51 protein-coding genes and 3 pseudogenes (1 of these 54 running past the window's edge) are annotated in these 56,477 nt (G+C 69.5%); 30 read left to right on the top strand and 24 right to left on the bottom strand.

Annotated elements, in window-relative coordinates:
* The 5 genes from AC4IJH_RS24915 to AC4IJH_RS24895 form a co-directional block, all read left to right on the top strand.
* On the top strand, positions 1-636 hold the final stretch of the coding sequence (locus tag AC4IJH_RS24915; RefSeq protein WP_490854067.1) for an MFS transporter. Its footprint begins 894 nt before the window's first position; the window shows 636 of its 1,530 coding nt (coding positions 895-1,530); the start codon falls outside the window, past its left edge; its stop codon occupies positions 634-636.
* Between the two features lie 215 nt (positions 637-851).
* Positions 852-1,331, top strand: a complete 480-nt coding sequence (locus tag AC4IJH_RS24910) for a hypothetical protein (protein ID WP_490854066.1) — start codon at positions 852-854, stop codon at positions 1,329-1,331.
* Positions 1,332-1,512: 181 nt separating this feature from the next.
* The gene (locus AC4IJH_RS24905) at positions 1,513-1,893 is read left to right on the top strand and encodes a DUF1801 domain-containing protein (protein ID WP_490854065.1); all 381 of its coding nucleotides are present in this window, start codon (positions 1,513-1,515) and stop codon (positions 1,891-1,893) included.
* Between the two features lie 458 nt (positions 1,894-2,351).
* Positions 2,352-3,449: a glutamate--cysteine ligase 2 gene (locus AC4IJH_RS24900; RefSeq protein WP_490854064.1), complete on the top strand. Its 1,098-nt coding sequence runs from the start codon at positions 2,352-2,354 to the stop codon at positions 3,447-3,449.
* 49 nt (positions 3,450-3,498) lie between these two features.
* Entirely contained in the window at positions 3,499-3,675 is a 177-nt protein-coding gene (locus AC4IJH_RS24895) for a hypothetical protein (RefSeq protein WP_490854063.1), read from the top strand.
* Between the two features lie 61 nt (positions 3,676-3,736).
* On the opposite strand, the gene AC4IJH_RS24890 is transcribed toward AC4IJH_RS24895, so the two are convergent.
* Positions 3,737-3,940 (bottom strand): hypothetical protein, encoded by a 204-nt coding sequence (locus tag AC4IJH_RS24890; protein ID WP_490854062.1) that lies wholly within the window; start codon positions 3,938-3,940, stop codon positions 3,737-3,739.
* A 224-nt stretch (positions 3,941-4,164) separates the two neighbouring features.
* On the opposite strand from AC4IJH_RS24890, the gene AC4IJH_RS24885 reads away from it, so the two are divergent.
* Positions 4,165-4,470, top strand: a complete 306-nt coding sequence (locus tag AC4IJH_RS24885; protein ID WP_490854061.1) for a hypothetical protein — start codon at positions 4,165-4,167, stop codon at positions 4,468-4,470.
* A 336-nt stretch (positions 4,471-4,806) separates the two neighbouring features.
* On the opposite strand, the gene def is transcribed toward AC4IJH_RS24885, so the two are convergent.
* Positions 4,807-5,421 carry a peptide deformylase gene (def, locus tag AC4IJH_RS24880; protein WP_490854060.1) on the bottom strand — a complete coding sequence of 205 codons (615 nt, stop codon included), beginning with the start codon at positions 5,419-5,421 and terminating at the stop codon, positions 4,807-4,809.
* 148 nt (positions 5,422-5,569) lie between these two features.
* Between def and AC4IJH_RS24875 the strand changes: the two genes are divergently transcribed.
* From AC4IJH_RS24875 to AC4IJH_RS24865, 3 genes are all read left to right on the top strand, one after another.
* A complete protein-coding gene (locus AC4IJH_RS24875) occupies positions 5,570-6,199 on the top strand; it encodes a helix-turn-helix domain-containing protein (protein WP_490854059.1) in 630 nt (209 codons plus the stop codon).
* A gap of 231 nt (positions 6,200-6,430) precedes the next feature.
* Positions 6,431-6,724, top strand: a complete 294-nt coding sequence (locus AC4IJH_RS24870) for a nuclear transport factor 2 family protein (RefSeq protein ID WP_490854058.1) — start codon at positions 6,431-6,433, stop codon at positions 6,722-6,724.
* 412 nt (positions 6,725-7,136) lie between these two features.
* The gene (locus AC4IJH_RS24865) at positions 7,137-7,673 is read left to right on the top strand and encodes a hypothetical protein (RefSeq protein ID WP_490854057.1); all 537 of its coding nucleotides are present in this window, start codon (positions 7,137-7,139) and stop codon (positions 7,671-7,673) included.
* Positions 7,674-7,819: 146 nt separating this feature from the next.
* On the opposite strand, the gene AC4IJH_RS24860 is transcribed toward AC4IJH_RS24865, so the two are convergent.
* The 3 genes from AC4IJH_RS24860 to AC4IJH_RS24850 are packed head-to-tail and all read right to left on the bottom strand — an operon-like array spanning position 7,820 to position 9,223.
* Positions 7,820-8,677, bottom strand: coding sequence for a class I SAM-dependent methyltransferase (locus tag AC4IJH_RS24860; protein WP_490854056.1), 858 nt, complete (start codon positions 8,675-8,677; stop codon positions 7,820-7,822).
* Positions 8,678-8,697: 20 nt separating this feature from the next.
* Positions 8,698-9,042, bottom strand: a complete 345-nt coding sequence (locus AC4IJH_RS24855) for a VOC family protein (RefSeq protein ID WP_490854055.1) — start codon at positions 9,040-9,042, stop codon at positions 8,698-8,700.
* A gap of 1 nt (position 9,043) precedes the next feature.
* The gene (locus AC4IJH_RS24850) at positions 9,044-9,223 is read right to left on the bottom strand and encodes a ribbon-helix-helix domain-containing protein (protein WP_490854054.1); all 180 of its coding nucleotides are present in this window, start codon (positions 9,221-9,223) and stop codon (positions 9,044-9,046) included.
* Positions 9,224-9,777: 554 nt separating this feature from the next.
* Here AC4IJH_RS24850 and AC4IJH_RS24845 point away from each other — a divergent pair.
* The 4 genes from AC4IJH_RS24845 (at position 9,778) to AC4IJH_RS24830 (ending at position 13,194) form a co-directional block, all read left to right on the top strand.
* Positions 9,778-11,109, top strand: coding sequence for a phosphatase PAP2 family protein (locus AC4IJH_RS24845; protein ID WP_490854053.1), 1,332 nt, complete (start codon positions 9,778-9,780; stop codon positions 11,107-11,109).
* An 83-nt stretch (positions 11,110-11,192) separates the two neighbouring features.
* Entirely contained in the window at positions 11,193-11,858 is a 666-nt protein-coding gene (locus AC4IJH_RS24840) for a class I SAM-dependent methyltransferase (protein ID WP_490854052.1), read from the top strand.
* Between the two features lie 189 nt (positions 11,859-12,047).
* Complete coding sequence (locus AC4IJH_RS24835; protein WP_490854051.1) at positions 12,048-12,569, top strand: DUF6624 domain-containing protein; 522 nt, start codon at positions 12,048-12,050, stop codon at positions 12,567-12,569.
* Positions 12,570-12,693: 124 nt separating this feature from the next.
* Positions 12,694-13,194 (top strand): TetR/AcrR family transcriptional regulator, encoded by a 501-nt coding sequence (locus AC4IJH_RS24830; protein WP_490854050.1) that lies wholly within the window; start codon positions 12,694-12,696, stop codon positions 13,192-13,194.
* A 106-nt stretch (positions 13,195-13,300) separates the two neighbouring features.
* On the opposite strand, the gene htpG is transcribed toward AC4IJH_RS24830, so the two are convergent.
* Positions 13,301-15,220, bottom strand: a complete 1,920-nt coding sequence (htpG, locus tag AC4IJH_RS24825; protein WP_490854049.1) for a molecular chaperone HtpG — start codon at positions 15,218-15,220, stop codon at positions 13,301-13,303.
* A gap of 224 nt (positions 15,221-15,444) precedes the next feature.
* Here htpG and AC4IJH_RS24820 point away from each other — a divergent pair, with 224 nt between their 5' ends.
* Together AC4IJH_RS24820 and AC4IJH_RS24815 are read left to right on the top strand one after the other, a co-directional pair.
* Positions 15,445-16,236 carry an SDR family NAD(P)-dependent oxidoreductase gene (locus AC4IJH_RS24820; protein WP_490854048.1) on the top strand — a complete coding sequence of 264 codons (792 nt, stop codon included), beginning with the start codon at positions 15,445-15,447 and terminating at the stop codon, positions 16,234-16,236.
* 511 nt (positions 16,237-16,747) lie between these two features.
* On the top strand, positions 16,748-19,618 hold the full coding sequence (locus tag AC4IJH_RS24815) for an ATP-binding protein (RefSeq protein WP_490854047.1): 2,871 nt from the start codon (positions 16,748-16,750) through the stop codon (positions 19,616-19,618).
* A gap of 100 nt (positions 19,619-19,718) precedes the next feature.
* Here AC4IJH_RS24815 and AC4IJH_RS24810 read toward each other — a convergent pair whose 3' ends face one another.
* The gene (locus AC4IJH_RS24810) at positions 19,719-20,441 is read right to left on the bottom strand and encodes a GbsR/MarR family transcriptional regulator (protein WP_490854046.1); all 723 of its coding nucleotides are present in this window, start codon (positions 20,439-20,441) and stop codon (positions 19,719-19,721) included.
* A 196-nt stretch (positions 20,442-20,637) separates the two neighbouring features.
* Between AC4IJH_RS24810 and AC4IJH_RS24805 the strand changes: the two genes are divergently transcribed.
* Complete coding sequence (locus tag AC4IJH_RS24805; protein WP_490854045.1) at positions 20,638-21,774, top strand: serine hydrolase domain-containing protein; 1,137 nt, start codon at positions 20,638-20,640, stop codon at positions 21,772-21,774.
* Between the two features lie 105 nt (positions 21,775-21,879).
* Here the strand turns inward: AC4IJH_RS24805 and AC4IJH_RS24800 are convergent.
* Positions 21,880-22,743, bottom strand: a pseudogene (locus tag AC4IJH_RS24800) (chitinase); the annotation flags it as partial.
* Between the two features lie 385 nt (positions 22,744-23,128).
* Positions 23,129-23,458 (bottom strand): immunity protein CdiI family protein, encoded by a 330-nt coding sequence (locus AC4IJH_RS24795; RefSeq protein ID WP_490854044.1) that lies wholly within the window; start codon positions 23,456-23,458, stop codon positions 23,129-23,131.
* 370 nt (positions 23,459-23,828) lie between these two features.
* Here AC4IJH_RS24795 and AC4IJH_RS24790 point away from each other — a divergent pair, with 370 nt between their 5' ends.
* Entirely contained in the window at positions 23,829-24,377 is a 549-nt protein-coding gene (locus AC4IJH_RS24790) for a hypothetical protein (RefSeq protein WP_490854043.1), read from the top strand.
* 270 nt (positions 24,378-24,647) lie between these two features.
* Here AC4IJH_RS24790 and AC4IJH_RS24785 read toward each other — a convergent pair whose 3' ends face one another.
* Complete coding sequence (locus tag AC4IJH_RS24785; RefSeq protein WP_490854081.1) at positions 24,648-26,033, bottom strand: globin domain-containing protein; 1,386 nt, start codon at positions 26,031-26,033, stop codon at positions 24,648-24,650.
* Positions 26,034-26,723: 690 nt separating this feature from the next.
* Between AC4IJH_RS24785 and AC4IJH_RS24780 the strand changes: the two genes are divergently transcribed.
* Complete coding sequence (locus tag AC4IJH_RS24780; RefSeq protein WP_490854042.1) at positions 26,724-27,440, top strand: response regulator; 717 nt, start codon at positions 26,724-26,726, stop codon at positions 27,438-27,440.
* On the opposite strand, the gene AC4IJH_RS24775 is transcribed toward AC4IJH_RS24780, so the two are convergent.
* The gene (locus AC4IJH_RS24775) at positions 27,437-27,907 is read right to left on the bottom strand and encodes a pyridoxamine 5'-phosphate oxidase family protein (RefSeq protein ID WP_490854041.1); all 471 of its coding nucleotides are present in this window, start codon (positions 27,905-27,907) and stop codon (positions 27,437-27,439) included. The genes AC4IJH_RS24780 and AC4IJH_RS24775 overlap by 4 nt on opposite strands.
* A 217-nt stretch (positions 27,908-28,124) precedes the next feature.
* Positions 28,125-29,768 (bottom strand): sensor histidine kinase, encoded by a 1,644-nt coding sequence (locus tag AC4IJH_RS24770; RefSeq protein ID WP_490854080.1) that lies wholly within the window; start codon positions 29,766-29,768, stop codon positions 28,125-28,127.
* Between the two features lie 317 nt (positions 29,769-30,085).
* Between AC4IJH_RS24770 and ctaD the strand changes: the two genes are divergently transcribed.
* Complete coding sequence (ctaD, locus tag AC4IJH_RS24765; protein ID WP_490854040.1) at positions 30,086-31,822, top strand: aa3-type cytochrome oxidase subunit I; 1,737 nt, start codon at positions 30,086-30,088, stop codon at positions 31,820-31,822.
* Positions 31,823-31,914: 92 nt separating this feature from the next.
* Positions 31,915-32,367: a hypothetical protein gene (locus tag AC4IJH_RS24760; RefSeq protein WP_490854039.1), complete on the top strand. Its 453-nt coding sequence runs from the start codon at positions 31,915-31,917 to the stop codon at positions 32,365-32,367.
* 1,058 nt (positions 32,368-33,425) lie between these two features.
* On the opposite strand, the gene AC4IJH_RS24755 is transcribed toward AC4IJH_RS24760, so the two are convergent.
* On the bottom strand, positions 33,426-35,042 hold the full coding sequence (locus tag AC4IJH_RS24755) for an amidohydrolase (RefSeq protein ID WP_490854038.1): 1,617 nt from the start codon (positions 35,040-35,042) through the stop codon (positions 33,426-33,428).
* A 62-nt stretch (positions 35,043-35,104) separates the two neighbouring features.
* Positions 35,105-36,703, bottom strand: coding sequence for an APC family permease (locus tag AC4IJH_RS24750; RefSeq protein WP_490854037.1), 1,599 nt, complete (start codon positions 36,701-36,703; stop codon positions 35,105-35,107).
* A 363-nt stretch (positions 36,704-37,066) separates the two neighbouring features.
* Here AC4IJH_RS24750 and AC4IJH_RS24745 point away from each other — a divergent pair, with 363 nt between their 5' ends.
* A complete protein-coding gene (locus AC4IJH_RS24745) occupies positions 37,067-37,660 on the top strand; it encodes a TetR/AcrR family transcriptional regulator (protein WP_490854036.1) in 594 nt (197 codons plus the stop codon).
* Between the two features lie 128 nt (positions 37,661-37,788).
* On the opposite strand, the gene AC4IJH_RS24740 is transcribed toward AC4IJH_RS24745, so the two are convergent.
* The gene (locus AC4IJH_RS24740; RefSeq protein WP_490854035.1) at positions 37,789-38,160 is read right to left on the bottom strand and encodes a nuclear transport factor 2 family protein; all 372 of its coding nucleotides are present in this window, start codon (positions 38,158-38,160) and stop codon (positions 37,789-37,791) included.
* Positions 38,161-38,307: 147 nt separating this feature from the next.
* On the bottom strand, positions 38,308-39,069 hold the full coding sequence (locus tag AC4IJH_RS24735) for a maleylpyruvate isomerase family mycothiol-dependent enzyme (protein ID WP_490854034.1): 762 nt from the start codon (positions 39,067-39,069) through the stop codon (positions 38,308-38,310).
* A 64-nt stretch (positions 39,070-39,133) separates the two neighbouring features.
* Here AC4IJH_RS24735 and AC4IJH_RS24730 point away from each other — a divergent pair, with 64 nt between their 5' ends.
* The 4 genes from AC4IJH_RS24730 to AC4IJH_RS24715 all read left to right on the top strand — a co-directional run bounded on the left by AC4IJH_RS24730 (position 39,134) and on the right by AC4IJH_RS24715 (position 44,063).
* The gene (locus AC4IJH_RS24730) at positions 39,134-40,078 is read left to right on the top strand and encodes a helix-turn-helix domain-containing protein (protein ID WP_490854033.1); all 945 of its coding nucleotides are present in this window, start codon (positions 39,134-39,136) and stop codon (positions 40,076-40,078) included.
* Positions 40,079-40,142: 64 nt separating this feature from the next.
* Positions 40,143-41,003, top strand: coding sequence for an ABC transporter ATP-binding protein (locus AC4IJH_RS24725; RefSeq protein ID WP_490854032.1), 861 nt, complete (start codon positions 40,143-40,145; stop codon positions 41,001-41,003).
* Positions 41,000-41,980 (top strand): iron-siderophore ABC transporter substrate-binding protein, encoded by a 981-nt coding sequence (locus AC4IJH_RS24720; RefSeq protein ID WP_490854031.1) that lies wholly within the window; start codon positions 41,000-41,002, stop codon positions 41,978-41,980. The genes AC4IJH_RS24725 and AC4IJH_RS24720 overlap by 4 nt, the downstream gene beginning before the upstream one ends.
* Before the next feature lie 4 nt (positions 41,981-41,984).
* Entirely contained in the window at positions 41,985-44,063 is a 2,079-nt protein-coding gene (locus tag AC4IJH_RS24715) for an iron ABC transporter permease (protein WP_490854030.1), read from the top strand.
* Between the two features lie 196 nt (positions 44,064-44,259).
* Here AC4IJH_RS24715 and AC4IJH_RS24710 read toward each other — a convergent pair whose 3' ends face one another.
* From AC4IJH_RS24710 to AC4IJH_RS24700, 3 genes are all read right to left on the bottom strand, one after another.
* The gene (locus AC4IJH_RS24710) at positions 44,260-44,658 is read right to left on the bottom strand and encodes a hypothetical protein (protein WP_490854029.1); all 399 of its coding nucleotides are present in this window, start codon (positions 44,656-44,658) and stop codon (positions 44,260-44,262) included.
* A 400-nt stretch (positions 44,659-45,058) separates the two neighbouring features.
* The gene (locus AC4IJH_RS24705; protein WP_490854028.1) at positions 45,059-45,910 is read right to left on the bottom strand and encodes an alpha/beta fold hydrolase; all 852 of its coding nucleotides are present in this window, start codon (positions 45,908-45,910) and stop codon (positions 45,059-45,061) included.
* 196 nt (positions 45,911-46,106) lie between these two features.
* Entirely contained in the window at positions 46,107-46,442 is a 336-nt protein-coding gene (locus AC4IJH_RS24700; RefSeq protein ID WP_490854027.1) for a DUF6585 family protein, read from the bottom strand.
* Between the two features lie 811 nt (positions 46,443-47,253).
* Between AC4IJH_RS24700 and AC4IJH_RS24695 the strand changes: the two genes are divergently transcribed.
* The 4 genes from AC4IJH_RS24695 (at position 47,254) to AC4IJH_RS24680 (ending at position 53,007) form a co-directional block, all read left to right on the top strand.
* Positions 47,254-48,510, top strand: coding sequence for an FAD-binding oxidoreductase (locus AC4IJH_RS24695; RefSeq protein WP_490854026.1), 1,257 nt, complete (start codon positions 47,254-47,256; stop codon positions 48,508-48,510).
* Between the two features lie 100 nt (positions 48,511-48,610).
* Positions 48,611-49,867 (top strand): FAD-binding oxidoreductase, encoded by a 1,257-nt coding sequence (locus AC4IJH_RS24690; RefSeq protein ID WP_490854025.1) that lies wholly within the window; start codon positions 48,611-48,613, stop codon positions 49,865-49,867.
* 538 nt (positions 49,868-50,405) lie between these two features.
* Positions 50,406-51,479, top strand: a complete 1,074-nt coding sequence (locus tag AC4IJH_RS24685; RefSeq protein ID WP_490854024.1) for a phage tail sheath family protein — start codon at positions 50,406-50,408, stop codon at positions 51,477-51,479.
* Between the two features lie 1,138 nt (positions 51,480-52,617).
* Entirely contained in the window at positions 52,618-53,007 is a 390-nt protein-coding gene (locus tag AC4IJH_RS24680) for a C40 family peptidase (protein ID WP_490854023.1), read from the top strand.
* A 40-nt stretch (positions 53,008-53,047) separates the two neighbouring features.
* On the opposite strand, the gene AC4IJH_RS24675 is transcribed toward AC4IJH_RS24680, so the two are convergent.
* The 3 genes and pseudogenes from AC4IJH_RS24675 to AC4IJH_RS24665 form a co-directional block, all read right to left on the bottom strand.
* On the bottom strand, positions 53,048-53,359 hold the full coding sequence (locus tag AC4IJH_RS24675) for a cupin domain-containing protein (protein WP_490854022.1): 312 nt from the start codon (positions 53,357-53,359) through the stop codon (positions 53,048-53,050).
* Between the two features lie 328 nt (positions 53,360-53,687).
* A complete protein-coding gene (locus AC4IJH_RS24670; RefSeq protein ID WP_490854021.1) occupies positions 53,688-54,119 on the bottom strand; it encodes a DUF6221 family protein in 432 nt (143 codons plus the stop codon).
* A 49-nt stretch (positions 54,120-54,168) separates the two neighbouring features.
* Positions 54,169-54,753 (bottom strand): annotated as a pseudogene (locus AC4IJH_RS24665) (protein kinase family protein); the annotation flags it as partial.
* 263 nt (positions 54,754-55,016) lie between these two features.
* On the opposite strand from AC4IJH_RS24665, the gene kilB reads away from it, so the two are divergent.
* Positions 55,017-55,496: a plasmid transfer protein KilB gene (gene kilB, locus AC4IJH_RS24660; RefSeq protein WP_490854079.1), complete on the top strand. Its 480-nt coding sequence runs from the start codon at positions 55,017-55,019 to the stop codon at positions 55,494-55,496.
* Here the strand turns inward: kilB and AC4IJH_RS24655 are convergent.
* Both AC4IJH_RS24655 and AC4IJH_RS24650 read right to left on the bottom strand, forming a co-directional pair.
* Positions 55,426-55,899 (bottom strand): hypothetical protein, encoded by a 474-nt coding sequence (locus AC4IJH_RS24655; RefSeq protein ID WP_490854020.1) that lies wholly within the window; start codon positions 55,897-55,899, stop codon positions 55,426-55,428. The genes kilB and AC4IJH_RS24655 overlap by 71 nt on opposite strands.
* A 195-nt stretch (positions 55,900-56,094) precedes the next feature.
* Positions 56,095-56,477, bottom strand: a pseudogene (locus AC4IJH_RS24650) (hypothetical protein); the annotation flags it as partial.

Below are 56,477 nucleotides of genomic sequence, written 5' to 3'. Positions count from 1 at the left end.
ATCTTCACCTACCGGTCCGTCAGCAGCGCCAACGTCGTGGTCTTCTGCCTGGGCGTCGCCTATCTCGCCAGCCCCGTACTGCTCGCGCTCTATCTCCAGCAGGTGCTGCACTACAGCGCGAGCCGCGCCGGATTCGGCTTCCTGCCCTGCGCGGTCACCGTCATGGTCGGCGCACAGCTGGCCGGCCGCCTGACCTCGCGCTGGGGCGCACGCCGCACCGCCGCCCTCGGCCTGTCCGTCACCGCAGCCGGCTTCCTGCTGTTGTCCGGCATCGGGACACACAGCTCCTTCTGGCCGGACATCGTCGTACCCTCGCTGCTCATCGGCCTCGGAGCCGGTCTCGCCTTCACCCCGATCACGGTCTGCGCCACCAGCGGCATCGCCCCCTCCCTCACCGGTCTGGCAGCAGGCCTGCTCAACACCACCCGCCAAGTGGCCACCGCACTGGGCGTGGCAGTCCTCTCCACGCTGGCCGAGGCACACGGAGCCCAGGGCTACGCCCTCGCCTTCGCCGTCAGCGGCGCGCTGGTCCTGATCGGCACAGTGCTCGCAGCCGTATGGATGCCCCGCTCGCCCACTACGCGGACGCCGCGACCGCCCGCCGGCCGGCCAGGACAGGGCCGAGAACCTCGCTGAGCCCGTCGCCGTGGATCTCGGCGGCGGGTTCCGCACCGGCCGATAGGCAGATCGCCGCCCCACGAACCGCCCCTCGGCCTGCCGAGCAACACACCTGCGTCGCGCCGTGACCGCCGCCCTGCGCCCTCGCAGGCTGCTCGTTGGCACCGCTGCTTGATGATCGGTAAGTTCGTACCGTTGAAGCTCAGGCGGCCTGCTCGGAGGAATGAAGAGGAATGAAGGTGAACGGTTCGGACGTCACCTTCCGCTTGGCAAGCGGCATGACGGGATTCCGTGACCGGAATGACCCGCCGCTGCCGTGTACCGACCCCAAGGCATGCCGCAGTGCCTGGTACGCCACGGCCAGGACCGCGGGCGGAAAGGTCGAGGACTTCACGGAACAGCAGTACCCGGAGAACTTCCACAGCGCCACGATCAACCATCGGGGCAGCACGCACATCGCGCTGTTCCACGCCCACTACCCGCTGATCGCCTTCGTCGCCGACCGCTGCTACATGTACACCGACGAATTCCTCGACCCCCCGGCCTGGGCCGCGCCTCTCGCCGATTTCGGCTTTTCCGTCTTGAGCGCAGCACAGCTCCTGTCACCGCTACCGGAGTCGGACACCTCCGCCCTGTCCGCAGCGGACCGGGGCCAGATCAAGCACTGGCACCCGACAACTCTCGGCGCAACGCTCTTCAATTCCTGGGATTGACCAGCACCACGCCCCGGGCACTGCCGGATCCACTCGCTGCAGCAGGCGCCCTTCGTCCCTGGCCTCAGCCCGGCAAGGTGCTGAGGCTGCTGTCGCGGGCGCGACCCATATCGGCGTGTCACGATGTTGATGCGTGGGGGGCATTCCGTTGCCGACCATGAAGAAGAGGTACGGGCACACTATGTCGAGCCAGAGCGACAAGGTCGACCGGCTGATGGAGACGGTCGACCATCCGCAGAAGGACGCAGTCGAGTATCTGCGCGCCGCGATCCTGCGGGCAGATCCGCAGATCACCGAGCAGGTGAAATGGAACGCACCGAGCTTTTGCTATGACGGCGTCGACCGGGTGACTTTTCAGCTGAAGTCCAAGGACATCCAGCTCATCCTCCACCGGGGCGCCAAGGTGAAGGACGATGCCACGACCTTCGCCTTTGAAGACGACACGGGCCTGATGAAGTGGCGTTCCAACGACCGGGCAGTGGTCACGTTCAAAGACCTCGCCGACATCCAGGCACACGAGGCGGCCTTCATCGCGCTGGTCAAGCGATGGATCACAGCGTGACACCTTGATCGCGATGACGGCTCCTCTACGGATCGCGGCTGTGGCCCACTGAGAGGTCGCGACCGCCCCTCCGCGACGGGGATGCCAGGAGGCCGTCCAGCGCGCCCCGGCCGCTGACGGAGGATGCGCGGCGGCCCGGTCGCGCCTCTCCGAATCGCGTATCGGGTGAGGCTGAGCGGCTCAGTGGCACCTTCCGCTATCCCAAGCAGCCCAGCGGACCTCGCTGGTCGGTGGGCGTGGGTGCCCCGGGCATGATGCGTTGTGTCCCGTGGGTAATCACAGGGACCTTCGTGGGGGAGGGGCGTAAGCGCACGGCTGCCCGACCGCCCCCGAAACTCTCCATCCCACCGATCACCTTCGGCCGGGTTCTCCCCGACTGCCCGCTTGCCTGCTAGAACGGATCCACACGTCGGCACGCGGGCCAGCATGTGCGCCCGATACCTCGTTGGGCGGTCCGGATGCGCAGTGTAGGGGTGGAAGAGGAACTGCTGCTCGTCGACAGTGCGAGCGGTGAGCCGCGGGCGCTGTCGAGCGCGGTGTTGGCGAGAGCCTCGCGTGACGGGGACGGCGATGACGGCGCTTTCGAGGCGGAACTCCACCGCCAGCAGGTGGAGTTCGCCACCAGTCCGCACAAGGCGATGTCGGCCCTCGCCCAGGAGATCGTCCAATGGCGCGCGGCCGCCGCCCGGCACGCGGAATCGCTCGGCGGCGCGGTCGCCGCGCTCGCCACGTCGCCGCTTCCGGTGAGCCCCACCGTCGGCAGCGGTACCCGTCACCAGTGGCTTGAGAAGCAGTTCGGCCTGACCACGCAGGAACAGCTCACCTGCGGATGCCACGTACATGTCTTCGTGGAGTCCGACGAGGAGGGCGTGGCGGTGCTCAACCGGATCCGCCCCTGGCTGTCGGTACTGCTCGCCCTGAGCGCCAACTCCCCTTTCTGGCAGGGCAAGGACTCCGGCTACAGCAGTTACCGGAGCCGGGTGTGGGGGCGTTGGCCCTCGGCGGGGCCCGTGGAACTCTTCGATGATGCCTCCGCGTACCACGAGCAGGCCCGCGCCATGGTGGCGACGGGCGTACTGCGGGACGAGGGCATGATCTACTTCGACGCCCGGCTCTCGGCCGCCCATCCGACCGTCGAGGTGCGGGTCGCCGACGTCTGCCTGGAGCCGTCCATGACGGTGCTCCTGGCCATGCTGGTGCGCGGGCTGGTCGAGACGGCGGCCCGGCAGTGGCGGGCGGGCGAGCCGCCTGATGGGCACCCGGTGGCCCTGCTCCGCCTCGCCTCCTGGCGCGCGGGCCACTCAGGTCTGGATGATCAGTTGGTGAGTCCCCGGCTGATGCGACCGGTCCCGGCCGTGTCCGCTGTGGAGTCCCTCTTCGAGCATGTACGGCCCGCCCTGGAGGACACCGGGGATTTCGACGAGGCCCGGTCCCGCCTGACCCGGCTGCTGCGAGACGGCAATGGCGCGCGCATCCAGCGTGAAGTCCTCAGACGTACGGGCAGCCTGCGGGAAGTGGTGAACGAGTGTGTACGGCGCAGCAGTCGCGCTGTGTGAACTACTGCGGGTGTGAGCTGTCGGGCGGCGTGCTGTTTGTTGTGCTGACGTGCAGGTCACCAGCGTGAACGCCCTGGAGATCGCGAAGGCGGCTCCAGTCGAGCCGCTCTCGATCCGAGAGGTCACCCCGTCCCGCAGCTCCCGAAGACGCTGCTCGCGCATCGGGGAGCGCATCAAGCTCTCGTCGACCTGGAGGCTGTTCACGGTCGCGCTCAACCACCGGTGAGTCGGGGTCGGCGAGAGCTGGTGCGGGACGTGGGTGACCGGATTACCGTCCGACTGCGCAGCTATTCGTCGTCGGGCTCGGGGTGACGCACATGCCGCTTCAGCGCGGTCTCCACCTCGTACCGCGGCTGCTCCGTTGCCGTTGCGTGTGCGTTGATTCCGGCCTGCACGGCCATGGCGGTCTCGACGGTCAGCGTGCCAGTCTGGATCTCTGCCCAGGCCGCCTGCTCCAGCTTGATCAATTCGTCAGTGAGTTCGATGGCCACTGGCTGATATTACGCCAACCTGGCCCGATTTCGATGCATCGCCGCCGACGGTATCCCGGGCTGAGTCCCGTGTGGGTGCGGCGAGATGGCTGCGAGCGCGACAAGGTGGCGCAGTCCCCATCATGCGGGGGACGGCCCTCGCTCCCACGTCGACCGACCGGAGGGCCCGAGGTTCAACCAGTCGTGGGTGTCGGCGGTGCACCCCGCTGACCAGCATGAACGCCATGAACGATCTTCCCGTACGCATGGCTCGCCTGAGCGCCCGGCACCTCGGGCGCGCGATCGCAGGCTGGCTCCACTTCGTTGCGCTCTGTCTGGGCGCCGGCTCTGTGGTCGGCGGCAACCCGGCCACCGGTGAAGACTTCCGCATCGGTGAGGCGGGCCGGTCGGAGGCGATGGCCGCCGAAGGAGGGCTGGAGCGGAAGTCACTGGAGCACGTGCTCATTACTGCGCCGCCCGGTAAGGGGCGCCTGGACGCGACGGCCGCCGGAGACGCCGCCCGCGACGTATCCGGGCGGATGCGCGCGTAGCCCCAAGTCCGCCGGCACGTTCCGCCGACGACACCGCGCTCAGGGTGGACGTCACGGTGAAGGGCCCCGAGCTCGACGGGAAGAAGCGCGTCGCCTCACTGCGTGCCGTCACCGCTGAGGTTCAGGCCAGGCATTCCGGCCTGCGCATCGAGGAGACGGGCAGCCCCTCCATCGGCGAGGGTGTCGAGAAGCGGCGCGGTGACGGCCTCGCGCGCACCGAGATGGTCGCGCCGTCCGTCACGCCGCTCACCCGGTCGTTTTCAGCGACCGGCCGGAGTGGACGGCGCCGCCAGAGGTCGCTCCGGCAGGGCCGTCCGCGCGTTCAGGCGAACGCGGTCACTTGCCGAGCTTCTTCGCCGCGGCGGCGCGCCGGGCGAACACCTCGTCCTGGGAGTCCTTCATCTCTCGGAGGGCCGCTTTCCGCTCCCGCTGTGCGAGCCGGTCCAGATACAGGTGGCCGTGAAGGTGGTCGGTCTCGTGCTGCAGGCACCGGGCGAAGTAGCCCCTGCCCTCGATCACCAAGGGGTTGCCGTCCTTGTCGCGGCCCCGGACGACGGCACGGTCGAGGCGGGGCACCATACGGTAGGGGCCGGGAACGGACAGGCAGCCTTCGGACTCCTCCACAAGGCTGCGGTGCTCGGCGGGCACCTCGTCCAGGACCGGGTTGGCGATGTGCCCGACATGACGCACACCCCACTCGTCCGTGATGTCCCACACGAACAACTGCAGGTCCACATCGACCTGGTTGGCGGCGAGCCCGGCGCCATTGGCCACCTGGTTGGTGGCGAACATGTCGTCGATCAGCTTCGCCAGCTCCGGCGTACCGAACTCGGTCACCTCCCGGCACCGGCGGTGGAGTATCTCCTCCCCGACCACGGTGATCCGGCGCACCGCACCACGTTCCACCTCCGGCGCAAGCTGCGGATAGGACTCGACGGGCTCACCCTGCACACGTACCCGGCGATCCTGTGCCGTGTCACCGAACCCAACTGCCATGAACGATCAATGCCTTTCGTGAGCGCTTCAGTCGCAGGGCCGCCGAGTTGCCAGCTTTCCTGACGGCTTGCCAAGTCCTTTGCAAAGTACCATCCTTTGCAAAGTGAGCGATGAAAACCGTCAAACCCCAGCCACGCACCCCCTGCCGGAACGTGCCCGTCAGCAACTGCCCGACCATCCCGTGCGCATCGCCCTGCTGGACCTGCTCGCCGAAGTCGGCACCGTCACCTCCACCCAGGCCGCCACCCGCCTCGGTCACAGCTCCGGACTCTGCTCCTTCCACCTGCGCCAGCTCGCCCGGCACGGCCTCATCGAAGAAGTGCCGCACCAAGGCGGCCGAGCCCGGCCATGGCGGCTGCGGTGGGACTCCGCCCCGGAGCCCGACCGCCAAGAAGAGCCGGCAGGGTTCGCAGCCCTCGCCCGCGGGCTGGAGGACGAGAGCTACCAGCACTGGCTGGCCCACCGGGACCAGGCGCCGGCCGAGTGGCAACAGGACGAATCCTTCAGCGCCGTGCTCCACCTCACCCCAGGCGAGATGGCCGAACTCGCCGAATCCATCCGCCGCCTGTTCGCCGGATACCGCGACCGGGACCACCGCCCGGCCGCACGCCCCCGGGACGCTGTAGCCGTCGCCGCGGTAACCAGGCTGTTCCCGCTGCTCGGCGAACATTCCGTGGCGCCGCCACCTGCACCGCGTCACAGCGATAGCGATGACGAATCGACCGATCGATGAGAAGGACCGGCTGGCGCGGACGGGCTGCGGAGGGGGCAGGGGCTCATGCCGCACTGACCTGTCCCATATCGGCAAGACGCGGTGCGCAAAGAGGGCGAAACTGGCAACCGCGGCGGTCGCGATGATGTGGAAGACGCGCCCGTTCCCACACCCGGGGATCTCCGGGTCCCGAACGATCCGGGAGATGCCATGGACGCACACGGCGCAGAAACCACAGCAGGCCGAGCCCGGATGAGGGCTGTGATCGAGGAGTTCTACGCCTGCGCCTCCGCGAAAGACGCCGAGGGCCTGCTGGCCCTGTGCACCGAGGACGTACAGTACGAGCCGTTGCTGGATCCCAACGGCTGGCTGGTCGAGGTCAAGGGCGACATGGTCGTCCGCGCGACGGGGCTGCCGTACCGCAACGACTGCCTCAGCGTGTTCCGGTTCCGCGATGGCAAGATCGCCCAGTGGGTCACGTACCACGACTCGGTCCGTCATCTCATTGCGTTCGGCATCACCGAAGTGCCCAAGCCAAGTGCCTGAGGCGGTCTGGTTCCGAGCGGCTATCCGACTGGCCGAGCGGCAGGCGTACGGCCGTCGGCCCGTCCAACTGCCCCGCGACCGCCCCCTGTTGCGATCGCGCCCACCTCTCACGCCGAGCCGATGCCCCTACTGATCCCGAGGCCCCGCAAGCCGGCCCGTACGCCCTGCCCGAGTTCACACAGAAGCGCCTTCGGCCCTGGCCCGACCGCGAGCCATCACCCGGGCGTTGCGGTGGCTCGCCGAAGTGAGGCGCCGCGAGCAGACCTGGGGAGTGTCGCGATGCTGACCGCAGCCCTGTGAACGATCTTGGTGGTGTGGCGGGGCCGCGATCCTGCGTGGGCCGGTAGTGCCGTCAGGGGCGAGGCGCACCCTGTTTTCGCAGCTCAGCGCGCCTACTGGCATGATCCTCACCATGACTGCGATCCAGATGCTGGCAGAGTTCGGCCGGACGGCCAGGATCGGGCCGGTCGGGTGCAACGCCGCCCTGCCCGCACTGGTGGAGGCGTTGGGGCAGCCCTTCATCGGCGACCCCGTGTGTAAGAAGAGCCGCTGGCCGCGCTGGTTCGGCTACGGCGATCTGCAGCTGGTCGTCTGTCGCTGTCGGCTGGTGGTCCAGGTCATCGTCCCGGTGTGGCACGGGGAGATCGAAGTTCCCGATGCACGGGCGAACGCGATGGTCAACTTGCCGTCGGCAGTGACCTACTCCCAATTCATCGCCGCACTGGACGCCGCGGGCTGCGACTGGAGCCAGGGGCGGGACATCCCTGGGCAGTGCACCGTGGAGACTGAAGTGGACGGAATCCGGACGGGGTTCGTGTTCGTCACCGTCGAGGGCTATGACGGGCCTCCGCTCGCGGACCCGGAACTGAACAAGGCCGTCTCCTCCGCATTCCACGACTGCCCACCCATGACTCCGGGCCAGGAGGGCGACGGCTTCGGCGCGCACTGACGTGCCCGTACTGCCCGGCCGCCTGCGCCGGGCCGGGCAGTACGGGGCACAGCCGCCACGAGCAGCGGCTGATCGTCCCTCGCCCTGTGCCGACAGCCTCATCTCCCACCTTGGTTTTCGGAAGCAGGTGGTGTGGCCCAACGGCGTCAGGTGGCGGCCACCAGCAGGTCCTCTCCGCTTGACGGGCGGAGGCCGTCGGGACGACCGGCGAAGTAGCGTTCGCCGAGCACGGTTCCCGCTACGTGTCGGGCGTCTTTGAAGCCGGTATCGCGGGCCAGCGTCAGCATTTCCTGCGGGGTGTAGAAGCTGATGAACGGCGTTCCGGCTGCTTGGGCCTGTGGCTTGGTCGCCTCGAGTGCGGGGCGATCGGCGGCATCGATGAGTTCGGTGGGCAGCATGAACGTCATGGCGAGCGTCGAGCCGGGGGCGAGTCCGGCGAGCCGGTGCAGGGTCGCCGCGGTGGCGTCCTTGGTGAGGTACATGGTGACGCCGGTGCAGACGACGACCGCCGGCCGGCCGGGATCGAAGCCGGCGGCGGACAACTGCTCCCACCAGTGCCCGCCCGTCTCGAAGTCGACCGGCACCAGTCGCAGCCAGTCGGGGATTCCGTAGCCGAGCTCGACCAGGCGTTGGCGCTTCCAGGCCTGGGTGGCCGGCTGGTCGATCTCGAAGACCCGCAGGCGGGAGGCGATCTCCGGCCTGCGCTGGGCAAAGGTGTCCAGACCGGCTCCCAGGACGACGTACTGGGTGATGCCGTGGCCGACCTGCTCGGCAACCAGGTCCTCGATGAGACGAGCGCGGGAAACGATGGCCGCCCGGAACCCGCTCGTGCCGCGCGGGTCCATGTCGGGTCGGCGCTGCCAGCCGTCGTCAGGGGCTGCCAGCTGCAGGCCGATCTCGTCCTTGAGCACGTGGGGCGGCGGGTCGACCCGTACGTGCATCGCCCGCCAAAGAGCGACCCGTACCGCGGTGCTGTCCGGCACCTCGTTCTGCTCGTCTGCCACGGTGCTCCCTTTCCTTGCGGTCAGTCCTTGGCCGGCGCCTGGAGGCTCCACAGACGCCCGTCGGGGTCGCGGACGGTCATTTCCCTGGTTCCGTAATGGGTGTCCTCGAACGGCGTGACCACTTCAACAGCAGGGTCGGGACGGAAGGTCTCCGCATCGGTCACTTTCAGCACGACCTGCGTCTGGGGCTGCCGGTCCTCGGGGACCTCGGCGATGAATATGTAGGGGCCGTCGCCCTTACGGAGTTGGCCGGAGTTGTGGTCGGTCGAGAACTCCAATTCGAAGCCCAGTGCCTGGAAGAACTTCGCCGCCTTGCCCCAGTTGTGGGTCTCCAGGAATACGGCCTCGATGCCTTCGGTCGCCATGTCAGGTCTCCTTCTCGGATGATCGCTGCGGCTGCCCGTGGGTGTCGTCGAGGTACGCGCGCAAGGCGGCCGCGACCAGCGCCGAGAGGGACGAGCCCGACTCGATGGCGTGATGTTTGACCTGCTTGATCAGCCCGACCGGCAAGTACACGTTGAACTGCTTGACCTCTTCGTCACTCACGGAGGCGATGCTAGCATCCTAGTAACCTAGCGTCAGGTCGGTGAAGGTTTGATCTGTTATGTCGTGACGCTCCCGACGTGTGCGTGAGATCAAGGCCCTCGTGCGGGATGAAGGGGGCATGGGGGACTGGTCGCGATGCGGTGGTGGACGAGGCGCGGCCGCTGCGTGCCGGGTTCGGGCCACTGGGCGTCGTGGCCGAAGACGGAAATGCCGACATGCCCGCCCGGGCTGCCAGTTCACGGCCTTGTGCTCACGCTTTGGAGTCGCTGTGTAACCCGTGACGCCGCAGCCGTCCACCGGCCGTCGAGAGTTTCGTGATCATCCTGGAGACGCCGGATTGTCGAGCGCGGAGAGACTGGCCTCGGCGACACCCGTGACCTGCGATACTCGCCCGCACTGCTCCGATAGCATGTTCGAACTTGCGGTGATCACCCTCATCGCCTGCCCTTCGCCGGAAAGCCATTACTGTCCGGCATGGAGGGTGACCTGCTTCGCTGACATCTAACACATCGGCCAAACAATTGATATCTAGAGCATCACGGGTATTTTCGCGAATGAAATGCAGAGCTGCGTTCGCCGGGTGGCGTCGACCACGGGCGATTCTGTGGGCCGTGGCGGGCGTGGTGGCCCTTGGATTCTTCATCGCGCTGGAGATCACCGCGCGTCGCTACGGCCTGCCGGGGCCGATCACCAACCAGGTGCAGGAGGTGATTTTCGCCCCCAAGTCAGGGCCGCTGTTGTACGGCGGTATGGGGCTGATGATGGTGGTGCTCACCTGGCGGCAACGGTTCATCGCGGCTGGTGCCGCGATCGGCATCGACGCCGTCTTCTTGCTTGTGCGGTGGGCGGTCGATGCCAGGCCGACCTTCGGCAACGGCGCGTTGTGGGTGATTTTGGGCTGTGCGGTCATCGCCATCACGCGCCGCACCGGCCGGGAACGCGCCCTGCTGCTGAAGGGCGTCGGCCTTGGCCTGCTGCTGGTGGCCGGCCGCAAGACCGGCGACACCTGGCTGCTCATCACCTCGAAGACCCGCCCGACCGTGCTCGACCTGTACGTGGCGACCGCCGATCACGCGCTGGGCAACCCGTCGTGGCTGGTGGGCCGGCTCGTTGAGGCCACCGCTCCGATCGGCCCCCATATTCTCGACTTCGTCTACGTTCAGCTCGCGGTGGCCGCAGTAGTCGTCGCGCTGTACCAGCTGCGCAACGTGGCGGCCGAGCGCCGCTTCCCCGGCCACCATCTGGTGCGCACCTTTCTGGTCATCGGCCTCCTCGGGCCGGCCATTTACATGATCTTCCCGGTGGTCGGGCCGATCTTCACCTACGGCACCGGCGCCTTCGGCACCGGCGGCGAGCCCTGGGCGCTGGCCAACCTGTGGCCGGACACACTGCCGCCGCTCGGTGCCCCGCACCCGATGCCGTACGACGACATCACCCCACGCAACTGCATGCCCAGCCTGCACACGGCGTGGGCCACCGCGATCTTCATCCATTCCCGAAAAGGCCCCCGAGTTCTGCGATTCGCGGGCACGTTCTGGCTGATCGCCACCCTCACCGCAACGCTGGGATTCGGCTACCACTACGGCGTGGACCTCATCGCCGGCGTGGTGTTCACGCTCACGATCGAGGCAGCACTGCGCTCGCACGACCGTGGCTGGGAGCGGTCAGGAATCCAGCTGGTCACGTACGGCGCAGCGGTCTTCGCGGCGCTCTTGGCGGCATATCGCTATCTGCCGATGCAGATGGCCACATACCCGTGGGTGTTCGGACCACTTCTCATTCTGTCGATGGCTTCGGTGATCTACGCCTACGTACGGACCACCAAGCAGTGGGAACCGAAGGTCGCACCAGTGCGGCAACCGGAACCCCAACCCGAACTGGTTTGAGTCCTGCTGCATCAGGTTATGGGCTGAGCGTTTCCCGGGTGTGGTGGGCCCGGGAAGCTCGCCCACCGCACCCGGGAGAGACCATGCAGCGGCAGGACGCTCAGCTCGCCGAAGCCCAGCGCGCGCACTGGCAGCACACCTACGCCGCCCATCCGGGCATGTACGGGCAGCAGGCCTCGGCCCCCGCCGTGCACGCCGCCCGGACCTTCCGTACCGCCGGCGCGCAGGACGTACTGGAGCTGGGCGCAGGGCACGGGCGCGACGCCCTGTACTTCGCCCGCGAGGGCCTCACCGTCCAGGCCACCGACTTCAGCCCCACGGGCCTGGACCAGCTGCGCGATGCCGCCCGGGCCCGGCATCTGGAGGACCGGGTCACTGCCGCCGTCCACGACGTACGCGACCCGCTGCCCTTGCCCGCCGCCTCCGTCGACGCGGTGTTCGCGCACATGCTGCTGTGCATGACCCTGTCCACCAAGGAGATCCATGCCCTGGTGGCCGAGGTCCGCCGCGTCCTGCGCCCCGGCGGCACCTTCGTCTACACCGTCCGTCACACCGGCGACGCCCACTACGGCACCGGCATCGCCCACGGCGACGACATCCACGAACACGGCGGCTTCGCCGTCCACTTCTTCCCCCGTCACCTCGTCGACGCCCTCGCCGAAGGCTGGGACCTGACCGAGGCCCACCCCTTCGAGGAAGGCGAGCTGCCCCGCCGCCTGTGGCGCATCACCCAGCGCGTGCCCCGGTGATCCAACTCCTCGGCCCTGGGCGGGACATCACCGTTGGACGGCGGCGGCTTGCTGTGCGTCACCCCGCTGCTGTCCTGAGCGCCCCCCCCGGACCGAGGAGCTGACGTTCACCGCGTCGCCACCGGCGCGCGGGCGGACAATGACCTGAGTGGCTGGGCGCGGAGCCGCACCGGCGCCAAGGGGGGCACAGTGAGCGCAGACCGAGCACAGCAGCCCGAGCTCGCCGAAGAACTTCTGCGTCGTGTGGACGTCGATCAGCACGCCCGTGGCGTACGCGGCATTGGATCGGCGCCCGTGGACTGGGCGGCGGTCGTCTCTGTCGACGCCGACAACACTGCCTGGCTCAAGGCCGTGATCGACGAGCACGGCTGGCCGGGGAAGACCCTTGTCGGAGAACGGGCCGCCAACGGCGCCTGGTTGCTGGCCCAGCACGCCGGCCGTGATCTGCCGTTCCAGCTCCGCGCGCTCCAGCTCCTCACTGCGGCCGTGGCATCGGGAGAGGCCGCGCCCCGACAACTGGCGTATCTCACCGACCGCTGCCAGGTCAGCCAAGGCCGGCCCCAGACCTACGGAACCCAGTACGTCCAGGATGGCCAAGGCAATCTCCAGCCCCACCCCATCGCCGATCCGGACGGGCTCGACGCACGGCGCGCGGCGGCCGGTATGGGGCCGCACGCCGAGTACGACGCGATCATGCGCAACTCGCGCTGACGGCCCGGGCATCGGATCCGCGCCGCAGCCATTGCCAACGGGCTGGCGGATCGGGGCGAGGTTCGGGACCGTCATGCCGCGCCTCAGGCGGCTGGCGGTTCCGGTGGGCGAAGGCGCTGGTGCGGTGTCCGTCAGGCTGTCCATCGAGCGCATCGCCCGCGAAGCCGGTGTCAGCAAGACCACCGTCTACCGCCGCTGGACCGGCAAGGACGCCCTGATGCTGGACGTGCTGCGCTCACTGGACGAGAAGAGCCCCGATCCGCCCGGCACATCGGTACGCGACGATCTGATCGCCTGCCTGGGATTCCTCCGCCGAGGCGGCCTGGCCAAACGCTCCTCGGCCGTATTGCGCGCCGTCATCACCCACATCCAGCACCAGCCCCAGCTCTGGCAGCAGTACCAGGAAGCCGTCATCAAGTCGCGGCGCGAGAGCGTCAACGACGTGCTGCGCCGGGGCGTGGAGAGCGGCGAGGTCAGGGCCGACCGCGACATCGAATTCCTCGCCGACCTCTTCTCCAGCCCCGTACTCGCCCGCGGCGTCTTCCAGGGCTGGAAGGAACTCCCGGCCGGTCTGCCCGAGCAGGTCGTCGACTCGATCCTGGAAGGCGTACGGCCCAGGGGCTGAACCGGCCGCTCCTGTGGAATCGGCGGGCCGTCGACTGCCTTGGTGGCTCCGTTCCGGCTCCCCGCCTGCAGTGCGGCGGGGAGCCGGGCCTACCGGGTAGGCGGTACTACAGGGAGCGTTCGAGGCGGTCGGCCATCAGCTTGACGAAGCGCGACGGGTCGCTCAGTTCGCCGCCCTCGGCCAGCAGGGCCATGCCGTACACCAGCTCGGCCGTCTCCTCGAGCCCGGTGTCCTCCGCGCGCTCGGCGTGTGCCTTGTTCAGGCCGCTGACCAGCGGGTGGCCCGGGTTGAGTTCGAGGATGCGCTTGACGTGGGGGACGTCCTGGCCCATGGCGCGGTAGATGTTCTCCAGCGCCGGCGTCACATCGTGCGTGTCCGAGACGATGCAGGCGGGCGAGACGGTCAGGCGCGAGGACAGGCGCACCTCCTTGACGTTCTCGCTCAGCTTCTCCGTCATCCAGGTCAGCAGGCCCGCGTACTCCTCCTGCTGCTTCTCCCGCTCGGTGTCGGCTTCCTTCTTCTCCTCCTCGGTGCCGAGATCGACCTCGCCCTTGGCGACCGAGCGCAGCGGCTTGCCGTCGAACTCGGGCACGGCATCGACCCACACCTCGTCGACGGGGTCGGTCAGCACCAGCACTTCGATGCCCTTGGCCCGGAACGCCTCCATGTGCGGAGAGTTCTCGACGGCCTGCCGGGACTCGCCGGTGAGGTAGTAGATGTGCTCCTGACCGTCCTTCATCCGCTCCACGTACTGCTGCAGCGTGGTCGGCTCGGCCTTGTCGTGGGTGGTGGCGAAGGAGCACACCTTGAGGATCGCGTCGCGGTTGTCGAAGTCGCTCAGCAGCCCTTCCTTGAGGACACGGCCGAACTCCCGCCAGAACGTCGCGTAGCGCTCCGGGGCGGCGGTCATCATGTCCTTGACCGTCGACAGCACCTTCTTCGCCAGGCGGCGGTGCATCAGCTGGATCTGGCGGTCCTGCTGCAGGATCTCGCGCGAAACGTTGAGGGAGAGGTCCTGTGCGTCGACGACGCCCTTGACGAAGCGCAGGTACGGCGGCATCAGGGCTTCGCAGTCGTCCATGATGAAGACGCGCTTGACGTACAGCTGGATGCCGCGCTTGTAGCCCTGCGTGAACAGATCGTGGGGCGCGTGGGACGGGAGGAACAGCAGCGCCTGGTACTCGAAGGTGCCTTCCGCCTGGAGCCGGATGGTCTCCAGCGGGTCGTTCCAGTCGTGGCTGATGTGCTTGTACAGCTCGTGGTACTCGTCGTCCGTGACCTCCTCCTTCGGGCGGGCCCACAGGGCCTTCATGGAGTTCAGGGTCTCGGGTTCGCGCGGGGCGTCGTCGGACTCGTCCGTGGCGTCCGCGGAGGGCTCCGGCGCCATCTTGATGGGCCAGGTGATGAAGTCCGAGTACCGCTTGACGATCTCCCTGATCTTCCAGGGCGAGGCGTAGTCGTAGAGCTTGTCCTCGCTGTCCTCCGGCTTGAGCCGAAGGGTTACGGAGGTGCCCTGCGGGGCGTCGTCGACGGTGTCGATCGTGTACGTGCCCTCGCCGCTCGACGTCCAGCGGGTGCCCGTGCTCTCGCCCGCACGCCGGGTCAGGAGCGTGACCTCGTCGGCCACCATGAAGCTGGAGTAGAACCCGACGCCGAACTGGCCGATCAGCCCCTCGGCCGCCGCGGCGTTCTCGGCCTCCTTGAGCTCCTTGAGGAACCTCGCGGTCCCCGAATTCGCGATCGTCCCGATGAGCTGGACGACCTCGTCACGCGACATGCCGATGCCGTTGTCCTGCACGGTCAGCGTGCGGGCTTCCGGATCGGTCTCGATGCGGATGTGGAGGTCGGAGACATCCGCGCCGAGGGAGTCGTCGCGGAGAGCTTCGAGACGCAGCTTGTCGAGTGCGTCGGATGCATTGGAGACGAGCTCACGCAAGAACACGTCCTTGTTCGAGTAGATCGAGTGGATCATCATTTGCAGAAGCTGACGCGCTTCCACCTGAAACTCGAACGTCTCGGTCGGCATAATCCGTGATTCCTTCTCAGGTCATCAGGTAACGGGCACTGACCTGGGCACTTTAGATGAACGGCGCCGGGCACACGTCACGGGTGCGGACTTTCGCTCCTCCGCCCGGCGCGCGGTGCTCCGCGCGGTGCGGTGGACGTGGCCGGGGCCGGATGCGCGAGATGCCGGATGGACGCCTCACCGCCGCCCTGGTCTGGCGGTGCCGGTGGTGGGATCCTCCTGGCATGGATCTGCGTGGCGCGAAGGTACTGGTGACGGGTGCCACCGGCGGGATCGGGCAAGTGCTGGCCGGGACCCTGGCCGCCCGCGGCGGCGAGGTGGTGCTGACCGGGCGGCGTACGGACGTACTCGAGCCGTTGGCGGAGAAGCTGGGCGGCCGCGCCATCCCCGCCGACCTGGCCGACCGGGACGCGATCGAGGAACTGCTGGCGGCGGCGGGTGAGATCGACGTGCTGGTGGCCAACGCCGCGCTGCCGGCGGCAGGCCTGCTGGCCGACTTCTCCATCGGTGAGATCGACCGTGCGCTCGATGTCAATCTCCGTGCGCCCATCGTGATGGCGAAGCTGGCCGGGGAACGCATGGCCGCCCGCCGCCGCGGTCACCTGGTCTTCATCTCTTCGATCTCCGGCAAGGCCGCGTCCGGGCAGGTGTCCCTCTACAACGCCACCAAGTTCGGGATGCGCGGCTTCGCCCTGGCGCTCCGCGAGGACATGCGTCCCTACCAGGTCGGCGTCTCGACCGTCTTTCCCGGCATGGTCAGCGACGCGGGCATGTTCGCCGACTCCGGCGTGACCTTGCCGCGCGGAATCGGCACCCGTTCGCCGCAGGACGTGGCGCGCGCGACCGTACGAGCCATCGAGAAGAACCTCGCCGAAGTGGAGGTGGCCTCGCTGGCACTACGTATGGCCACCCTGTTCGGTGGCGTTGCCCCGAGCCTGTCCGCCGCCGTCCAACGCCGCGTCGGCGCCGACAAGATCACAGAACAGCTGGTCAGGGGCCAGCGCCACAAGCGCTGACGCCGCAGTCTTTCCAGCGCCCTGGTGGGTGGGCAGTGCCGAGTTGGGCGACGGGGTGGGCTGGGTGCTGCTTGGGCTGCTGGCGTACGCAGCCGATGGTGCAGCTGCATTGTTCTGCGCATGCCAGTACCGGGAGACGCAGGATATCGAGCATCCCGAGTCCTGCCGCAGCCTGGCATGAACACCGCAGGGTTCATCTCGAATGAACTCGATGACGGGCAGGACCGCTACGCGATCGAGTGCGAAAGGCAGCTGGCCGATACCGCCGATGCGGGATCTGTGGATGGGCCGGTCGATGAATCGCTCGCCGGTTCCACGCACCAGGTGCAGCTTCCGATCCGGGCACGTGCTTGCGCGGGCAGGGGGAAAGCGCGTCCGGGAGATCTTGCGCGCGCCTGCCACGGTCTTGCTAGAAGTACGGCTTGAGGCATAGCTTCACGCTGTCGCCGTGGTGGCGCGCTCGTACTCGGCTGTGGTGCGCACCGCGGACCCCCCAAGGCCGGAGTCACTCATGACCGCCCTCCTCCTGCGTACCTCGGAAGCGCCTGTACTGGTCGGCCGTACAAGGGAGTTGGACTCCCTGGTGGAGGCGGTGGCGCACCCGCCGTCGGTGGCCCTGGTCGAGGGGGAGGCGGGAATCGGCAAGACCCGGCTGATCCGGGAGGGCCTGCGCCACCCCTCCTTACGAAGACGTCGCGTCCTTGTGGGCAGCTGTCGTCCCCTGCGCGAGCCGTTTCCCTACGGGCCGGTCCTTGATCTGCTGCGCCACCTGGCGGGCGGGCTGCCCGACCCGCTGAGCCCGGTCTGCGGCGCACTGCGCCCGTACCTGCCGGAACTCGCCGCCTGGCTGCCGCCTGCCCTCGATCCGCTGCACGATCCGCGGGCCGGGCGGCACCGGGTGTTCCGCGCCGTGCGCGCGCTGCTCGACACGGTGGGGGAGACCGTGATGGTCGTGGAGGATCTGCACTGGGCGGACGAGGGTACCCGGGACCTGCTGCGGTTCCTGGTGGACGACCCGCCGGACGCGCTGTCGGTGGTGCTCAGCTACCGACGCGAGGAACTGCCGGGCGCGGGGCTGCCGTTCGGGCGGGCGTTTCGCCACCCGCCCGGGACCGCCGCGGTGGTCATCCCGCTCCACCCGCTGGACGCGCCCGCCGTACGCGCCATGTTCGCCGCTCTCACCGGCGTATCGGGGACCGCGCCGGAGTTCATCGGGGAGCTGCACCGGCGGACCGCGGGCATCCCGTTCGTGGTGGAGGAGGTCGTCCACGCGCTGCCCGAGGAGGTCAGGCGTGAACGGCAGGCGGAGCGCGGGGTGCTGGAGGCATTGGCGGTGCCCACGCTGCTGCAGGAGGCGATGGCCGACCGTATGAGCGTGCTCTCGCCCATGGCCGCGGCCGCCGTGCACGCCGCCGGTGTGCTGCGCGTTCCCGCCGGCGAGGCGCTGATCACCGCGGTCATGCGCGGGAGCGCGGTGCCGCCCACGGAGGCCGAGGGATCGGCAGCCGTACGGGAGGCCCTGCTCGCGGGTGTGCTGCACGAGTGGGGCGACGACCGGTACGGGTTCCGGCACGCCCTCGCCCAACAAGCCGTCTACCAGAGCCTGCCGGGACCCGACCGGCACCGGCTGCACCGGCAGGCGATGCGCGCCCTGGCCGCAGAGGACCCGCAGCCGCTGGTGCAGCTCGCCTACCACGCCCACCGGGCCGGAGAGCTCACGCACTGGCTGCGCTACAGCGAGGCGGCGGCTTCCGCTGCGCGTGAGAGGGGCGACCCGGCGCTCGCGGTAGGGGTGTTGGAGCAGCTGCTGTCCGACGGCCGCCTCGGCCGGCCGGAGTGCGCCCGCATCGCCGTCGAGCTCAGCAGGGACGCGGTGGTCGGACTCGCCCACGGGCGGGCCACCGGACTGCTGCGCGCCATCGTGCGGGATGGACACATACCCGAGGGCACACGCGGCGAGATCAGACTCAATCTGGGGCTGCTGCTCTACAACCAGGCCGGGCGGTACGAGGAGGGCCGGATCGACACCGAGCTGGCGGTCGAGGAGCTGCGCGACCGCCCCGCCCTCGCGGCCCGCGGCATGGCCGCCCTGGCGATGCCGGCCTGGGGTGACCACCCGTACTCCGTCTACGAGCGCTGGATCGGGCAGGCCGAGACGCTGGCGGCGCAGGAGCCCGACCCGTCGGTGTGCACCGCCGTACGGGCCAACCGCCTGGCGCTGGCGATGTACGCGGGCGATCCGACGGTCTGGCAGCAGGCGGAGCGGTTCATCGGCGCGGCCGGAGCAGAGACCGACCGTCGCCAAGTCGCCCGCGCCTGCGGCAATTTCGCGGACGCCGCCGCCTACCTCGGCCACTACCAGGCAGCGCAGCGCTTCCGCAGGGAAGGGCGGCGGCGGGCCGCGGAATGCGGAGCCGCGTACTTCGAGAGCATCGTGGAGGGCACCGCGCTGCGCCTGGACTGGTACGAGGGCAGCTGGCGGGGACTGGCGGAACGGGCCCGGCGCATCCTGGACGTGGTACGAGGCGTCTCGGGCATCGCGGCCGACGCCCACCTCGTACTGGGGCTGCTCGCCTCCACGACCGGCGAATGGGACGAGGCCGCCGCAGAGCTCCAAGCCGCCGGCCTGGCCGATCCCCACAACGCCCCGGCGCCGATACTGGCCACCGCCTCCGGCGCCATGGCCCGCCTGCTTCAGGTCCGCGGCGAGGCGGCCGGGGCGCAGAGTGAGGCCGAGTGCGGTATCGCCAGGATCCGCCGCAAGGGCATCTGGTCGTGGGCCGGCGACCTGGCGCCGATGGCCGTGGCGGCGCTGGTGCGCGGCGGCCGCCTGCCGGACGCGGAGCAGGTCACCGCCGAACTGGGCGAGGGCATCGCCGGCCGGGACGCGCCGCTGGCCGCGGCCGCCCTTTTCGCCTGCCGCGGCATCCTGGCGATCGGCCGCGGAAGTGTCGAGGAGGCCGCCACGGCCTTCGAAGCGGCCCGTACCGCGTACACCGTCCTGCCGCAGCCTTATTCCGCAGCCCGCGCCGGTGAGGCGGCGGCCCGCTGCCGACTGGCCGCGGGGGAGAGCGGCGCGTCAGATCAACTTGCCCTGACGGCGCAGCAGTTCACCGAGCTGGGTGCCTCCCGCGACGCCGCGCGCTGCCGCCGTGTGCTGCGCCGCAACAACGTCGTACTGCCGTCCCGCCGCGGTCGCCGCGGCTACGGTGACCAGCTCTCGCCCCGCGAGCGCGAGGTCGCCCGGCTGGTCGCGCTCGGGCGCACCAACCGGGAGATCGCCGACGTGCTGTTCCTCTCCCCGCGCACCGTCGAACACCATGTCGCCAAGGTGCTGTGCAAGCTCCACGTACGCTCACGGGCCGAGGTCACCGGCATGTGAACTGCCGTCGGCGTTGCGGTACTCGGGCGAGCGGCGCTCCAGCGACGCGACCACGTGCCCCTGGGCTGGGCACGTCGCATCCGCCACGGAGACGCGACGGTTAATCAGCGGGCGGACGGGCGAAGAAGACCTGGCGCCAGTGCTCGGCCGAGCGGACCAGGTCCTCGCTGACGTGGTGGAGGAACTGGCTCAGGTTGTCCAGCCGGGCACCGGCGGGTGTCGTGGGGCCGAGTGCCTGGGCGCCGCGCGCGGAGGCGGCGGCGATCCGGGTGTCGATGCGCGCGCTGGCCATGATGGCCTGGAACCACACGTCCTCGCCGATGACGTAGCGTTCCGCGCGACGGTGGGGGTCGCGTTCGCGCTGGATGATCCCTATTGCCTCCAGGTAGCCGACGGCCTTGGAGATGGCGGCGGGGCTGACGTGCAGACGTTGCACGAGTTCGGCCGAGGTGAGGCTGCCGCCGTCGGTGGTGAGGAGTGCGGCGAGCACCCTGGCCGCCATCTGCGGAAGCCCGGACTGGACGAACAGTTCCGCGGTGTGGGCGGCCACCTCGTCCACGATCCGCGGGTCGCGTCCGTCGAGGTCAGCGCTTCCTGGTGAGGGCGGTGGCGGAGTGGTCGCGTTCTGGCGCGCCTTGCGTTTGCTCGCTTGGTGGGCCCGGTCGGCGTGGTAGCCGCCCGGCCCGCCGTTGCGCATCACCTCGCGGGTGATGGTCGAGGTCGGCCGTCCGAGGCGGCGGGCCACGGCGGCGTAGGTCTGCCCGTCACGCAGTCCCGCGGCGATCTCCCGCCGGTCCTGCCGGGTGAGTCTTTCTCCAGGCATCGGTGTCCTTAACTGTCGACGTCGCCAGTAGCTTAATGCAACGCACGCGTTGCATTAACAAACAGACTCCATGCAACGATTCATGTCATTTGAGCTGGCAATTCTCAGTTGCTTCGCGAAATTGTGATTGACGCAATCGTTTATGCAACGTAATTTTTACTGCGTCGTGAAGATCCTTAGAGTGAGGACGGCAGACATGAACGAAACGGGTATTCAAGAGGCGCTCGACTGGGCCGTGGCCGAGGGCGGCGTCCCTGGCATCGTGGCCGACGTCAGGGACGGGGACCGGACGTGGTTCGGCACGGCCGGGGTGGCCGACATCAAGACCGGAGCCCGGCGCCGGCCGGGGGAGTACGCGCATGCCGGCAGCGGCGGCAAGGCCTTTATCGCCGCGGCCCTCCTGACTCTTGAGGCAGAGGGCAGGCTGAGCATCGACGACACGGTGAACACCTGGCTGCCGGGCGTGCTGAACGTCAATGGCTATGACGGCGACAGGATCACCATCAGGCATCTGCTCAGCAATACCGGTGGCCTGTTCTCCACCGGCCTGGCGCCGGAACTGACCAACCGGTTCGCCACCCGTGCCAGTTTCATGAAGCACCGCCTCGAAGCCGTCACCACCGAAGAGCTTCTGAAGATGACGGTGTCCCAGCCGCCGGTCGGCGAGCCCGGGGAACGCTTCGAGTACTCCAACGGCGGCTTCTACCTTTCCGAGGCGATCATCGAGAAGGTGACCGGCAACACCCTCGCGGAGGAGATCGAGCGCAGCGTCATCCGGCCACTCGGCCTGGCCAACACCTACGTGCGCCGCGCCCAGGACGTGGGCTACCCCGAGCCGCACCCTCGGGCCTACTCGACGCTGTTCTACAAGGACGGTACGGACACAGCGGCGGTCACTCCGGAGAACTGGCAGTCGGCGATGGAGGAGCCCGGACTCGAGCCCCTCGATGTCACGGAGTTCAACACCTCCTGGACCCCGGGCAACGTCATCTCCACCACCAGCGACATGATCAAGTTCGTGAACGCTCTGTCCGGCGGCACCCTGCTGCCGCCGGACCAGCACCGCGCGATGTGGACCACGGTCTCCACCGAGGGCGGCAACTGGATGCCGTACGCCCGGTACGGCCTGGGCCTGTTCGAGTTGGACAAGGCGGCCACGGGCGGCCTGACGCTGCGCGGCGTGGGCGGCAGCTTCTGGGGGTGCCTGTTCTACACGGTGGGCACCGCCGACGGTGACCACACCGTCTCCATCCAGACCAACACCGAGTGGAAGTCCTGGGACATCCTTTTCAAGGTCATCGAAGCGGAGTTCGGCGTCTCCGTCGGCGCGTAAGAGGGCGGCCTGCCGCCGTCCCGCCCCCGGGCCCGCAGGCCACGGCGGCACTCCCGGACCCGGTCGGGGAGTGCCGCCACGCCGCTTGCGCAACTGAGGGAGCGGTCAGCCGGTGAAGCCGGCGGTGATGGAGGTGAACTGCCAGTTGGGGCGGTCGCGGTTGACCGACCAGAAGGCAAAGCGGCCGATGTGACGGGAGTTGGCCCAGTCGCGGATCTGGGTCCAGATCTGGGGAGTGGTGACCTCTCCCGTGTCACTGTTGCCGTTCATGCCCGAGATGCCGATGGAGGCGTAGGCCCGCGCGTCGGACCAGCCGTAGACGGACTTGAGCTTGTTCTTCAGTCCCTCGGTGGCCTTGACGGTGCTGCCGTACATGTCGGCGTGGCCGTTGAAGTTGAACGGCATGACGGTGAAGTTGTCGATGTTCGCCTGGAGGGCGTTGGCCCGTTCGATCAGGCGGTTGCCCCACGAATTGGGGCCGGTGTTGAGCGTCGGGAAGGTGAGGATCGTCCTGAGGCCCGGGTTGTTCTGCTTGACGATTTTCAGGGCGCCCAGGATGCGGTCCTGGACCGCGGGACTCTCGAACTCGTCGGTGTTCTCGATGTCGACGTCGATCGCCTTGAGCCGGTAGGCGTCGATGACCTTCTGGTACGCGCCCGCAAGGGCCTGTGGGGTGGAGCAGTTGGGCCCGAGCTTGTTGCCGCTCCAGCCGCCGATGGAGGGGACGATGTCGCCGCCGGCCGCGCGGATCGCCTTGATGGTGGACTCGTCCACGCCGCCGGTCAGCGGGCGCTGGCTGTCCCACGCGGGGTTGCAGCCGTTCCGGGCGAGGATGAACGCCATCGTGTACCACTTGATGCCGGTGGCCCGCATGACCTCGGTGGCGCTCGGCGGGTTGCCCCAGCCCAGATAGAGATACGGCGCGGCCTGCACGAAGCCGGGTCCGCGCCCGCCGCCGGTGGCGCCCGTGGCCGCATCGGTCGCCTGCGCCGGAGCGGCCGGGGCGATGAGTGGAATGGCCAGACACGCGAGCGCCGTCGTGGCCGGTCTGAGAAAACGTCTGCCGGTGGAGGATCTCAAGGGGACTCCCTCGAGTGTCGGTTCCGGATGGGGGAGGGCGGTGCCGACTGCCGTTGATGCACCTGTTGGTCGTGACATGACAGTCACGCCATCGGAGGCTATTGGTGTGTACCAATGTGGTCAATGGGTGCGGACCGAAACGGCAGGGCTCAGGGGCGTGTGGGCGGACGCGCTGCGGCAAAGGCCAACCGCCCGTTCTCGTCACTGGACTTGGTGTGCAACAACGGCAGCCTGGCGAGCGGTGACAGCCCGGCAGCTGGAGAAGCCACTGGCGTCATGACGGCTTACGCAGGTCCATGACTGTCCAGTCGTCACCCAGTTCACGGCGCAGGGTCTCCAGCACGGAGTCCGCCTGCTGCGTGAACAGCTCCCACTGTTCCTCGGGCCACGGAGACGGATCCGGCGGATAGTCCCAGTCGAGCGAGGACTGGTACCACTCGCACAGCCTCTCCAGCTCGGCTCGGGTGGCAGGGCCGATCGGCAGGCGTTCCAGCTCGCACGGAGAGCCATAGGGGCTGTCGAGGTCGGGGGCGCCGGGCGGCCCGGGCCACAACGGGGTGTGGGCGACTCCGTATTCGAAGAAGAACCGCAGGTAGTAGGGCATATGGCACCCTCTCACGGCGCCTGTCGACGCTCGTCCCCTGCGGCATGTCTGTCATCGGACGGCGAGCGACGGGCTGAGCCTGGGGCGCCTCTTGAGGGTCTCGCGCCCTCGGCCGTACACCACGTCCGTGGACGGGACGCGGGGCAGGCCGGTCGGCCCCCGGACGCCGCCGCTCCGAATTTTATGCGTACCCCTACCTATCGAATCCCGGATTGTTCTCGAGCCGTACGTCTGCGAACTGTGGGACCAGACGGCGCCGTTGGCCCAGACCAAGTGGCGCGGTCGCCGGCGAATCGTCACCGGCACACCCCCCTACAGGAGGAGAAGCATGCGAAGAAAGCTGCTCCTGAGATCTGTTCTAGCGGCAGTGGTGACCGTGGCCATCGGGCTGCTGGGGCCCGGCGCCCAAGCCGCTCCCACCCCCCAAGGCGAGACCGTCGCGGCGGTCGGCGCCGCGCAAGAGGGCCACGGCATCACCGCGGCCGAGCTGGAGGCGGCGGGGGCGCAGGCCATGGAGCCCCCTCCGGGCGGCTGGAACGTCCCCACCGACCGCAGCTACTACCTCACGTCTTCGTGCCGGGCGTACGCCGCGACCATCAAGCAGGGCGCATCCGCGTGGGCCCGCCTGGACGAAACCACGAACCGGGACACCCCGGTCGAGTGCCGCAACAGTTACATCACCGACTGCGGCGGAGGCGGCAGGATCGTCGGCTGCAACTGGGGCCGGGGCCAGCGCATCGCGCTGTACATGGGCGGCGTGAGAGACCAGGCGCTGCTCGCCGCGCACGAGTTCGGCCACGACTGGTACGGCCACTCCAGCTACCGATGTGCCGGCTGGACCAATCCACAGCACGTCATGGCGCCATCGATGTGCGGCTACGGACCTGCGGGTGCCGATCATCCCGTCCGCATCGACTGAGCGACAGAGCGATAGATCGGCGGATCGCCGCGGAGCCTGATGTCCTTCCAGGGCCTGTCGCCGACACCGACATCAGCGATGGTGCCGAAGTGACGGCGGTCCGGTAGGACTCGGCGGCCTCCTCGTATCGGGTGGCGCTGCTCTGCGAAGGTCCGGGTGAACCTTCCCCGCGGGCCGTTCGCCCGCCGTCCTTCACCTGAGCCGCAAGCCGCAGAACGGTCATGGGGAGTGTCGGCACTCCCCATGACAGCGCCCTGGGCGGCTTCCCGCTCAATGGGCCGCCGGTCGCGGCACGCCTTCGGGGACAGGGCAGCGCTCCGCCGTGGAAGGCAGGGTGCCGTTGCCGTCCGCGCTCTCCTGAGCGGTGCGGTCGGGCAGGGCAGCGGCGGTCCCCATGGCCCGGGGGAGGCCGGGCAGCGGGTCATGGCGGATGCGGTCGGCAGGTACGCCCGCGTGCGCGAGTTCCGCCGCCACCGTACGCACCATCGCCGGCGGTCCGCTGACCACGGTGAGGGACCCGGAGACGCCGGCGTGCCGGGCCGCTGCTTCAGCCAGCGGGCCGTAGGCATCCGCCCCTGGGCCACCGCCGATCACGGGGATCACCGTCAACCACGCCCGGCGGCGCTCGAAGGCGGTCAAGTAGGCGGCGTCGTACACCTCGTGCAGGGAGTCGGCGCCCAGCAGCAGACGTACGCGGCGCCCTGGGGTCCGCCGCTCCTCCAACTGCTGGAGGAGCGCTTTCATCGGAGCCCAGCCGGTGTCGGAGGCCACGAGCAGGATCTCGTCCGCCGCTGCGTCGTCCAGCGTCAGCGTGCCGTGCGCGGGCCCGAGGCGCAGAGGGTCCCCGGGAGCGGTGTGGCGCACCAGTGCCTCGCTCACCCCGCCGGGGCCGGTGAGTTGGATGTGGAACTCCAATTCGCCGTCCGGGTGGGGAGCGCCGGCGAGGTAGTACGAGCGCCAGGCGTGCGGCAGCCGGTGGGACTCCAGGGCCGCGTACTGCCCGGCCCGGTAGGGGAAGGGCTCGTGCGGACGGGCCCGGAGCACCGCCAGGTCCCCGGCGCGCAGCTCATGGCCGATGACGGTGGCCTGCCAGCAGGGCGGTTCGCTGAGTGCGGAGGCCGCCCCGTCGATCATGGTGTCGACGGCGAAGCGCAGCATCCGCAGCCACGCTCTTTCCAGGGCTTCGGTCCACTGCCGTCCGGCCTGATGCTGCAGCGCTTCGCACAGTGCGGTCTCGAACGCCTCGAAGTGGGCGGGGCGTACGCCGAGCTTGCGGTGATCGCGTCCCAGCTGGGCGAAGGTTTCGGTCATCTCCTGCGGGCGGTCCAGATGCTCGATCAGGTACCAGAAGGCCCGTGCGAGATGAGCCTTCTGGAACTCCATCGATGCCGGAAACAGCGAGCGCAGATAGGGATGGCGCTCGAACAGCGCCTGGTAGAGGTGGGATATCAGGTCATCGAAGGGGGTCACCAGGTCGAGGAAACGAAGGATGACCCGCTGGTCCGCCGCGCCGGCCGCGCCGTCGTAGGGCGCAGGCGCCGCGGTGCCCCCGCTCGCGGTGCTGCGGGCCGCGTTCGGTGAGAACAGTTGCTGCCGCAGGCGCATGGCTTCGTGCCGTGCGAGCAGTGCGTGGTACTCCCCGTTGTCCGTGGTCATGGCCATGGGTCAGCAGCTCCCCGCACATACGCTGCACGCTGTCGTGGAGGCCGGGACGTCGGCGGGCGCCTGGGCCCCGTCCGCGGTCGTGGCCGGGCGGCGGCCGCGGGCCCGGTGCGAGGGGGGTGCGGCCGGCAGGAGCGCGACGGCGCGCGGCCGGCTGCCTCCCACGTACGACACCGCGGCGGCCGTGGCGAGGGCGCAGAGGGGCACGGCGTACGGCGCCAGGCGTGCGAGCCGCCGTGGGGAATGTTGCATGAACAAGGGAACAGGACTCCTGTCAACGAGCGGGACAGCGCGGGCAGCGGACGGTCCGGCCCTCGCGGCGTCGGCCCCGGCCCGTCTGCCCGGCTGATCGGGGGCGTCAGTATGGCACCGCGCTGACCTGCCCGAACGGCCCTACTCAACTAGGGCCGTTCGGCCCTGGGCGCGGTGTGGTGATCGGGTGTGTGCTGTCCGGAGGGCCCGGTACGTTCCGCCTGGGGAGCCTGACCGGCCGGGACGGCAGGCGGGCATTCCCGGGCCGTACCGACACCGGACACGGCCCCCGGGCCGACCGGCAGTTCGGCTGCTCGGCCGGTGTGCCCGCTGGGGCGACCCGTGCCCGGCCGCGCGCGGTCCGGTGGACATACTGGAGGGCCCGTCAGCTGACCGGCCGTCAGACCATCCCTGCCGACAAGCGAGCACTGTATGAATCAGCCCACCGAACCCGCCGCGCCGCTGCGCGTCTTCATCCTCGACGACCACGAGGTGGTGCGCCGAGGGGTGCGGGACCTCCTGGAGGCCGAGGAGGACATCGAGGTGGTCGGCGAGGCCGGCAGCGCCGAGCAGGCGCTGGCGCGGGTGCCGGCGGCCCGGCCACAGGTCGCGGTGCTGGACGTCCGGCTCGGGGACGACCGGAGCGGTGACCACGGTGGTATCGAGGTGTGCCGGGACCTGCGGGCCCGGATGCCGGAGCTGGCCTGTCTGATGCTGACGTCCTTCGACGACGACGAGGCGCTGTTCGACGCCATCATGGCCGGGGCGGCCGGCTATGTCCTCAAGCAGATCAACGGCCCCGAGCTGGTGACGGCGGTCCGTACGGTGGCCACCGGCCGGTCGATGCTCGACCCGCGCACGGCCTCCCGGGTCATGGAACGCCTGCGCAGCCCGCAGCAGACCCAGGAGTCCCCCGAGCTGGAGCGGCTGTCGCCCAGGGAACGGGAGATCCTGGAGCTGATCGGGGAGGGGCTGACCAACCGTCAGATCGCCGACCGGCTGTTCCTGGCCGAGAAGACGGTCAAGAACCGGATCTCCTCGCTGCTGGCCAAACTCGGCGTCGGCCGCCGCGTTCAGGCGGCCGTCATCGCCGGCCGCATCCGCGACCGACGCGAGCAGCAGGAACGGCGAGGCTACGACAGGCCCTAGACCAGCCACTTCCCGTCGCGCATAAGGGTCCGTCCCGGCATCTCGGGCACCGTTCCCCACGCCTGGAGCACCTGCGGGGTGACCTGGAAGAAGACGTACGACGGGTGGTCCTTGCGAGGGTCCCAGCCGTCCTTGGCGGCGAAGGCGTCGCCGACCTCGGGCGGGAGTTCCTCGCGGGTCAGCATGCGTGCGGTGCCGTGGGCCAGGACCACGTCCCGGGTATGGCCGAAGGAGAGCCGGACCCGGCCCGAGGCGCACAGGTTGCGTCCGGTCGGGTTGGTGTCGCGGGTGGCCAGCCACACCGCCTCGCCGTCCCACCAGAAGGCAAGTGGTACGAGGCACGGCTCGCCGGTGGCGTCAGCCGTGGCGACCCATACGTCGTGGTCGCGCGCGAGCCGTTCCAGCGCCTCGCGCTTGCGCTGCTCGGGGCTGCGGGGGCCGCTGTGGTGAGAGTCAACTGTTGTCACGTGGGGAGGCTATGGCGTCAGGCGCTCGGTCACATCCGGCGGTGGAACTAGGTCACAAGGCGGAGGGCGGTCCTCGTAGGGGACGTACGCAACCGGGCGCCGCAGGGCGGGGCGGACGGGTAGGGCTTGCGCAGCACGCCCGGGCCGCGGCGCCGCACGTACGTCCTTGGTACCGCGGACGTACCGTGCCTCCCCGCAAGCGCCCCGCCCTCGATGATCAGTCCTCGGGCAGCGGAACGCGCCACACGATGCGGGTCCCGCCGCCTTCGGGGGCCGTCACGGCGACGGTGCCGCCGTGCAGTTCGGCCCGGGTGCGCATATTGGTCAGTCCGCCGGTGTGCGGGGCGCTGCCCACGCCCACGCCGTCGTCCGTGACCGTCAGCGTCAGTTCGGCATCGTCCACGGTCAGGGTGATGCCGAGATGCCGGGCGCGGGCGTGCCGGGCGGCGTTGCTCAGGGCCTCGGCTGCCACGGCCAGGACGTGGTCGGCCAGGCCGCGCGGGACGTTGGTGTCCACCGGGCCGTCGATGCGCAGCGTGGGGGTGAAACCGAGGGTGCGGGCAGCTGCCTGGGCGCTCTCGGCGATACGGCGCCGCAGGCTCGTACTGTCCTGGCTGTCGCCGGCGGCGCGCAGGTCGAAGATGGTGGACCGGATGATGTGGATGGTCGTGTCCAAGTCACCCACCGCCCGGCCGACGCGCTCGGCCGCCTCGGGCCGGTCGGCGAGGTGGCGGGCGGTGCTCTGCAGCGTGATGCCGGTGGCGAAGAGCCGCTGGATCGCCAGGTCGTGCAGGTCGCGGGCGATGCGGTCGCGGTCGTGCAGGACGGTAAGCTCCTCCGACTCGGCGCGGCGCCGGGCCAGTTCGAGGGCGATGGCGGCCTGATCGGCGAAGCCGGAGATCAGTGCTATCTCGCCTTCGTCGAAGGCGGGCCGGCCGGCGAAGCGGGCCAGCCGCAGTGCGCCGGAGGTGCCGGTGTCGATCTGCAGAGGGACGGCGACCGCGGGGCCGCACTGTGCGTCCGCCTCACCGAACGGGTGCGCCCGCGCGTCGGCTCGCACATCCGCGGCGGCCGCGGGCCGTCCGGTACGTGCCGCGAGTCCGGCCAGGGATTGCCCGGCGGGGACGCTCAACTCCTCGAAGAGATCGGCCCGATGGCCGCTGGCCACCTCCACCCTCAAGACGTCCGCCGTCGGCACGTCCGGCTCCACGTGGTGCGCGGAGTTCGCCGCGGGCAGCAGTACCGCCGCGGCGTCGGCCCCGGCGACCTGCATGGCCCGTTCGGCGATCAGACGCAGCGCCTGCCCGGCGTCTGCGCCCGACAGCAGACTGCGGGTGATCTCGCCCAGCGCCTCCAGCCACCGCTCACGGCGCCGGCTCTCGTGGTACATACGGGCGTTGTCGATCGCCACCCCGGCCGCGATGGACAAGGTGGTCAGGACCGCCTCGTCGTCCGCGTCGAAGCCCCGGCCGCCGCGCTTCTCGGTCAGGTAGAGATTGCCGAAGACCTCGTCCCGTACGCGCACCGGCACCCCCAGGAACGTGCGCATCGGGGGATGGTGCGGGGGAAAGCCGTAGCTGTGCGGGTGCTGGGTCAGGTCGGTCAGCCGCAGCGGTACGGGGTTGGTGATGAGTTCGCCGAGGATGCCGCGCCCGCAGGGCGTCCGGCCGATCTTCGCGGCCAGTTCGTCGGCCATGCCCACGGGCAGGAACTGCGACAGCCGCTGCCCGTCACCGACCACGCCGAGGGCGCCGTACTCCGCGTCGGTGAGGGTGACCGCCGCCTCCACGATGCCGCGCAGTACCTGGGGCAGTTCGAGCCCGCGCCCCAGGCTCATCACCGCGTCCAGCAGGCTGCGCATCCGGTCCGGCTCGCTCAGCTGGGGCCAGTGCCCGGGCGACGCCATCTGTGCTGCGGTGTCCGGTGCGGTCTGCGACATACGTACTCCTGAGGCGATGATCTTCGTCCAGCAGCGTACGGGACGAGGCTGCCCCATCCGTCCCGGCCCTGATAGGGACCTTCGGCCCTGGCCGGAGCCTGTTCGGCCCTATGGGCGCCCCTGCCGCGCCGCTGATCATTAGGCGGCCGGGAAGGGGCGGTCTCCCTGTCTCCTCACCGAAGTCCCTTCCCGGCCCTCGTAACCAATCGGCTCAGGCACAAGGCGGAGGACGCGTCCCGGTGGACGTCACGAACACAGACCCGCATCCGCGGTACACAACGAACCATCAGGCGCCCGCAGCGGAGCGGGCGGTGACCGCCCGGCGGGCCCACCGACACCGTGCGGTGGAGTGGCTGACGACCACCGACCACAAGAAGATCGGCACGCTCTACCTCGTCACCGCGTTCGTCTTCTTCATCATCGGCGGGCTGATGGCCCTGCTCATGCGCGCCGAACTGGCCCGTCCCGGCCTGCAGATCATGTCGAACGAGCAGTTCAACCAGGCGTTCACCATGCACGGCTCGATCATGCTGCTGATGTTCGCCATGCCGCTGTTCACCGGCTTCGCCAACTGGATCATGCCGCTGCAGATCGGCGCCCCGGACGTGGCCTTCCCCCGCCTGAACATGCTCGCCTACTGGCTGTTCCTCTTCGGCTCGCTCATCGCGGCCGCGGGCTTCCTCACCCCGGGCGGCGCCGCCGACTTCGGCTGGTTCCTGTACGCGCCGCTGTCCGACGCCGTGCACTCGCCCGGCGTCGGCGCCGACATGTGGATCATGGGCGTGGCGCTGTCCGGCTTCGGCTCCATCGCCGGCGCGGTCAACTTCATCACCACCATCATCGGGATGCGCGCGCCGGGCCTGACGATGTTCCGCATGCCGATCTTCACCTGGAACGTACTGCTGACCTCACTGCTGGTCCTGATGGTCTTCCCGGTGCTGGCCGCCGCCCTCTTCGCGCTCGAATGCGACCGCAAATTCGGCTCGCACATCTTCGACGCGGCCAATGGCGGCGCGCTGCTGTGGCAGCACCTGTTCTGGTTCTTCGGCCACCCCGAGGTCTACATCCTGGCCCTGCCGTTCTTCGGCATCGTCAGCGAGGTCATCCCCGTCTTCGCCCGCAAGCCGATGTTCGGGTACACGGGCCTGATCGCGGCGACCATCTCGATCGCCGGGCTCTCGGTGACGGTGTGGGCCCACCACATGTACGTCACCGGCGGCGTGCTGCTCCCCTTCTTCTCCTTCATGACCTTCCTGATAGCCGTCCCGACCGGAGTGAAATTCTTCAACTGGATCGGCACGATGTGGCGGGGCAGCCTCTCGTTCGAAACCCCCATGCTCTGGACGGTCGGCTTCCTGATCACCTTCGTCTTCGGCGGACTGACCGGCGTCATCCTCGCCTCACCGCCGATGGACTTCCACCTCTCCGACTCCTACTTCGTCGTCGCGCACTTCCACTACACGGTCTTCGGCACCGTCGTGTACGCGATGTTCGCCGGATTCCACTTCTGGTGGCCCAAGTTCACCGGCAAAATGCTCGACGAACGCCTGGGGAAAATCACCTTCTGGACGCTCACGGCAGGCTTCCACCTCACCTTCCTCGTCCAGCACTGGCTGGGCGCCGAAGGCATGCCCCGCCGCTACGCCGACTACCTCTCCGCCGACGGATTCACCGCCCTCAACACCCTCTCCACCATCGGCTCGTTCCTGCTGGGGCTCTCCCTCCTGCCGTTCTTCTACAACATCTGGAAGACCGCCAAGTACGGCCAGAAGGTGACGGCCGACGACCCCTGGGGCTACGGCCGTTCCCTGGAATGGGCCACCTCCTGCCCGCCCCCACGGCACAACTTCGCCTCTCTGCCCCGCATCCGCTCCGAATCCCCGGCCTTCGACCTGCACCACCCGGAGATCGCCGCAGTGGAACTGCCCGCACCGCGGACCGCCGCGCTGAAGGCACCGCAGCCGCCGCGCCGCTGAACCCGACCGGCGCTCCCCGGCGCCCGTACGGCACCTGCACGCACCCCAAGGCATCAGAAGGCATCAGAAGGCATCAGAGAGGGAAAGCACCCATGTCCCCGTCCCAACCCGTACTCGCCCTGGGGATCGCCATCGTCTGCGCATCCGGCTGCGTCTGGTACCTGCCGGCGCTCGCAGACGTACGAGCCGGGGCCGACCGCCCCCGCTCCCACCGCCTGGCGGCCGTGGCCTGCCTGACCGCGTGGAGCACCGCCGCACTGGCCGCCGCAGCGCTGCTCCTGCCCCTTCCCTGGCACCTGGCCGCCACCGTCGCGGCGACGGGCGCGAGCACGGGCATGGGCTTGCGCCTCGGCGCCCGCAGGCAACGCGCACGCGAGGAAGAGGAAGCGCGCCAGCGCTGGGCGGCGCTGCTGCACGAGCCGGTGACACCACCGGCGGGAGCGCGCCCACGGCTCCAACGGGCCCTGCTCGCCTGCCTGTTGGCAGGCGTACTCCTGGCGAGCGCATCGGCTGCCCTGGTGCTGGCCGTCGGCATGGCCCAGTAGCCCGAGCGCGCGAGCCACGCGCCCCCGGGCGGCAGCGCACTGACCGGCCGACGCACACCCACGTCGGATCTGGACATGGTGGTGGTGACCCCGCCCCGGGACTCGCCATGTCGGTGCTCGCTGCGCTGGCAGGGGCGGCCGGTGGAAGTACTGGTCCACGATGCGCAGACCCTGGCCGCGTACTGTGCCGAGAATCCGGCACGCCGCTGGCCCGGCATCCCCGGCTGATCGCTGAGGGGGCGGTTGTGAGCGACCGGGACGGGCTGGGGGCCCGGCTGCAGGCCCACATGCGTCAGCGTCTGGCCGCGGGCCCCACTGCCGCGACCCCCGCCGAACTCGACGCGCACCGTTACGAACTCACCGACCTGCTCGACGATCTCTCCGGCTTCCGACAACGCTGCCGAGACCGTCTTCATCGCGCACCAGGTCCTGACCAGGACCGCGCGACTGGCCCTGCTGGCCGCACGACACTGGCAGGGCACCGGCACATGGCTGCTGCGCGAACCGCGGGACCACGGCGCGGACTTGGCCTGGCGACTGGCCGACTCCGTGCAGGTGCCCACGCGGCTCGACGCCGTGGCCCGCGAGGTGCTGGAGCGCGTCGGCGGCCCCCTGCGGGAGGGCTATCGCACCAGCGCCCCCCCCCCGCGATCCGTGGCATGAGGCCCCTCCTCCTTGATTGATGAGCGCGCTCAAGGAGAGCTGCCTCCCTGCTCGCTTCATAGGTGGTGTGCAGTCATGGACGGGCGACTCCGGCTGGTAGGCACGTACGGCGCGATGAGCGTGCTGGGATGCGGTGCTGCTGCCGCAGCGATCGGCTGGCATGACGCCTATGGCAGGTCACGTCGGAAAGGGCGACCCCTTGGGAGCGGTCATCGGTCTGGCGGGCCGGCAATCGGTGCCTCGGGCGGCGCGCTGGCCATGAAGGCGCTGCGTTGGCATCAGGCCGGTCCAGCGGAGGCGGCTGAGCGGCCGACGGCGGCGTACGGGCGGCCGAGCGCGATGAGCGGCGGCCGCTGCCGGGCAGGCATGACAAGCCGATCGTCCCGCAGCCGGGGTCAGCCCCGGTGCACCACCTGTCCGTCCACCACGGTCAGCCGGATCGGTGTCTCGGCCAGTTCGAGCGGTGGGACGGACAGCGGGTCGGCGGCGAAAGCGGTGAGGTCGGCGCGGAAGCCGACGCGGATGCGGCCCGCGCGGTCCTGTTCGCCCGCGACGAGTGCGGGGGTGACGGTCATCGCCTCCAGGGCCTCGCGAGCGGTCAGTGCCTGGGCCGGGGTGACCGGTGCGCGGTCGGCATGGCGGGGCAGCCGGCGCAGTTGGGCCGCGGCCAGTACCTCGCGAGGGTCGAAGTGCGCGATGGGCCAGTCCGACCCGAGCACCAGCGGTGCACCGGCGTGGAGCAGATCGGCGCAGCGCCAGGCCCGCAGCGCGCGTTCGGTGCCCAGGCGGGTGGACCAGTTGTCGCTGTGGTCGGCGCGGGTGTACTGCACATGGCTCGGCTGCATCGAGGCGACGACGCCGGAGGCGGCGAAGCGGGCGATCAGTGCGTCCGACGCGGTCTCGATGTGCTCGATACGGTGCCGGGGCGCGCGGCTGGTGGGGGAGGTGTGCGGGCTGAGGCAGGTGAGCGCGTAGTCGACGGCGGCGTCACCGATGGCGTGGGTGGCGGTGGGTACGCCGGCGCGGGCGAGGGTGTCGACGACGGTGGCGTACTGCTCCGGAGGCAGCCAGAACGGCTTCGTCGACTCGCCGTGGCAGTCGGCGTGGTGCAGCCAGGCGGTGCCGTTGTCGACGGTGCCGTCCATGAACAGCTTCACGCCCGCGACCTGCCAGAGCCGGCCTCCGGTGCCCTGCAGTGCGATGATGCGGCGCAGCTGTTCGCCGTCGACGCCGGGCTGCGCCCAGGGCGCGCAGCGCAGCCGGAGGGTCAGCGCGTCGCGCTCCTCCAGCAGGCGCAGCGCGGGCAGGCTGCCGTCGGCGAGGTCCATGGCGTGGCCCCCGGTGAGACCGCAGGCGTTCATCCGGGCCGTCAGCGCGGCCAGTTCGGCAGAGGTCTCCTCCGCCGTGGGGGCGGGGGCGGCGCGCTCGACACGCTCCGTGGCGGGGGATTCCAGCAGTTCGCCGGTGGGGACGCCGTCGGCGTCGCAGACGATCTGCGCGTTGCCGGCCAGGGCCACCGGGCCGGTGACACCGGCCAGTTCCAGCGCACGGCCGGAGGCGAGCGCGGCATGCCCGTCGAAGAGGGTGAGCAGGGCGGGCGTACCGTCCAGGACGTCGTCGATGAGGTCGCGGTGCGGGCGGCTGCCGCCCAGGATGTTCGGATCGAGCCCGAAGCCGCGGATCCACGCGCCGGGCTCGGCGGCGCGCCGCGCCTGGGCGAGCGTGTCGCGCAGGGCGCCGATGTCGCGGCATGGGGACAGGTCGAGCCCTTGGGCCATGAGAGTGCCGTGCACGGGGTGCAGGTGTCCGTCGGTGAGTCCCGGGGTGAGGGTCATCCCCGTCCCGTCGACCACCTCCGTACGGGCATCGCACGCCTGCCGGACCGCCGCGTCGTCGCCGACGGCCAACAGGACGCCGTCGCGGACGGCGAGCGCGGTGGCCGCAGGGCGTGCGGGGTCGAAGGTGTGGACGGTGGCGCCGAGAACGGCGAGGTCGGCACTGGTGCGGGACACGTTGCTCCTTGCGGTCGTGCGGATGTGGCGCCGTGGTGCGGGATACGGCGGACTCCGTGCGGTCAGGGGGACGGCGGGGAGGGCGGCTCGGCGGCGGAGTCGGCGGCTCGCCGGGGTGCGGGCATGTCGGCCGGCCGTTTCAGCGGGGCCGTGGGGGCGGGCCGTTGTGTCAGGTCCGGGGCGGCTGCGGCGGGGACGCGGTCGGCTTGCGGCCCCAGTCCCAGTGCGGAGAGGTCACGCCCGGGGTGGCGGGAGAAGTACAGGGCCCCGGCGGTGGCGAGCACGAGGACGATGGCCGTGAACATCCAGTAGGTGTCGCCGGGTGACGGCTGGTTGGGCCGTACGTTGCCGTAGACACCCCAGCCGATGACCGCGATGCCCACCAGCGGTACGCACAGGTGGCGCACCGGCCGGAGCCCGGCCCGGTCCGTCTGCCACAGGTAGAGCGGCAGTCCGACGAGGGTGACCAGCACACTGAGCAGCAACGGCACCGTACCCATGCCCGCTTCCCAGGCGGAGATGGCCGACGGTGCCGCATCGCTCACCAGCGGCGGTACGAGGATGCAGGCGCCGATCATGCCCACCCACAGCAGCGTGGCGCCGACCGGGACACTGCGGCGCTGTGAGGCCCGCCCCAGGACGGCCGGGAGCATGCCGGCCCGTGCCGCGGTGAACGAGATCCGGGACATGGCCGTGAGCGCTGCTACGAGGCAGGCGACCGAGCTGATGGCGCCGATCGCGGCGAGCAGCGCGTGGGCCTGCGGCAGGTAGTGGCGGGCGAGTTCGAGGAACGGCGCCGCGTTGGCAGCGGACCCGAAGCGGTCGGCGCCCGGCCCCGCGCCCTGCCAGGCGGCGTATCCGGCCAGCCCGGCCCAGGTGGCCAGGGTGTACGTCAGTCCGACGACCAGGACGGAGGCGACCACGGCGATCGGCACCGTACGGCGCGGGCGCCGCAGTTCGGCGGCCATGCTCGCCGAGTTGTCCCAGCCGATCATGCCGGCGACCGCGAGCGGGAACGTCAGCCCGCTGAGCCCGGACAGTCCGCCCGGTACGCCGCCGTCGGCGGAGAAGGGAGCGGCGACGGCGGCCCCGGAACGGGCCAGCAGCAGGACGGCGAAACCCACCAGGACCGCGATCTGCACCCCGGCCAGCACCGAGGAGACAAAGCTGGAGGCGACGATGCCGCGCAGCACGACCGCGGCGGAGAACGCCAGCACGGCGAGCGAGAGCACCAGCCACCACACGCCGCCCAGCCCGAGCGAGGCCGCTACCCAGTGCCCGGCGAAGACGGTGACGGCGCCGATGGTCAACGGCCCTGACAGCAGCGAGGCGTAAAAGACCCAACTGGACAGCCGGACGCCGAGCTTGGGGGAGAGGGTGCCGAACGCGTGGTAGGCGTAGGCGACGAACGAGCCCGAGGAGACGATGCGCCGGGCGAATTCGGCGACCGTCAGCGCGCCCGCCAGCAGCCCGAGCGTGGCGAGCAGGAAGGCCCACGGGGCCTGGGTGCCCATGGCGGCGACGACGGCGGGCGCGGTGAGGAACGCCCCGTTGACGGGTGCCATGTTGGCGAGGGTGATGCCGAGCGCGCCGCCGAGTCCGATGGCGCCCGCGCGCAGTCCGCCGGTGTCGGCGGCGGTGGGGGTGAGTTCGGTGCCCACGAGTCCTCCGGATTTCGGTACGGCACACGGCGCGGACGCCTCGTGCGGCAGAGCGGCGGCGGGGGAGTGGCGCCACGGCGACGGAGCGGCGCAACGGTCGGCCAACGTCATTAGCTAACCTGATTAGCTTTGCTGGAACGTACCCCTCGACCGTCGTGAAGGGAAGAGGAAAGAGCGGATCTACGTTGCCGATTCAATCTCCAACGACGCAACCCACACGTTCAGCCTCCGGCAGCAACGAAATCCGTAGATGAGGAGGGGCCTGTACGGCCGCAGGTCCCCCCGTACAATCGCCTCGCCCCCAGCCCCCGTCCGCCAGGAGCAACAGTGCCCCGCCCGCCCCGGATCTCTCGCTCGACGGCGGTGACCACAGCACTGCGCATCCTCGACGACGAGGGCCCGGGAGCACTCTCCATGCGCCGCCTCGCCCAGCACCTCGGGGTCGCCAGCCCCTCGCTGTACAAGCACTTCCGCGACCTGGACGACCTGTTGGACGCCGTCGTCGACGCGGTCGTCCACGAGATCAACCCCGGCCTCGACCGCGACGACGAGCAGGCGATGAGCTGGCGGGCCGCACTGTCCGCGCTGGCCCGTCGTTACTGCGCCACCTTTCGCCGCCACCCGCACGCACTGGCTCTGGTCATGCGCCGCCCCCTGCGCAGCCAGGCCTCGCTCGCCGGACTCGACGCGCTCCTCGGCCTCCTGCAGCGCCAAGGCTGGGCCACCGCGGCAGCCACCCGGGCCCTGCTCCTCGTCGAGTCCTACGCCATGGGCGCCTCCCTCACCGCCGCCAGTGCCGGTTTCGCCGCCGACCCCGGCGAACTCGCCCGCCATCCCGCCCTGGCCGCAGCACTGGGCTCCCACCCCGATCTCCGGCTCGGGCCACCCGACTTCGAGCACGGTCTGACGATGCTCCTCGACGGCATCGCCCGTGACCTCGCCCCGGACGGGTGCTGAACGGGGCGAGTCACGGGCAACAGGCGCCTGGAGTAAGGGAGATGGCGGGTACGCGTACCCGCACCCGATGCCATGATTGCAGCGCCTCACCGGTCCACTCGTGGCCGAGCACGGGACGGCAGGGCGGCTCAGGACGGCTCGATCTCCCCCGCGAAGACGATGACTTGATCGATGAGACTGCGCCGCAGATGGACGACGTCCGTTCCCGCCAGGCGGGGGCCTCCGTCCGGCGTGGTGAAGACCCACTGGTACCGGGCCCACTCGTCGGGCATGTCCACCGCCGAACAGCGCACCATCGTGCCGGTCCCCGCCGGGTGGCGCCGGATGTCCAGCACGAACCGCTCGACCGCCTCGATTCCCTCGCTGCGGCCCAACGGCCCCCAGAAGACCACGTCCGAGGTCAGGGCCTGGGAGAGCAGTGCTGTCACAGAGCTGTCGTCCGAGGCGTTGAACGCGGAGATGAACGTGTCGATCGCGGACCGCGCGGTCTCTTCCTGCATGCACCAGTCATACCAGTCGCTTCGCGCGACGCGCTCGTCCCGCGAGCCGCTTTCCGAGGACGGCCCGGCTTCCGACGACGCCACGGTTGAACGATCCCCGACCGAGTAAGCCCACGAGAACCGTCGGAAACCGTCGGACTCGATCATCTACAGGGCTGTGTGAGCCAGCCAGTGGTCCAACAGCGCGCGGTCGCCAATCACCGTCACCCGGTCGTCCTGCGGCGGTACGCGGCGGGAGAGCATCAGCATGAGGTCCGCCGCGGTCCCCGCCACCGTCACGTCGGCCTCGACCGGCCCGCGTTCCCACCGCGGCCCCGCGGGTGCCCTGGTGATCACCCAACCCTCCATTCGCCTCGGCCGGAGACCGATCCGCTCGCCCCGGCCGCGCAGTTCGGCGACCGCCGGCCTGGCCGTCCGGAAGGCCGGTGCGGACACCAGGTCCATGAACTCGCTGATCGCGTCGGCCGCGAGGTCGTCGGCGATCTCGAAGGTCGTGTCCGCCGCACACGCCGCGTCGTAGTGGTGGACGCAGGTCTCGCCCAGCATCCTGCGCAGCCAGAAGGCCACCGGCAGCGGCCCGAAGAACGTGTGCACCTCGGTGTCCGCACCCCTCTCCTGGACCGCGCGGATCAGCTCCTCCACGCCTTCGTGCAGCCACCGGGCCCACTCACCCGGGGTGCCGGGGTCGGCCTGCCGAGGATCTGGTACGGGCAACTGCTCGCCCTTGCGCACGAGTTCGGCCGCCCACCGGTGCTCCTGGCCGACGTGCCCGACGAGGGTGAGCAACGGCCACTCCGGGCAGGTCGGCACCCGGGTGTCCGCAGCCCTTCCGGTGACCGCACGGGCGAACCCTGCGGTCTGCTCCCGCAGACCCTCCACGAGCCGTGCGGTCTCCAGCGTCGACGTCATCACGACAACTCCTCTCAGGGGGTGACGTCGGTACGGTAGGAACTCCAGTCCAGTGGAGGTTCAAGTGCCCTTTCTCGGCGAGACGTTCGGGATCGGCGACCTGTCGCGCCTGAGTGGCGTGCCGGTGCGGACCATTCGCTTCTACTGCGACGAAGGCCTCGTCGACTCGGTGCGCAGTACGGGTGGGCACCGCAGGTTCGAGCGGGCGGCGGTGGAGCGGCTCGTCCTGGTCAGGCGGCTGCGCGGGCTCGGGTTCGGGCTGCCCTCCATCAGGCAGGTGCTCGCCGGGGAACGCTCCGTGGCCGAGGCCGTCGCGACCGAGCGGGCCGCACTGGACGTACAGCTCGCGGACCTGGCCTGGCGCAGGGCCTCGCTGTATGCGGTCGAGGCCGCCGGGCCGGCCGACCGGGCCGCCAGGCTGGAGCTGCTGGCCGCCGTGGCGAACGGGGGCGCCGTCCGCGAGGCGCTCCTGGACTTCTGGAGGCGCACGATGGCCGTGCCGGTGTCCGAGGCGCTGTGCACCGCGTTCATGACCGCGGCCGTGCCCGAGCCGCCCGCCGACCCGACCCCGGCGCAGGTGGTCGCCTTCGCCGAGCTGTTCGTCCTGGCCGGTGACCGGGCGCTGACACGCATCCTGCTGGAGATGGCGCGGGCCAACGCCGAACTGGTCTCCGACGAGGCCGAGTTGATGTACGGCATCAGCGAGGCGTGCGCACTGGCCGGGCCCATGGTGCAGGCGGGCGAGCCGCCCCGCGCGGGACCCGAACTCGACCGGTTCGTCGCGGCACACGCCTCGGTACGCGGCGACAGCGACAACCCGCGGTTCCGGGGCCGGCTGCTGGCCCACGTGGCCGCCGACCGCGACCCGCGGATGCGCCGCTACTGGCGGCTCGTATCCGAGGCCGGCGGCAATCCGGTCACACCCGGCCTGTCCCACCTGTGGCTGACCGACTCCCTTGAACGCTCCGTCAGCCTTGAGAGTTCTGCCGAGGCGAGCCCCGGCAGATAGGACGGCTCGGGGTGACGTGGACCCCCGCACCACCCATCACTAAGGTTAGGCTAACCTCACTGGCGTGCATGTTGGTGAAGAGACCGCCGCGGCCACGCGCCCCCAGGGTCATGAACTGTCGGCCACGGGTATCACCGTGGCATACGAAGGCGTCGACGTCGTCCACGACGCCTCGATGACGCTGCGACCAGGCCACGTGACGGTCCTGGTGGGCCCGAACGGCAGCGGGAAATCGACACTGCTGCGCACGCTCGCACGGCTGCAGCCGCCCAGGACCGCCACGCTCGTCATCGACGGCGACACCGACGGCCTCGCCCTGAGCCCGCGGGAGTTCTCGCGCCGCATCGCCCTGCTCACACAAGGGCGCCCCACCCCCAGCGGGCTGACCGTACGGGACGTCGTCGAATTCGGCCGCTACCCCTACCGCAGCCGCTGGGGCAAGGCCGACCCGGGCGGCCGGGCCGCGGTGGACCGCGCGCTCGCCATGACGGGCGTCGCGGAGCTCGCCGAACGCGGGGCCGAGCACCTGTCCGGCGGACAGCTCCAACGCGTCTGGCTCGCCGGCTGCCTCGCCCAGGAAACGGGCGTGCTCCTGCTCGACGAGCCGACGACCTACCTCGACCTGCGCTACCAGGTCGAACTCCTCGACCTCATACGGGACCTGGCGGACGACCACGGAATCTCCGTCGGCGCCGTCCTGCACGACCTCGACCAGGCCGCAGCGGTGGCCGACCGGATCGTCCTGCTCGATGCGGGACGCGTCATCGCGGACGGCACCCCCGAAGACGTACTGACGCCGCAGCGGCTGACCGACACCTACGGCATCCGCATCGACGTCGACACCGACCCCGGCACCGGCCGGCTGCGCACCCGCGCCATCGGCCGGCACCACTCGCGAAGCGAAAGGCTCAGCAGCACCTCATGAAGCGCCTCCTGTTCACCGCGGCGGCCGCCACCGCCGCGGCCCTCACCCTGGCCGCCTGCGGCACCACCGAGCCCGCCGCGGACGACGCGAAGAAGGGCGCCGAATCCCTCACCCTCACCGACGCCTCGGGGGCGAAGGTACAGCTGAACGGGCCCGCCAAAAAGGTCGTCGGCACCGAGTGGAACGTCGTGGAGAGCCTGGTGTCGCTGGGCGTCGACCCGGCCGGCGTCGCCGACGTCAAGGGCTACAAGACCTGGGACACCGCCGCCCCGCTGAAGAACGACCCCAAGGACATCGGCACGCGCGGCGAACCGAGCACGGACACCATCGCCTCCCTCAAGCCCGATCTCGTCATCGCCACCACCGATCTGCCCGCCGCCGCCGTCAAGCAGCTGCGCAAGGTCGCCCCGGTCCTGACGGTCCGCGCCGCGGACGCCGCCGACCCCATCGGGCAGATGACCAAGAACCTCGACCTCATCGCCAAGGCCACCGGCACCACGCAGCAGTCCGAGAAGCTCAAGCAGGACTTCGAGGCCAAGCTCACCGAAGGCAAGAAGAAGCTCGCCGACGCCGGCCACGCCGGCGCCCAGTACGCCTTCGCCGACGGCTACCTCGTCTCCAACCAGGTCTCCATCAGGCCCTACACCAGCGGCTCCCTCATCGGCGCGGTCAACGAGAAGCTCGGCCTGAAGAACGCCTGGACGGCCAAGGGCGACAAGGACTACGGCCTGGGCGCCACCGATGTCGAGGGCCTCACCAAGCTGGGCGACGACGTGCAGTTCGCCTACATCGGCAGCGACGGCGACAAGACCAGCACCCCGTTCACCGGTGTCCTGGCCAAGGACAAGGTGTGGACGTCCCTGCCGTTCGTGAAGAAGGGCAACATCCACCGGCTGCCCGACGGCATCTGGATGTTCGGCGGCCCCAAGTCGATGAACCAGTACGTCGACTCCGCCGTCGCCGCCCTGACGAAGTAACACCATGGCCGTCACCGCAACCGCCCCCGCCACCCGACCGTCAACCGCCGCGACCCGGACGGGCGCGGCCGCGGTGACGGCCGCACTGGTCCTCCTCCTCACCGCCCTCGCGGTCGTCGACATCACGCAAGGCACGGCCGCGGTCGGCGCCCCGGAGGTGTGGAAGGCGCTCACCGGCCGGGCCGACCCGGCCGACGCCTCCGTCGTCATCGCCTCCCGGCTGCCGAGGATGACCGCGGGACTGCTCGTCGGCGCCGTACTCGGCATGGCGGGCGCCGCCCTGCAGGCCGTCAGCCGCAACGTCCTGGCCTCGCCCGACACCCTCGCCGTCAACGCGGGCTCCTACCTCGCCCTCGGCCTGGCCGCCGCCACCGGCATCTCGCTCCCGCTGCTGGCCTCCTCCGGCATCGCGCTGATCGGCGGCCTCGCGGCAGGGGCCGTCGTCCTCGCCCTGTCCGGCCTGGGCGCCGGAACGGTCCGCCTCGTCCTCGCCGGCAGCGCCCTCACCCTCGGCCTCACCGCCGTCACCGAGGGCCTGCTCCTGCTGTTCCCCCAGCAGACCGAGGGCCTCTACAAGTGGAATCAGGGCAGCATCGCGCAGAACGGCTTCGACGGCGTACTGCAGATCGCACCGATCGGCCTCATCGGCCTCCTCGGTCTGCTGCTGCTCGCCCGCAGGGTCGACGCCCTGGCACTCGGCGACGACGCCGCCCGCGGAGTCGGCGTCCCCGTCCGCGCCACGCGCGTCACCGCCGTCGTGCTCGCCGCCCTCCTCTCCACCGCCGCCGTCACCCTCGCCGGCCCCGTCGGCTTCGTCGGTCTGTGCGCACCCGCCCTCGTACGGGTCCTGGCCCGCCGGTTCCGCCCCTTCACCCGCTCGCGCGCCAGCCTGCCGATGGCAGGCCTCACCGGCGCGGCACTGGTACTCGGCTCCGACGTGCTGCTGCGCGCCGTCGTGCCGGCGGACGTGGCGGTCGCCGTGCCGACCGGTGTCGTCACCAGCCTCGTCGGCGCCGCCTTCCTGATCGTCATGGCCGCACGGGTACGGGACACGACCGCAGCCGTCCCCGCCGACCGGCTGCGCATCCGCAGCCGGGCCGCCTTCCTCACCACAACGGCCGTCCTGGCAGCCGTACTTGTCGGCGTGACGATCGCCGCCGTACTGCTGGGGGACAGCAAGCTGCTGCTGGGCGACGTGATGAACTGGGCGCAGGGGCGGGCCGGTCAGACCGTTGCCTTCGTACTCGACACCCGCCTGCCCCGCGTCCTCGCCGCCCTGCTCGCGGGCGCGGCGCTCGCCCTGGCCGGGACCCTCATCCAGGCCGTGACCCGCAACCCGCTCGCCGAACCGGGTGTCCTGGGCGTCTCCAACGGTGCCGCAGTGGGCGCCGTCCTCCTGGTGACGACGGTGCCCCTGGCCGGAACGTGGAGCGTGGCCGCCGGGGCGTTCGCGGGCGCCGCACTCAGCTCGGTCCTGGTCTTCGGACTGGCCGCGCGGGGCGGGTTCCAGCAGAACCGGCTCGTCCTCGTCGGATTCGGCGTCGCCACCGGGGCATCCGCTCTGATCAGCCTGCTCATCATCCTCACCGACCCGTTCAACGCGACGAAGGCCCTCACCTGGCTCGCGGGCTCCACCTACGGACGGTCCCTGCCCGACGTGCTGCCCCTCGCAGCCGTCCTCACCGTCGGCACCGCCGTCGCCGTCGCACGGCGCACCGAACTCGACCTGGTATCGCTCGACGAGGACACCCCAAGACTCCTCGGGCTGAACCTGGGCCGCGGCCGCCTGGCCTTCCTCGCCCTCAGCGTCCTGCTGAGCGCCACCGCCGTGGCCGCCGCCGGCACGATCGGCTTCGTCGGCCTCGTGGCTCCGCACGCGGCCCGCGCCCTCGTGGGCCGCCAACACGCCCGCGTGGTACCGGTCGCCGTACTCCTCGGCGCCATCCTCGTATGCACCGCCGACCTACTGGGCCGCACCGTCATCGCCCCGGCCCAACTCGGCGCCGGCCTCATGACAGCCGCAATCGGCACCCCGTACTTCCTCCACCTCCTCATACGCAGCCGCCGCCAGAACACCGTCTGAGCACGCAGCGGTACCGTTGTCACGCCCGCCGGCAACCACCGAATCCGACAGAGCCAGTTGCACCCGAGCGACCTCTGACCAGCAGAGCGGACGACCAGAACAAGACGACCAGAACAAGCAGCCACGCGAATCACCGCACAGCTCCTCGGGCACGAAACAGCCGGCCCCTGGCGGTGCAAGATCCAGCAGCGGCAGCTCAACCAGCCGACACTGCACCGCGATGCGTAACCACTTGCTCGAAAACGCTCCAGCCGTCAATCTCCTCGACCCCCGGACCAACGGCCTGCCAGCCCCGGTCCACAGCTGCGTCAAGGAAAGCCCTGACCGTACCCGGCTCATGGAGGTTCACGGTTCTGCCGAGGGCTGTACCGACCGCCCCGGACGGCATGAGATATCCATCAGGGACAAGCCTGCCGGAACCCTCCCGAAAGACGATGCGCAGACAGCCCCGCGCTCCGGACCGACGGACGACGAGCGTCTCGCGACACTCCTCGTACCTACCGTCGCCCAGCGCACGATGAGCGTGGCTCAGCGACCAGAAGAACATCTCCCCATCGACCACCAGACGCCGCGCCTTCTTATCCTTGCGAGCCATGTGCCGATGCTAGCGAGGGCCCGAAGGGCCGCATTCCCCCTCCCCGGGCATCACGGATCGCACTCACGCGGGGCATCCTGCACCGTCCGTAGACGGTCAGGACGTCCGCTGAACGGCAGGGGCCGTCCCCTCGAGGGCGAGTCAGGAGTGTTTGTCCACGATGCCCGCTGCTTGCACCCGCAGTCACACTCCTGCGTCGTCCAGGAACTCTGCACATCCCATGTACGGAGGACACCCCTTCCCCTTCCGACAACGCGGCCTCGCAGGGCACGTCCCCGCCTGTTCGGCTGGCGTGCCGTACAGCAGCCGCATCGGGCGCGGCGGCACCGAGCCCCCCCCGTACGGCCAAAGGGCCCGCACCCCTGCGACGGGGTGCGGGCCCTTTGATTGTGTCCCCTCGCTACACGAGCGTGGCGAGTTCGCCCAGGACCCGGGCCGTCGGCGCCGGGTCGACCAGCCACTTCAGGTGGCTGCCCGGGAGGTCGCGGACGTCGTAGGGGTTGTCCGGGGTGAGCGCGTCGCCCTCGCGGATCAGCCGGTTCTGCATCGCGAGCGGCATGCTCGCGTCGTCGGCCAGCCGCACGAAGGTCTTCGGGATGGTCCCCCAGGTGGCGGCCTGTGCCCGGTCGGCGGAGGTGCCCACGTCCAGGTTCTCGTCCGGCTGGAAGGTGTTGAGGAAGGTCAGGAACTCCTCGTCGGTGGCGTCGGCGATGAAGGCCGACTTGAGCGCGGCGAGGGCGTCCTGGTTCGCCGTGCGGAAGTTGACCCGGAGCAGGCCGAGTTCGGCCGGGTTGCCGGCCGCCGCCAGGCCCAGGGAGGACACGTCGACCGTGGCCATCTCCGGCTCGGCGTAGTAGTCGTTGGCGTCCAGCGTGACCGGGCACCAGGCGGAGACGTAGACGACGCGGTCGATCAGGTCGGGGCGCGCGTTGGCCGCCGCGGTGACGGTGATGCCGCCCCGGCTGTGCGCGAGGAGGATCACCGGACCGTTCTGCTTGGCCCGCTGCAGGACCCCGATCAGGTGCGCGACGTTGTCCGCGAGGGTTACGCCCTTTATCGAACCCGGCGCGGAAGCCAGGCCCGCGGGGTCCTGCGGTGCCTGGTAGGCCCGCGTGTACGTCGCCCCGAACCCGTGCCCCGGCAGGTCGACGGCTACCGAGCGGTGCCCGAGGAGGCCGAGTTCGGCCTGGAGCGGGGCGAAGGAGAAGGAGTTCGCGAAGGCCCCGTGGACGAGTACGAACGTGGGTTGCATGTGTTGGCTCACTTTCTGTCCCCCGTGGTGTCGGCAGGCGGGCGGCCCGCTGCCCGCCGGTCACCTTATGCAAGGAAAGATCATCCGCACCACCCGGAATGTGCCGTTCCAGGGGCGGAGTTCTCAATGCTCCGTTTCGCTCCTCCGGCGTGCGGGGGAGACGCGGGAACAGCCGGGCGATGAGAGTCGCCGGGCGTCAGCCCCGCAGCCGGTCCGCCAGGGCCAGGAGGAGGTAGAGGTTGGGGACTTGGGAGACGCTGACGTCGGGCAGGAGGCTGCGTCCTCTGGAGTTGTTGAACCATACCGAGGCGTTCACGATGTTGGCCTCACCGATCTCCGCCCAGCTGGCGGTCTTCCGCTTGAACGACACGCCGTTCCGGTCGAGGGAGATGCGGCCGAACGCCAGCGTCTCGCCCCAACCCGTGCGGAAGCGGTTATTTCTGTTCGCGGCCACCATCCGCCGGCGGCCCAGCCGCTCCCGCTCCGCAAGCGCCGTCACCCGGCCGTCCGGTCCGGGTATCTGCTCGTCCATCTCTGTGCCCCCGTGATGAGTGATCGATTCCGGCGATCAACTTCGACCACATGATCCGCGAAGAGTCTGCGGTTCCCGATCAACGACGGGGGAGGGGACGACGACGGGATGGCAGCTGACCGGTCCGGTCCGACGCCGACACCGAATTGCCGTGCGCCGTGTTCCGCCGGATTGGCGTCGAGTGGAGTACGCGACACCGCCCCCAGCCTGTCGGCGGCCCAAGCAGCTGTTGTTTTTCCGAGCTTGAGGACTGCTTGCTGTTCAGGGATAGGGGCGGCATGCGGGTGGAAGTGATGGCGCATCACGCCGTCGCTCCTGGGGAGGCCATGAATGCCGTCGGCCGTTGGACTGCTGGGACAGTACGAGCGCGTCGCGCCTCGCCGGGCGGACGAACTGCGGGAAGAGGCCGGCGGTAGGCAAGCCGGGCGGGAGTGGCAGGAGTGGGTGATTGCCCGCTGGCGGGTCGGTGAGGCACTGGTTCCGGACGGCGCCGCTGAACAAGCCGGGCACGCGAAGGCCGCACCGGGGGAGAGGGCGCCGCTGGAGTCCGCGAAGCCGAAGCCGGTGGCGCCGATTGGGCGCCGGGGCTTGGCCTGGCCGGCACTGCCGCCGGATCGCCGTCGCATTCTTCATGCGCTCGTCGGTCGGGACCGATACGGCCAAAGCCCCTCCGCCTGCGGGGAATTGACCGTCGCGTTCGGCATGGAGGTGGTGCTGGTGAAGGTGAGGGGTGTACGTGGCGGGCATCGCTTCCCCGCCCGTCGGCTATCAGAATCCCGGAAAACTGATGACGCAGAAAAGGTGAATCCACGTGAACAAATTCAGCAGAGACTTCGGGAGAACTTCCGTCGTTCCTCCGGAGAGGGTGGTTCGGGTGGGCGAGGACGGGACTATTGAGCACATCATGAGACAGGCCGCCGCGGCGGGCCAGGAGATGGCTGTTCGTGGAGCTGGTCGCTCGTGCAACACCCAGACGCTCTCCCCTGGGATCGTACTCGACAACTACCGTCCCGACGGCACACCACGATTCATAGGGGAAGAACACCTTGTGGAAGTGCCGAGCGGTATGACATGGCTTGAGCTGGAAAAATGGTTGAACCGGCACGGTCGCGCCAACCCCGTTCTCCCCAGCTACCTCAATATCACGGTGGGAGGAAATCTTTCGATCGGAGGCTTCGGGCTGGCGTCCGTCCGGTCCGGAATTCAAAGCGATCAGGTGCATGAAATCGAACTCATCGATGGCACGGGACGCTCTTTCCGCTGCTCCGACCGGGAGAACTCCGAGCTGTTCCGATATGCCCTCGGCGGACTGGGGCAGGTGGGGTTCATCAAGAAAGTGGTGCTGCGTACGGTTCCGTACCAGCCCGTCACTCGTGCATCCAGGATCCAGCACACCGGTCTTTCCGACCTTACAGAGTTCATGATGAACGGCGCGCAGGATCCAGGGATAGCCAGCTATTTCGGCATGTACGAACGGGCCTCTTGGTATTCGTACGTATCATTCACTGCCGATGCCCCTGAGCCTGCGGATCCAGCACAGGTGCAGCTGGTTCCCGATTACATTCTGTACAGCCACCGCGAAACGGAGAAACACCTCCATCACCTGCTAGAGGGGGACTCCTACGCCAACATGTGGGTGGACCACATCTTCGACGAGGCCGGATTCCACAGGTTCACAAGGGCAGTGGAAGAACGGATCGACGAGTACCCGCTGTCCGACACTCTGGTCGCCCTGTACTTCCTGGTGATCCGACGCCCTCCGCAAGCCACCCACTTTGTCCTCGCGCCGGTGGTGGACGCACCCGTCCAGTACCTGATCGGCATATTCGCGGCAGCCGACACAGCTGATTCTCGCGGGATCTCCAAGACGAAGCGAGTACTGCGCGAACTCCTGGAGGCTTGCGCGGAAGCCAAGGGCCGCCCGTATCTCTACGGCACCCATGACTTCGATGCAGACCTGCTGAAACGCTTCTACGGTGCCGAGGCATTGCAGCGCCTTGAGGAGCTGCGCAGGCAGCACGCGCTGACTCACTTCAGCAGGCGAGCGTTCGGGGAATTCAGGCCGTAGTGGCAACGCGAAGTTCCGCCCGGGATCCCCACCGAACATCCCGGCATCGGCAGAGAACAACCTATTCGGAACGCAGAAGGATCACGGAAGGTGTCACACGATGCAAGACTTCAGCAGTGACTTCGGGCGATCCTGCTTCATTTCTCCCGAAAAGATAGTCCGGGAAGGTGAGTGCGGGACCATCGCAGAAATCATGAGACGGGCGGCCGGCTCAGGGCAAGAAATGGCCGTGCGCGGCGCAGGCCGATCATGCAATACGCAAACGCTCACCCACGGAACCGTACTGGACAACTTGCGTGACGGCGTTACTCCGCGATTCACGGGAGAAGAGTACCTGGTCGAGGTTCCGAGTGGAATCACGTGGCTTGAGTTGGAGAGGTGGCTGAATCGATTTGGACGCGCCAACCCGGTTCTTCCCACCTATCTCAATCTCACGGTAGGGGGCACACTTTCCATCGGGGGATTCGGTCTCGGATCGATTCGGTTCGGTCTTCAAATCGATCAGGTGCATGAGATCGAGATCGTCGATGGAACGGGACGTACGCTCCGGTGTTCCGGCCGCGAGAACTCCGAGCTGTTCCGGTTCGCCCTCGGCGGTGTAGGTCAGGTGGGGTTCATCAAGAACGTGGTACTGCGAACGATTCCCCACCAGGCCACCAGCCATGTTTCCCGGATCCAGCACAGCGGCCTTTCCGACCTCGTGACATACATGCCGAGCGTCGCCCGGGAGCCAGGGGCGCACGGATACTTCGGCATGTACGACCGGACTTCCTGGTACTCGCAAATAACCCTGGCAGCTGACGCCGCCGAGCCTGAAACCCCGGGACAGGTGCAGCCCGTCCCCGACTACTCACTACAGCTGCATCAAGAAGTCAGTCAGCACCTCTCGCCCCTAATCCAAGGAGAATCCCACGCCAACATGTGGGCCGACTACGTCCTTGACGAAAGCGGGCTCCAAAGATTCGCGGCCACGCTGGAAGATCTGATACGCGAGTCTCCGCTGGCCGATACCCTGGTCAGCCTGTATTTCCTGGTGGTCCGTCGCCCTCAGCCCGCTACCCCATTCGTCTTCGCACCTGTATTGGACGCGCCCATCCAATATGGAATCGGCGTGTTCGCCTCGGCGGACAGGACGGATAGCCGTGCGATTTCCGAGACGAAACGCGTGCAGCGACAGCTCCTGGAGACGTGCGCAGCTGCCGGAGGCCGACCGTATCTCTACGGCGCCCACGAATTCGATGCACAGCTCCTGAAAACGTTCTACGGCGCGCCCGCCCTGCAGCGGCTCGAGGAGCTGCGCAACCAGCACGCACTGACCCACTTCAACCGGCGGGCATTCGGCGGAGTTCATCCGTAATCCCGGCATCGAGTCCCTTGCTCCCGCCGGATCGTGCCCGGCGGGAGCAAGACGTACGTTGCCGCCCATGTCGCCGACACCTGCTCTCATCTCCCATGCGTGGCGCTGCTCGACGTGACCCGTGTCTGTTCTCTGCGAAGTCCGGGCAATCTCAGAGATCTTTGGGCAACTGCCCAGCGCTCCGGATAAGTCCGGGCATGACCACGGTCTCCGTGGCGGTCGTGCGTGCTCCGGTGTGGCGCTGGCTGATGGCTGGTCCTGCCGGTTCCCGGGGCCTGTCCGACGTCGTGATCAACGGGTCCCGGCGCGGAGGGCAGGGAATCGAAAGGAGCTGGTCATGACGGTACGTCCTGGGGTGCGACGGGCGACTTTGCGTCGTGTTCAGGCGTGCGGTGGCCGGGGCGTGCCGGTGGGGGTTCCGGGGTGTGCTGAGTGGATACGGTCCGGGCTGATCATCAGCGCCGTGCGGCCTGGCCGGGACGGCGCCCAGCGAATAGGGGAGCAGGTCATGCCTGAGAGTGCGCGCCCGGGAGTCTACGTGGAGGAGACACTCAAACCGGGAATGTCCATAGCCAGCGGAGAGACGGCTGTGCCGGTGTTCCTGGGGGACTTCGGCGACGCGGTGGACTCGGTGACGCCCTTGGCGGGCTGGCAGGAGTTCACCGGCCTCGGTGACGCGCTCAATGCGTCGTCGTTCGCGGCGGTGCTGCGCGGCTACTTCGCCAACGGCGGTGGCCGGTGCTACCTGGCCAACACCGCCGGACGCTCGCTGGAGGAGACGCTCGCGGCGGTGGCGAAGTTCTCCGACATCACCATCCTTGTTGCCCCGGGCCTGTGGGACAAGGGCGAGAAGCAGGCGGGCGAGTGGGCCCGCGGTCTGACCGGCTACGCGGCCGCGCACCGGGCGATGGCGATCCTGCACGCCGATCGCGCGCATACGCCCGCGCAGGCGAGCGCGGCCGTCGACGGCTGGGACCTGGAGGCAGAGGTGCGCCCCTATGCGGCGCTCTACCACCCGTGGATACGCCAGGGTTCCGGTGGCGAGGAGGTGGTGGTGCCGCCGTCGGGGATCATTGCCGGTGTCTGGGCCCGCACGGACCGGGAGCGGGGCGTGTGGAAGGCCCCGGCGAACGTCGCCCTGGCCGGGGTGACGGGCCTGGAGCATACGGTGAGCGCCCAGGAGCAGAGTGACAATCCATCACTGAACTTCCTGCGCGTCCTTTTCGGCCGCGACCCGCTGGTGTGGGGGGCACGTACCCTCGCGGCCGCGCAGAGCACCGACTGGCGCTACATCCCCGTCCGGCGCCTGGCCGACACCCTCGCCCGGGACATCTCCACCGGACTGCAGAGCGTCGTCTTCGAGCCCAACACCCAGCCCACCTGGGAGAAGGCGCGCGCCGCCATCGGCACCTACCTGCACCACCTGTGGCGGCAGGGCGCACTCCAGGGCACGAAGCCGGAAGAGGGCTACTTCGTCCAGGCCGGGAAGGGCGTCACCATGACCGAGCAGGACATCGCGGATGGCAGGCTCATCGTCAAGACCGGCATCGCGCCCGTGCATCCCGCCGAGTTCCTCATCCAGGAGCACACCATCACGCTCGTTCAGGGCTGATGACTCCCGCGAGCCGGGTGGTGGAATGCTCCGGCCGGCCGCCCGGCTCGCGGCCGCATGAGGTGAGCGGCCTCATGCACGCCAACGGCTCTTCTTGGAAGGGGTGAGCCTCGACGCCGGCCGCCCGTGGCAAAGCGGCGCCCGGCGCACGCCATAGGCGGTTGCCCGGTCTTCTTCGAGACGCCGGACACGGCGGGCGTCTCACTCAAGTCCGGGCACCAGTGGCCCCCCCACCAGGACGTGTACGCGCACGGGGGCACCCCGGCGAGCCGTTCGTACAGAAGGCCTGCCTACTTCGTGGCGGGATGGACCGTGCGATGGCGATCACTGGAACTTCCGCGGTGGAGGGCGCCGTGCGGGTGGCGTGTCCCGGGCGTACGCGCGCGGCCGCGGGCCTCCTCCGCGCCCGCCACATCCCGCGCCAGCGCCGCCAGGGGCATGCCGGCGCACGGAAAACCGGAGCGTGGGGGCGTCGGGCAGACTGGTGGCCGTTCGGGTGCAGAGCGGGCCGGGTGCGGCACGCCGGGCGGGGGAGTGTGCTGCCGCGCGCTCTGTCTCCGCGACCGGAACGCGTGGTGGTCTGTCTCCGGGGCGCCCGGTGCCACGGGAGCGACACGCTGTGCTCACCATGCCGTACGGCTGTGTTCCGGGACTGCCCCGATGGGTCCGTACCACGACGGAACGGAAAGACGCGATGCCTGTGCCTGTCACACGATGCCCGCACTGTGCCGCTGAGCACCACCCGTCCTCGACCACGGTCCGCGCGCTGCGCCGCCGCGCCGCGACATGGTGCCGGCGCCCCGCCCGCAGGGGTGCCACCGACCAGCAGCACGCCCCGGCCGGGAACAACCACGCCGCTGCGCCGGTCCCACACACCCTGCACACCCGTTCCGCTCCGGCGAGGGCCTCGCAGCCGGGCGCACGCTCGCGGTGCCGTGCCGTCCCGGGCGCTACGGGCCCCAGGAACACCTGCCGGCCCGAGCTGCCCGCAGTCCGTACCTCACCCGTGCGCCCGGCCGTGTCCGGCGGCGGCAGCTTCGCCTGCCCGCCTCCTCCGGGAGGCCACCGCCCGGACCGGTGCCTGCTCCTCCTGCGCGCGGGAACGGTCAGCGCACTGACCGCCGTTGTCCTTTCGGGCGTGCTGCCGCCCGTGCCGGCCCCGGAGGCGTCAGCGGCGACCGCCAGGATGGTGGCCCTCAAGGCCGCTCGCGCGGTCGAGGGCGCGCCGTACCGCTGGGGCGGCACCGGCCCGGGTTCCTTCGACTGCTCGGGGCTGACGTTGTACGCCTACCGCAAGGCGGGCAAGCGTCTGCCGCGCACCGCGGCGGCGCAGTACGCCGCCACCCGCCCCTTGACGGTCCGTCAGCGCACTTCGGGCGACCTGGTGTTCTTCCGTAGGGGTGGCACCGTCACCCATGTCGGCCTTTATGCCGGCCGGGGGAGCATCTGGCATGCGCCACGGCCCGGTGAGCGCGTCAAGCGTGAACGCCTGTGGACCCGCAACGTCCAGTACCACAGGGTCCCTTGAGCGCATGAGAGCTGCGGTACGAGTACGGGGCAGGCGCGTCCTACGTCGCGTCTGACACCTGCTCGATGATGACGAGCGTGCCTGTGCTGCCCGGGCGCACGGCATGCTCCACTCCCGCCTCGACGACGTACATCTCTCCTGCGCGCACGTCGACCTCGGTGCTGTCGGCCACCAGATGCAGCGTTCCGTCCACGACCAGCAACGCCTCCGCTGTCTCATGGGATTCCGGTTCCACGACGCGTCCGTCCATCCGCAGCACCTTCACCCCGGTGTGCCCGACCTGGCAGAGCAGGAGCGAGCTCCAGGCGTCGGGCAGTTCCGCGGCCGTGTTCGGTATGTGGATGGCGTTCATGGCATGCCTCCTGGCGAGCTGGCCTGGCCGGAGGGCCGCATGAGCCGCCGGAGGCGCCCGCAGTCGTGATCAAGGGATGCCGTGACGTTACGACACGGTGGCGCACCGCGGGCCGACCGTTCGGTAAAACCTCTTCGCCTGCGCGGTCCGGTAGGGGCTGTGTGAAGCGCTGGCGGTCTCGGTGCGACGCGTGGAGATCTGCGGACGACCACTGGGCGCGGGCTTGAGCCGCTGTTGCCGCCGATACCGAAGACGGGGCGGCCGCCGAGAGATCGGCAGGAGGTCTGCTACGGGATGGGATCTGGTGGCGGGCCAGGACCGGTTCGGTTTACGGCCGCCATTCGGCACGGTATTCGGGGTGGCCGGCGTAGGGCAGGGCGAGGAGTCGTGCCACCGGGGCCAGCGTCTCGGCGGCCCCGATCAGTTCGCTCGCGCGGCGATGGAGTTTCCCGAATCCGTCAGGGTCCTTGTCGAGGACTGCCCGCTTCTGGGCTCGGGTGTCCGCGTGAGCCTCCAGCGCGGCGGCGTACAGATCGATGATCTGCCGCTTGGCTTCGACCTCGGCGAGTACGCGGGCCGGATCATGGCGGACGATGTGCGCGGCGTAGGCGGTGTGGAAGCCTTCCATCTCGGACTGGCAGAAGTCGACCGTCGTGCCATCGGTCGTCCACCGGCCGCACGCGTCGCCGTCGCAGCGGCGGGCGACCTGCTCGTCCTCGTCGAGGCGGGCGCGTAGGAACTCCACCAAGCCAGCGGTCACTTCTGCACCTCAGTCGTCATCCGGGCGTTCGCCCACGGTGGTACGTCCAGGCCGCCTCGTCACCGGCCCCGATCTGGACGCCCAGCCAGTCGTGCAGGTTGTGCGGGATGTACTCCAGAAACAGCATGATGCTCGCCGAGGAGTGCTGGAGAGCCTCGATGCGGCGGCGTACTCCCGACCTGCCTCCCCAGTAGGCGACAGCTCGTTCCACATCGGCCAGTTCCTCGGGAAGCGGCTGGCCAGAGTCTGATAGCACCCGCCAGTGGTACATCAGCGGGCATCCCTCGTAGTCTCCCGCGATCACCCAGTTCGTCGTCATGGTGTGCACGGCCAGCTCGCGCCAGGCTCCGAACCCCGGGCTGCCGATACTGCCGACGCCGTAGTGGCACAAGACCGGCAGTCCGAACAGATTCGCCGTGGAGTGAACGTTCTCCGGTAGTCGTTCCAGATCGGTCAGGCGAATCTGCTTGACGAAGACCGAGGTTCCGTCGACGTCCAGCAGTACGGTGTTCCCGCCGATGCCGGAACCGATCGGTGTGGCGGCGTTCACGAGTTCGTGCAGTTTGCGATCGCTGCACAGCGACAGCGAGGTGGATACGGCACCGTGGGCGGCCAGTCGAGCACCGCGGGACATGTCAGGGCTCTTCACCTATGCCTCCAGCCGGGCACCCGCCCCTCGTGCAGCCACTTCAACAAGCACCCGGGCAGGAACTGCTGCCACCCTTTCACGCCGAGGGTGATGACCCGTTCGAGGGACCCTGACGGCTGCCGCAGTGATTCAACGACATCAGTTGGCAAAGGAGTTGATCAGGGAGCAGTCCCGCGAGTGGCTCCCGAACGCTTCGCAGGGTCTACTGAGCCGCGGCATTCGTGTGGTCGGCTGGTGCTGTGGAAGCGATGTGGACAAGTGTCGTAGCGGTTGCGGGCACGCTGCTGGGTTCCGTGATCACGCATGTTTTCCAGCGCCTTACGTCCAGGCGAAGTGAGCTGTTCGCGCGGTCCGAGGCGCTTCGGCAGGAGCGCACAGCCACGTACGGTGAGTTCGCCGCAGCGGTGGAGGACTACCGTCAGGGGCAGGCGGCCCGCTGGTACCGCAAGCTGGACGACCCGGGCGGGACGCGAGGGACACCCAGGCGAGGCTTGCCATCGAGGCATTCGTATCCCGGGCTTCGCCGCTGGTGCGTTGAACAGCAGGCGCCTGCCGTCACGAACATGTCCTGTTGGCGTGAGCGAGTGTCACCACACCCAACGAACCGGACCGGAGCCCGAAGGCCCCTTGCAAAGCCACGAAGCATGAGTCGGCGCATCACTGATCATCGAGGGATGCCTGCCGGGCAAGGAACTCCTCGAACGCCGCCTTCTGCTTCGGGTCCATAAAGCCTTGGCTGATACCGCGGGCCCTTTCCTGGAGCCAGTGCGCCTCGTCGGGGGCCAGTAGCTCGGCGACCACCACGCCGTTGCGAGCAACCGCTGTGCGCCCTCCTACGCGACGGCGAAAGAGTGTGAACGCGCCGAATTCCGTTGGGTGAGCCAGTTCCGGCTCCTCCACCACAGCCTGGTTCTCCTCCCCAGCGCCACTCGTCGGGTAGGCGGCGGGGGCCCAGTGCTCCCAGCATGCCAGCGTGGCCGCAGGCACCAGCACCACGCGTTCCGACTCTTCACCGCCCTCCCACGTGAAGGTGACAGTGACGGGCTCGCCGACCGCCTCGGCTAACCCGAGCACCCTCTCCACCTCATCGTTGATCGGGTAGCTCACCGCTACATCGATTCGAATGCCCATGGTGCCTGAGGCTACTGGCCGCTTCTGACATGCCGGCCCCAAGCTCCTGCGCCTCGCCGACCACGGCGCACCAGGTGGACCGTCCGCAACCGGTGATCTCACCGACTGAGCGCCTGTCCGAGGCGATACTGCGATGGAGAGCGACGGTTCCACGCAATTTGGGCCGGAGCCTCCGAAGGTGAAGCAGCCAGTGCGTCAGTGCTCGGTGCGTGCCGCGTCGCGCAGTCTGCGCCATGTGCCGCTGAGGGAGGCCAGCCCGGCGCGCCTGGTGCCGGGACCGCTGGACTGCCAGTTCCGGGCCGATTCGACGAGTGTCTCCGTCTGCGTCGGCGCGGCCGGTTGCCGTGTCTGTGCGGCTCGTGCGGCGAGCCGGAGGTTCTCTGGGGCGATGGTGTCGAGCTTTGCGCGGACATGGCTGAGCAGTGTGGCGCAGGCGTCGGCGATCGCGGTCTCGCCCAGTGGGCGTGCTGGGAGGTCCAGCCCTTCGGTCAACTGCTGTTCCAGGGCCGTTCGCAGGTCCTGGAGGGAGATGTCGCGGATCGTCAGCGACAGGTGGGCGGAGAGTCCGGGGTGGGGGG

It is taken from the genome of Streptomyces sp. UF-297 (assembly GCF_058245575.1).
Note: the sequence above shows the minus strand (reverse complement) of the source record. Positions and strands in the feature narration are given on the sequence as shown.

What these genes read in the sequence shown, in the direction of transcription:
- AC4IJH_RS24910 (WP_490854066.1), top strand. Translation starts at nt 852, where the DNA reads ATGAAGGTGAACGGTTCGGACGTCACCTTCCGCTTGGCAAGCGGCATG.
- AC4IJH_RS24905 (WP_490854065.1), top strand. Translation starts at nt 1,513, where the DNA reads ATGTCGAGCCAGAGCGACAAGGTCGACCGGCTGATGGAGACGGTCGAC.
- AC4IJH_RS24900 (WP_490854064.1), top strand. Translation starts at nt 2,352, where the DNA reads ATGCGCAGTGTAGGGGTGGAAGAGGAACTGCTGCTCGTCGACAGTGCG.
- AC4IJH_RS24885 (WP_490854061.1), top strand. Translation starts at nt 4,165, where the DNA reads ATGAACGATCTTCCCGTACGCATGGCTCGCCTGAGCGCCCGGCACCTC.
- AC4IJH_RS24870 (WP_490854058.1), top strand. Translation starts at nt 6,431, where the DNA reads ATGAGGGCTGTGATCGAGGAGTTCTACGCCTGCGCCTCCGCGAAAGAC.
- AC4IJH_RS24865 (WP_490854057.1), top strand. Translation starts at nt 7,137, where the DNA reads ATGACTGCGATCCAGATGCTGGCAGAGTTCGGCCGGACGGCCAGGATC.
- AC4IJH_RS24855 (WP_490854055.1), bottom strand. Translation starts at nt 9,042, where the DNA reads ATGGCGACCGAAGGCATCGAGGCCGTATTCCTGGAGACCCACAACTGG.
- AC4IJH_RS24845 (WP_490854053.1), top strand. Translation starts at nt 9,778, where the DNA reads ATGAAATGCAGAGCTGCGTTCGCCGGGTGGCGTCGACCACGGGCGATT.
- AC4IJH_RS24840 (WP_490854052.1), top strand. Translation starts at nt 11,193, where the DNA reads ATGCAGCGGCAGGACGCTCAGCTCGCCGAAGCCCAGCGCGCGCACTGG.
- htpG (WP_490854049.1), bottom strand. Translation starts at nt 15,220, where the DNA reads ATGCCGACCGAGACGTTCGAGTTTCAGGTGGAAGCGCGTCAGCTTCTG.
- AC4IJH_RS24820 (WP_490854048.1), top strand. Translation starts at nt 15,445, where the DNA reads ATGGATCTGCGTGGCGCGAAGGTACTGGTGACGGGTGCCACCGGCGGG.
- AC4IJH_RS24815 (WP_490854047.1), top strand. Translation starts at nt 16,748, where the DNA reads ATGACCGCCCTCCTCCTGCGTACCTCGGAAGCGCCTGTACTGGTCGGC.
- AC4IJH_RS24810 (WP_490854046.1), bottom strand. Translation starts at nt 20,441, where the DNA reads ATGCCTGGAGAAAGACTCACCCGGCAGGACCGGCGGGAGATCGCCGCG.
- AC4IJH_RS24805 (WP_490854045.1), top strand. Translation starts at nt 20,638, where the DNA reads ATGAACGAAACGGGTATTCAAGAGGCGCTCGACTGGGCCGTGGCCGAG.
- AC4IJH_RS24795 (WP_490854044.1), bottom strand. Translation starts at nt 23,458, where the DNA reads ATGCCCTACTACCTGCGGTTCTTCTTCGAATACGGAGTCGCCCACACC.
- AC4IJH_RS24785 (WP_490854081.1), bottom strand. Translation starts at nt 26,033, where the DNA reads ATGACCACGGACAACGGGGAGTACCACGCACTGCTCGCACGGCACGAA.
- AC4IJH_RS24780 (WP_490854042.1), top strand. Translation starts at nt 26,724, where the DNA reads ATGAATCAGCCCACCGAACCCGCCGCGCCGCTGCGCGTCTTCATCCTC.
- AC4IJH_RS24770 (WP_490854080.1), bottom strand. Translation starts at nt 29,768, where the DNA reads ATGCGCAGCCTGCTGGACGCGGTGATGAGCCTGGGGCGCGGGCTCGAA.
- AC4IJH_RS24760 (WP_490854039.1), top strand. Translation starts at nt 31,915, where the DNA reads ATGTCCCCGTCCCAACCCGTACTCGCCCTGGGGATCGCCATCGTCTGC.
- AC4IJH_RS24740 (WP_490854035.1), bottom strand. Translation starts at nt 38,160, where the DNA reads ATGCAGGAAGAGACCGCGCGGTCCGCGATCGACACGTTCATCTCCGCG.
- AC4IJH_RS24735 (WP_490854034.1), bottom strand. Translation starts at nt 39,069, where the DNA reads ATGACGTCGACGCTGGAGACCGCACGGCTCGTGGAGGGTCTGCGGGAG.
- AC4IJH_RS24720 (WP_490854031.1), top strand. Translation starts at nt 41,000, where the DNA reads ATGAAGCGCCTCCTGTTCACCGCGGCGGCCGCCACCGCCGCGGCCCTC.
- AC4IJH_RS24715 (WP_490854030.1), top strand. Translation starts at nt 41,985, where the DNA reads ATGGCCGTCACCGCAACCGCCCCCGCCACCCGACCGTCAACCGCCGCG.
- AC4IJH_RS24710 (WP_490854029.1), bottom strand. Translation starts at nt 44,658, where the DNA reads ATGGCTCGCAAGGATAAGAAGGCGCGGCGTCTGGTGGTCGATGGGGAG.
- AC4IJH_RS24705 (WP_490854028.1), bottom strand. Translation starts at nt 45,910, where the DNA reads ATGCAACCCACGTTCGTACTCGTCCACGGGGCCTTCGCGAACTCCTTC.
- AC4IJH_RS24700 (WP_490854027.1), bottom strand. Translation starts at nt 46,442, where the DNA reads ATGGACGAGCAGATACCCGGACCGGACGGCCGGGTGACGGCGCTTGCG.
- AC4IJH_RS24690 (WP_490854025.1), top strand. Translation starts at nt 48,611, where the DNA reads ATGCAAGACTTCAGCAGTGACTTCGGGCGATCCTGCTTCATTTCTCCC.
- AC4IJH_RS24675 (WP_490854022.1), bottom strand. Translation starts at nt 53,359, where the DNA reads ATGAACGCCATCCACATACCGAACACGGCCGCGGAACTGCCCGACGCC.
- kilB (WP_490854079.1), top strand. Translation starts at nt 55,017, where the DNA reads ATGTGGACAAGTGTCGTAGCGGTTGCGGGCACGCTGCTGGGTTCCGTG.
- AC4IJH_RS24655 (WP_490854020.1), bottom strand. Translation starts at nt 55,899, where the DNA reads ATGGGCATTCGAATCGATGTAGCGGTGAGCTACCCGATCAACGATGAG.